Origin of the sequence: Hymenobacter piscis (assembly GCF_018760735.1) — a bacterium.
GTDB lineage: Bacteria > Bacteroidota > Bacteroidia > Cytophagales > Hymenobacteraceae > Hymenobacter > Hymenobacter piscis.
Map to the genome: position 1 here is coordinate 1 of NZ_JAHHZN010000009.1, position 56,194 is coordinate 56,194.

The window sequence follows — 56,194 nt, forward strand, 5'->3', positions numbered from 1 at the left end:
GCGTCTGCGCCCACACCTGCGCCTCGCCAAAACCGGTAGAAATGCTCATGCCCGCAAGCTACCCACCGGCCACAAAAAAAGCGCTGACCCACTGGTCAGCGCTTTCTGAGTTTTGGGTAAGGACAAGCTCAACTAAGTTGAGCGGGGCTTCTGCTTGTAGTGCAGGTAGTAAGCGAGGCAGCTTACTTCTGGTTCTGGTCGTCTTGGGCGGATTTGCGGACGGCTGACTCGTCTACCTGCTCGCTGATGGGGGCGCTGGCGTCGGTTTCGCCGTCGGCGGCGGTAGTCGTGACCTTGGTGGCCCCGGTGAGGTCAGTGGCCGTGCTGCCGGTTTTATCGGAGTATACCTGGTTGTCGTTCTGAGCGGAGGTTTTTTGCGAATCGGACATGGAGAGCGGGATTTAGAGGTTAAAAACAGGCAGCTACCGGCCCGAAGTAAAAACCGGGCCGGCAGCCGTTACCAGTTAATACGGCTGGTAGAGGCCGGGAGGTTTATACTTTGCGCATAATGCCCCTATTTTGCTATTCTTCCGGGTTCTATTTTTGGCGCATCGCGCCTTTGCTCGGAAAGCCTCCGCTGCTGTCCGCCATTACCGTATTCATGCCCCGTTCCCTGCCCGGCACCCGCCCTACTTGCTTCGTTTTGCAGGGTTCCAGCCCTTTTATGGCCGTTCTGTTTAGCGGTCTGGCAGCCTGGGTGGGCTATTACGGGGAGGTCGTGCTATTGATACCCGCCTTGCTGCTGGCCCTGTTTTACGGCACCGGCAAACGCCTCCTGGAAATTGACCCGGTACGCCGCCGCTACCGGGTTGGCATGAGCGTGGGCGGCTTCCTTTCGGGCCGCAGCTACCCCCTGCCCGATGCGCAACGGGTTATCCTGCGCATCCTCTCCGAGTCCGACTGCACCGTTTTGCTGGCCGGCGGGAGTCAGCTCCGGGCCCAGCAGGTACTTAGCAGCACAAGCTACCGGCTGGCCTTTCAGGTCGCCTGCTTCCTGGGCGAGCTGCTCCGGGTGCCCGTGCTGGAGTACGACCGTTTCAAGCGGGAAACCGTGTTGCAGGAACCCGAAAACGAAACGCCCGCCGCTGAATAACCGCGCGGCCGGAGCCGCTAAAACACGAAGCTGAACGAGGCCTGGTAGAGCAGCCCACGCAGGTCGCGGCTGCGCTTATTGAGGGGAATGAAGTAGCTGGCCTTGTTGTCGAGCAGGATGTGGCGGGTTTTGACCAGCTCCAGACCCAGCCCCAGGTTGAGGTTGGGAATGAAGTCGTTCTGCTGGTCGTCGTCGCGGTTGAGGATGAAGCCCCCGATCTGGTAGCTGGTGTAGAGGTTGAGAAACTTCTGGCGGCCCCGCCCAAAGTTGCGCGGGTAGAAATCCTGGCCGAAGTTGATCATGAACAGCTCGTTGACAAAGGCGGAGTCAGTGGCGCTTTTTTCCGTGGGCTTGTACACGCCCAGATTGAAGTAGCTCTTGCCCCGGGTGAAGTGGTACTTAATGGAATAGCCCTGGTAGGACCGGCTGGTGAGGCCCGCTTTGGGGTTATCGAGGCGCAGGTAGCCATATTCCACGCCCGGCATATTCACGAAGGCCACCTTGTGGTTACCCGTCGGGAAGCTGACTTCGTCGTAGAGCCGCAGCACCACGTAGGCCTGGCCCTGGTGAGCCCGCAGGCGCTGCTGCTGCTGCCGGGCCTGGGCCAGCTGACTTTGCAGACTGATGATTTCTGTACCCAGGGTTTCGCGCTCCGGGGCCGGCAGCTGGGGCGCGAGCAGGCGGGTTTGACTGTAGGCCAGCTGGGCGGTGAGCCGCTCCTCCTCGGCGGCCAGCTGCTCCAGACGCGCGGTCAGGTTGTGGGCGTTGAGGTTATTTTCGAGCACGAAGCCCAGCGTCGCCACCAGCGAGTCGAGGGGCGGCAGCGCGGCCGTGGGCAGTACGAACTCGGCGGTCAGCTGCCCGGGGGCTTCTTCCTGCTTCTGCACCCGCACCGCCCGGGCCCGGATGAAGCGGGTAATGCCCAATTGGGCCTCGGCGTACTTCGTGACGCCCACCGTCAGGCGCTTCTGGGTTTCGTAGGTATCCTGCTCCGGGCTGCCCTGGGCCGCCGCACTGGCCAGAACCCCGATATGCAGCAACAGCAGTAGTTTAAGTCGGACCAGAGCACGGCAGGAAAAGCGCATGGTTGAAAAGTCAAAGGTTAGCCCTTCCGGTAGTAGAAGGCCCCGGCAAGTTGGACGGTTGCGCGGGATGAATCAGCGCAAAAACCAAGCTCATCAGACTTTTTCCTGCGGACTAAAAAGACCTGTATGCTGCGTTCATACCGCCTGCAAATGAATTGAGGCCACCACTAACCAGACTTTTCAATTACAGTAAATCCCGTTTCACCTCTGCTCCCAAAGCCGGCGGGAAGCTGGAATCGACCACCTTACGCGGTCAGCACGCAGGCAGCCCTCAATCAGGAAGCTGCAGATCAGTGCTTCACCACCCGGGTGATGAGGGGTAGCCCGTTGGTGACCACGCGCACCAGATAAGAGCCGGCGGGCAGTTCGCTCAGATTAAGCCGTCCGGCCGCGGGCCAGGGCTGGCGCAGTACCACCCGCCCCCGCAGGTCCAGCACCTGCACGCCGGTCGGGGTGGCGCCGCCGGGTTGCAGCAGCAGTTGCCCACTGGTAGGGTTGGGATAGGCCACCAGCCCAGCCACCGCGCCGGCCCGGCGCAGCGTGACAACGGCCGAGAACGTGGCTTTGCCATCCTGGTCCAGCTGGCGCAGGCGGTAGTAGAGCAAGCCGGCGGGCACTTCGCGGTCCAGCCACTGATAATGCCGGGGGCTGGGGCTGCTGCCGGCCGCTTCCCGGTCGCCTACCAGCTCGTAGGTGTGGCCGTTGCGGCTGCGCTGCACCTCAAAGCGGGCACTGTTTGTTTCCGAGGCGGTGGACCAGCGCAGCAGCGCGTGGGGGCCCTGGAGGGTGGCAGTGAAGTCCGTCAGCTCCACGGGCAGGGGGTTCACGCTCAGGTCGGCGGCGGTGGTGGCCAGGGCGAAGTCGCTGAATGCGGTGAACGGGGCCGAGGTAATGGTACCGGCGGGCGCCGCAGTGCCGGTACCGCCGATGGTTTGCCAGTTGCCCCCGCCGCTCGACTTGGCCACCCGCAGCGACGCCGGATCCGTTACCTGGTCGTCGGGGCCGTAGCTCAGCCTGATCGTGCCACTACCAAAGCTACCCGGGCCGCTGGGCGTTACGGTAAAGTAGCGCACGCCCGAAACCCGGGTGAGGGGGGCGTCGAGGGGGCGGCTGGGGGCACTGGCGGGCTGTTGCACGGCCGTATAGGTGAGCGTACCCGTCTGGTTGGTGATGGCCAGCGCGAGCGGGCGGTAAGCGTTGGCGGCTCCAATGGGAAATGTCAGCGTAGTGGGGCCGGTAGCCACGCGGGCCAGCGGCCCCTGCACGTAGCTGGAAGCCGAGCCCCCGCTGACGGTAGCCGAGGCTTCCAGCTGCACCGGGTGGGCGGGGGTTGTCATCAGCAGGCCGTCCAGCAGGTCGAGAGCACCCTCTACCCTCACCTGGGCGGTAGTACCGGTGGATAAGCCGGTAGTCAGAGCCGTACCCCCAGCCAGGGCCAGGCGGTAATAGGAGCCGGGCGTCACGTAACTGGCCGACGTTACGGCGACCTGGCCCACAACGGCACCCCAGCCGGTAGCCACGCGCAGGTTGTCGAGGCGCAACACGGGCGCACTGCTCGCACTGCCCTGCCGCAGGGCCACGGCGGCCAGCGCAATATCAGTAGTGGCCGGGGTCGCCACGTCGGTAATCAAAGCCGCCACCGGTTCCGCAGCCAGACTGACTGCCGCATCGAGCACGTACAGGCGGGCGGCATCGTCGCCGGCATTGCTCGTGGCATTGGTTGCATACCGGACAACCACGGTGTAGGTCACGCCCAGGCTGAACTGGCCGGCCGCGTAGGTGGGCGTGTTGTTGGCGATGCCCAATCCGAAGTTGATCTTCGTGTTGTCACTGGCATCCTGCCGCACGTACACCCGGCCGCGGAAGCTGTTAGTGGTGGCATCAATGAAGTGCAGAAAATAGTCACCGGCCGTGGTGGCTGACGCTACCTGCACCAATGCCGCAGCGTACACGGCTTGCGGCGGGGCGCTGGTGGCAGCAAACGTCTTGTTCACATCCTGACCAGCCAGCAGCTCCACCGCCGCCGAGGCAGTGGAGCTACTGGCCGCTATTCCCTGCGGGTAGCCACTCCGGCTCAGGTTACCCGCTACCGTCCTGATGAGGTTGGTGTTGCTGGCGCTGGTGCCGCCCTGTACAGCCCAGCCCGTGGCAGGGTCCGGCGTAGCGGTGCTGGAGTTGGCATTGTTGAGCACCGTACCCGCCGCATAGTCGAAATTTTCCTCCAGCAGCAGCACGTTCTCCTCCGAAGGCCGGTCGTCGCCTACGATGGTGACGGTGGCCGTGGTATTGACGAGCGTAACCGGGCCGCCGCTGACCAGGGCCAGCTCCAGCACAATGGTTTCATCGCCTTCCATGTCGGCATCTCCGTTCACGGTCAGCGTCAGCGTTTGAGTGCCCGCCGCCGCAAACGTGAGAGGCTGGGGAGCGAAAGGCAGGTAGTCAAGGCCGGCCGTGGCCGAGCCGGTACCCGCGTCGCTTACCAGTACGGCCAGGGGGCTGGCGGGGGTGCCGGTCAGGGTCACGTTCAGTGCCACGGCGCGGGTGCCGGTGTTGCCTTCCGGCACGAGAGCGGTAATCGGGGCAAATCCTACGAACGCGGCGCAGGTCAGCGGGGCATCGAGGCCGGTAAATGCCAGCGGGGTGGGCCCGCCCGCGGGTGAGGCCGTTACTACGCCGCTGGGCCAGGTGCCGTCGGCGGCGGTGGCGGCGCAGCCGGTCAGGGCCCCGGTGATCAGGTCGTACTGGGCCAAGCGCCGGATGCCGCGGGGGTTGTCGTTGGGCGTGAGCGTGCCCCAGGCGCCGGCCACGCCTTCCACCCGAGCGGCGTAAAATTGAGCGTAGCTGGTACCGGTTGCACCGTCACTTTCCACAAAAGTGCCCGCCAGTGGGCGGCCGGTGCCGGCCACGTTATCGTAAGCAAACACAAAATTGGACGCCGGAGCGTACGATTGCCCGGTTACGCCGGTAGCCTGCCCACCCGCGCCGCCCAGCTCACGCACCTGCACGGTGCTGGTGGTAGTTGGGTACGAAATGGCGCTGCTGCCGCCGGCCCCGTCGTTGAGCACGATGCGCATACGGACTTCCTTACCACCATCAAACCGGCTGTTGGAAGTGGGCTCGAGCACAAACCAGCCGGTGTAGCGGCCGCTGCCGTCGGCTACAAAGCTGCCGTAACTGCCGGCGCTGCTCAGATTAGGGGCGGCCACGCGCACGAAGCCACCTGCAGTCAGCGGAAGGATGGTCGCACCCCCGCCGACGGCAGTGGGTCCGTCGGTAGCTTCCACGGCCGTATTGTAATAGCGGTAGGTGGCGTTGGGCGTCAGGTTGGTAAGCGTGGCACGGTAGGCGTAAGGCAGACGGTCGGGGTGGCTGCTGCTGCCCGCGGCGTGGCCCACCAGGTACTGGGGCAGCAGCACTTCGGTCAGGGTTACCACGGGGGCGGGCGTAGCCGAACGCTCCAGCCCATCGCTGTAGCCGTTGTTGTTGGTTACAAAGGCCTTGAAGTAGTACGTGGTGCCGTTGGCGAGGCCCGTGATGGCGGCGCTGGTGCCGGGCCCATCGTACACCACAAACTGGCCGGTGTTGGCCCCGGCCCCCAGGTCAGTGCCGCTGCCGAACTGCGCGTTGGCCGTGAAGGCGGTGCCGGCCGGGGGCTTGACGGTGACCGGGCTGCCGGCCCGGGCCACCACCACCACCCGCGCAAAGCAGCTTGCAGGATTCAGCCAGTTCAGTTGAGCCTGCTGGTCGGTGGCCAGCGCCGTATAACTGCTCACGTTGCTGGTCAGGTAGTTGATGAGCGTGAGGTCAGCCGTGTTGGGAGTGCCGTTGCTGGCGGGGCTGCTGGCTTCTACCCGGATGCGGTAGTTGGAACCCGAGGCCACGCTCACCGGAATAGTGCCGCTAATGGTGCCGTCCGTCGTGCCGCTGAGCGTGCCCAGCGCCGTTTTGGTGGCGAAGCCGTCGTTGCTGATATAGGCCGTGAACACGTTACCCGCCGCAAAGGGGCCGTTGCTGACGGCGAAGGGCACCGCCAGGGCCTGTCCGCCCTGCCCCACGCAGAACGGCGCGCCATCGATGGTTCCCGTAACGGTGCCGGGATTGGCCGGGCTGCAGCTGACGGCCAGATCATCGAAGGCCAGGTTGCCGTTGCTTTTCGCGTACGTGAACCGGAAGCGCGTGTACGTGCCACCCGCCAAGGAGGGGACAGAGCTGGCATCGTACGTCAGGGTCGTGGCAGAAGTCGGCAGCGGCTGAATGGTGGCAATGGGCACGTAGGCCGACCCGGTGTAGCCTTCCACCAGCAGGCTCGACGCGGCATCCGTACCGTTGCCTCTGATAAAGAACGATAAGCGCGTGGCCGTGCCCGAAAGCGCGGGCGTCTCCAGCTGGTCATCGGTGGTGTTGAACTGAGCCGAATTAGGAGCCGCGCCCGCGTTGTTGCTGGTTGAGTAGATGCCCAGGCCCGTGGCTACCACCCCCGACGCCAGCGTGACACTCGCGCCCCCCGCGAAGGAGTCAAAGGATTCACTCAGGCAGGCCGCCCCTGGTCTGAGCATCCCGGCCGGCGCCACGGGGGCTGCAACCCCGCCCCACCCCGGCAGGTGGCCCGGTATAACAGCTGGTGCAGCGGGGAAGTGATAACCGGCAGCCGGCCGGGCAACGGGTGCCGGGCGCTGGCTGCTTAACGGGCCGCCCCCGTTGCCGCTGCTGCCGGGTTGCGCCCACCCCGGCAGCAGCGGCAAAAGCAGTAAACCAATAAGTAAAACGGGGCCGGACGGGCGCGCGCGAAACGACCGGCTGACGGTAACGGTAGAGGCCATGGGCAGCAAGAGTCAAGGAGTTGAATCAGGGCGGGGCCGGCCAGAACTGGGTGCGTCAGTTAAGGCCAATAGCGAAAACGGTCAGACTAAATTTACTGACCAGCAGGCATATATCCCATAATTACTGTCACTTTTCCCAGGCAGCCCGTCGTAGGCCTCTCCCTGGCCTCTGGCGGCCTTACCCTCCCCCGGGCTTTGGTGGCCCCGTTGCTCTCCCGGCCGCTCCGGACAGCTTTTCAGATCCGCGGTTCTCACCATGCCCGCGGCCGGCGCAGGTTGCGGCTCATCCACTAACCCATGCCCACCAAACCTGCCCGCCCCTTACGTACCCGCCCCTTACGTACCCGCTGCCGCAAGGGCGCCGCGTTGCCGCCACCCGGCATCTGGCGGATTGTCCGTGATGGGCCGCGCCCCCTAGTCGCGGGGAGGGCGGCGGGGTTGGCGGGTGCCCAGAATCAGCAGAATCAACAGTAGCAGCGCCGCCACGGCCAGGCTATACCAGGTAATAACCGGCAGGCCCCGATAGTAGGGCATGGCCGGCGAATAGCGGCCCAGCAAACTCAGCCCCGCAAACAGAATGGTAGCCACCGTCACGGCGGCCAGAATGCTGCGGCTCACCAGTTCGTCGGCCTTGCGTAGCAGCAGCTGGTAGCCGCTCAGCTCCACGCGCACCCGCAGGTCGCCGCGCGAGATTTTGCGCACAATCTGCCGGATGTCGGTGGGCAGGGTCTGGAGCAGGGCCAGCAGCTGGGTGCCGGTGTAGAGGGCTTCGTTCTGGATGTTTTCGCGCGAGTACTGCTCGGCCATGATGCGCGCCCCGTAGGGCCGCACGAACTCGAAGGTGTTGAAGCGCGGGTGCAGCACCTTGCCGATGCCTTCCAGAATCACTAAGGCCCGCAGAATCAGGAACACGGCCCCCGGCACCTGCAACTTGTAACGGTAGATGACGCCCTGCAGGGAGTCGGCCAGGTCCGACATGCTCATCTCCTTCACGTCGAGGGTGGCAAAATCCTCAATCAACTGCGCCAGATCGGCCTCGAAGGCCCGCATATCCGTGATTTCGGAGGTCAGGGCCAGGCGGCGGAAGTTGAGGGCCATGCTGCGCGGATCCTGCCGGGCCATGCCGATGAACACGCCCGCGAAGGCGTACTTCTGCTGCCTGGTCAGCCGGCCCACCATCCCGAAGTCAATCAGCACCACCGTGCCATCGGGGCGCACCAGCACGTTACCCGGGTGGGGGTCGGCGTGAAAGGCCCCGAACTCGAAAATCTGGGTCAGGTAGATGTCCATGCCGGTTTCGGCCACCTGCTCCGGGCGCAGGCCCCACTCCAGCAGCTGGGCCCTGTCGGTAATCTTGCAGCCGCTCACGAACTCAATGACCAGGATGCGGCTGGTGCTCAGCTCCCGGTAGGGCCGCGGAATGTAGAACGTGTCGTAGTCTTCGTAGAGCTTGCGGAACTGCTCCATGCTGCGGGCCTCGGAGGTGTAGTCCAGCTCCTTGGTCATGCTGCGCTCGAAAGCGTCCACAATGTCCTGGGGATTGCTCAGGCCCTGTTTGCGCAGGAAGCCGGCCGTCAGGCGCACCAACTCGTGGAGCAGACTCAGGTCGGTGCGCACCTTTTCCTGCACGTTGGGGCGCTGCACCTTCACCACCACTTTCTCGCCCGTGCGCAGCCGCGCCCCGTGCACCTGCCCGATGCTGGCCGAGCCCAGCGGCACCTCGTCGAATTCCTCAAACACGTCTTCCAAAGCGCAGCCCAACTCCTGCTCGATAATCTGGCGGGCCTGGGCCACGGGGAAGGGCGGCACGTTGCTCTGGAGCTTCTCAAACTCGTCGATCAGGGCCTGGGGCAGCAGGTCGGCGCGGTTGCTCAGGGCCTGGGCCAGCTTGATGAAGGTGGGCCCCAGCTCCTCGATAATCATGCGGATCCGCTCCCAGCGGGTGGTTTCAAACACCGGCTGCTCCCCTTCCCGCCAGGAGCGCCGCCGACTCTGGGGCACCAGCCGCCGCAGGGCCGTGCTGGTTACCACATCCTCAAAGCCGTAGCGGATCAGCACTTCGGCCACCTGCCGGATGCGGGAAAGGTTGGATATCGTGTTCTTGAACATGCGGGCAGGATGGGCAGAAGTGTCCGGGCAAATTACAGCTTATCGGGCAGTAGCGACGGGAAAATTCCCGGCCGGCCCACACGCACAAAACCCCATTCGTGCGGCACGAATGGGGTTTCGGCAGGTAAGGCAGGCGCCGCGGCTTACGACTTGGCTTCGCTGGCGGCGTCGGCCTTGTTTTCGGCCTGCTTGGCGGCTCCGACCTTGCCGGCGGCCGATTTCTGGGTTTTGCTGGCGGCGGTGCTGGTTTTGTCAGCGGCTTTTTTCACGGTGCCGGCGGCCTTGCTGGTGGCGCTGGCCACGGCTCCCTTGGCGGCGCTGGCCGTTTTGGAAGGTGCGCTCTTCTTGGTCGAGGAGTCGGCAGATTTCGAGCCCTTCACGCTGCGCTTGAGCTCCTCCACTTCGGAGTTGGGCGCCACGCCCACGGTCTTCATCAGGCGGTCGGCCAACCCTTTGGCCTGCTTTTCCAGCTCCTTGCGCTTGGAATCAGTGTTTTTCTTCAGGTCGTCCATGATTTTGGCGCCTTCCTTTTCCGAGAGCTTGCTTTCCTTCACCAGCGCGTCGATGCTTTTCTGCACCCGGTCGTTGGTCAGCGAAACAAAGCCCACACCGGCATTCACAAACTTCTTAAACAGATCTTCCATAGGATTGAGAGGGTTGAGGTAGAAGGGTTGAAGGAAAGAAAAAGGAGGTTTCAGGATGAAAACAGCCTAAAATAGTATGCAAGCCTACTATTTTTCACAAACCTACGAAAACACCACTATATAGTTGAAGATGAGTACGTTTTTTCTTTCATCAACTGCTATAATTTCACGACAAATCCACTCTGCAGCGGTAGTTTTCGGGTTTTCAGGCAGCTTTGCGAGTCGCCGGCTCGTCGGCCGCCGTGGCCCAGACCTGGCGGGTAAAGGCCGCTACCTGGTCGAGGGCGGTGCGGGCTTCGGGCAGGAAGCGCCAGAACAGGTGCCACCAATGCACCAGCCCCTCAAACACCTGGAGCGTGACGGGCGTGCCGGCGGCGCGGGCCTTGGCGGCAAAGCGCTGCACGTCGTCGCCCAGCACCTCGGCGTTGGAAATCTGGATGAGCAGGGGCGGCAAATCGTGGAGGGCGGCCTGCACGGGCGACAAAAGCGGGTGCGTAAGGGGCGTATCGGCGGCGTAGAGCGGGCCCCAGCCCCGGATTTCCAGCGCCTCCAGCACTTGGCTTTCCTCCTGACACACCCGGCGCAACGTGCCCACGGGCAGCACCAAATCGGTCCAGGGTGAGAGGCCGATGGCGGCGGCGGGGCGGGGCTGGCCGGCCTCGCGCAGGGCCAGCAGCAGGGCCAGGGCCAGCCCGCCCCCGGCCGAGTCACCGGCCACGATGATATCGGCGGGCGCGTAGTCCTGGCGGAGCAGCCACTGGTAGGCCAGCTGGGCGTCATCGAGGGCGGCGGGGAAGGGATATTCGGGGGCTTTGCGGTAGTTGATGGTCAGGGCCGTGACGCCGCAGCGCTGGGCCAGCCGGCCCACCAGACTGCGGTGGGTGTTAAGCGAGCCCAGCACGTAGCCGCCCCCGTGCAGGTAGAGCAGCACCCGGCCCGGCGCGGCCCCGGCCGGCCGGATCCACTCGCCGGGCATACCGGCCACGTCGGCGTCTTCCAGCAGCACGTTCCAGGGCATGAGCTGGCCGAACGATAACAGCTCGGCGGCCAGGCGCATGGCCGGCAGCCGGGGCCGGCGGCGCGCCAGCGGCCCGGTAGCCGCCGTCAGGAATTGCTTGAGAATATGATGCTGAACGGAGGGCATTCTTTGGGGGAATTATGAATGATGAGTTATGCTTATGAATTGGCAGTGCCGGTTGTACGCCGCTATTCATAGTCAAAACGCATAATTCGGGGTGGGATTTGGGGGCGGCAAGCAGAGCAGAACGAATTCTTAATTCTTAATTCTATTTACCGATTCGGTGGCCTTTGTAGCCGCGGATGGCGATGGGAATCCAGCCTAGTACGGGAATGAAGAACGTGAGGGTGAAAGGGTTGCGCCAGAGCATGCGCCAGTAGGTGCCGGGGCTGCGCAGGTCGAGGTCGAAGTGACGGCGGCCGGCGCGGATGTACTGGCGCTCGAACTCCTGGAACAGCGCCGGCCAGGCCCAGGGCAGGAAAAACGGGAAGTAGCGCCAGTTGGCCCTGATGCGCTGCCACAGCTCCCGCCACCGGTAAGGCTGCCGGCCGTACTGGGCCACGGCCGCGTCCAGCTCCCGCTGCATGCGGGCCCGCAACTCATTGGAAAGGGCCTGGTAATCCTCGCGGGTGAGGTCTTCGGAGGCCTTGTCGGTCATCTCGTAGGGCTTGATGCGCTGGCCGAGCACGAAGGTGAGCTTGGCCGGGAAGGCCATGTAGAAAAACCAGGGCTGCAGCAGCACCAGCAGCAGCACGGGCCCCATCGGGATAAAGGGAATCCCGATTTTCTTGCTCAGGCGGTTCACCCAGCCCCAACTGTAGGTGTAAGGGTTCAGGTACTCGCCATTGACGGTGTAGAACGGGATGATATCGGTGCGGTGCTCGATGCCCAGGCGCACGATGCTGGTGGCTAGGCGCTGAAGCTGGTACTTGTTGTTGAACCCCTTCCCGATGCCCGGCACCCCCTCGGGGTAGAGCATCAGGTTGTGGTCGTTGTAGTACATCATCGTCTCGAAGTTGAGCGTGGTGGCGTCTACGCTGCCGGCCCGCTTCCAAAAGTCGCGCACCAGAAACGGGTTCATCAGCACCGACTGCGACAACATGGGCGCGGCCAGGGGCCGGGGCAGGTCGCGCTGGTCGGGCAGGCGGCGCCACAGGTGCGAGAGGGCCACGATGGCGTCCCAGGGGAAGGCCATGCCCGAGTGGTTGGAGGCGAAGATGAGGGGCCGGTCGGGGTTGTTGCGCTGGGGATAGTCCTCGAACCCGATCAGCTCCGAGCGGAACCACACCCGGTCGAGCATTTGCAGCACGTTCTGGTCGAGCGTTTCCACGAACTGCTCATCGAAATAATCGGAATAAATGTGCTGATTGGCCCGGATAGCGGGCGGCGGCTGAGGTAAGGCAGCGGGAGTATGGGCCATGGAGTGGCAAGTGGGAGTATGGGCGGGCTTCTAATGTACTGATTTTGCTTACTTCTGCCTACGGCAGATGGCCCGGTTCAGATCTGGCGCCTGAGCCGGACGCTAGCCGTGAACAGCTCCCCGTCGGGCCGGCGCACCACAAACAGCAGCTGGCGGCCATCCTGGGAATGCAGCATGCGGCTAAGCTGGTTGAGGTTGAAGAACTCGGCCGGCAACAGGTTAATCGACATGATTTCGTCGCCGGATTGCAGGCCCGCCTGGTCGGCCGGACTGCCCGCTTCCACCCGCAGCAAACGATACTGCCGGTACTGGGGCCCGAAGGCCAGCACATCGAAGCCGCACATATCATGCTCAAACGGGTCGCGGAACGTGCTGTTGGGTTCGAGCAGCAGCTGGTTGTGGCGGTAATCGATAACGATGCGGAAGCGTTTGAGCAGCTCGAAGCCCAGATTGCCGTTGCGGGGCGCATCGGCCCGCAGGGCTACGTCGGTTGAATCGGGGAAGGACGTGAGCAGGGACGGAATCCGGTAGCGGCCCAGCTGCAGGGCGGGCACCCGGCCCAGGTAGCCGTTGATGTTGCCGCTCAGGCCCCGGCCCAGCTGGGTGCGCAAACGGGCCGCGGGCAGGCGCAGGCGGGGGTCGGAAGTGGTTTCCAGCGACAGAGCGTGGCCGGCCCCGGTATCGAGCACCAGCTTTGCGGGCATGGTCAGGGCCGCACTCAGCTGCAACGGAACCGTCAGGTAAGCCTTGCGGCCTTCCATATCGAGGGGGAGGCGGGCCCAGCGGCGGCTACGCGGGGCGCGGTAGTGGTCCGGGGCGTGGAAGGTAAGCTGCTGCTGCTCCGGGTCGACTTCCACCACGAAGCTGCGGAACACGTCGGAGCCCAGCAGGCCGTGAATGGGCATGCCCACGTAGCCCGAAAGGTTGAGCACGTCGTCGGAGAGCAGCAGAAACGAGGCGCCGGCCGCCTGCACGCCATCGGCCAGCGTCACGGCCACGTCGTTGGCCTGATAGGCTTCCAGGGGGCTTTCCTCGCCGGCTCCGGCCACCAGAAACCGGCCCTGGAGGCGCAGGTTCAGGTCCTGGCCCAGCCTCGGATCGGTAATCAGGGAGCTGCTGATGCCGGTATCGAGCAGAAAGTTGAAGGGCCCGCGGCCGTTGAGCAGCACTTCCACCACGATGAGGTTGCGCTGGAGCAGAAACGGCAGGCGGGCCCGTCGGATCTGGGGCCGCCGGAACTGGTACACGGCCGGTTGCGCCGCCACCTCCCCGATGCCAAGCAGCAGCAAGGCCCACAACCCAGCCCAATGGGCACGCCGGCACTGCTGCAGTAAACTTCGGATTCGTAACCACATAACCTGAGCAAAGCAACTCAGGGAAGATACTGAAAAATCCTATTTCCGACGCATTCCCGGCCCGGCCATTCAGCCGGGTTCCTCCCAGTGCCCGGCCGGCGCGTAGTGCAGGTGGCCGGCCCGGATGCTGAGCGGGGCCTCCAGGTTGTTGTGGTAAAGCTGGCCCGTGCCTAACCCCTGCGGAAACCCGGGCCGGCCGTAGGAGCCGGCCAGCTGGCTGATGGCGTTGAGCCCCACGTTGGATTCCAGGGCCGATGTCAGCCACCAGCCTATACGGTGGGTTTCGGCCAGTTCCATCCAGGCGCGGCTGGCGCCCAGGCCGCCCAGCAGCGTGGGCTTGAGGATGAGGTAGGCAGGTTGAGTGAGCTCGAGCAGCTCCCGCTGCCGGGCGGGCTCGGTCAGGCCGATGAGCTCCTCGTCGAGGGCTACGGGCACGGGCGAGTGCCGGCACACCCGGGCCAGCGCCGGCCACTGCCCGGCGGCAATCGGCTGCTCGATGGAGTGCAACTCGTAGCGGGCCAGCTGCTCCAGCTTGCCCAGGGCCTCGGCCGCCCCGAAGGCCCCGTTGGCATCCACGCGCAGCGTGAGCCGCTCCGGACCCGCCACCGCCCGGATATCGGCCAGAATGCGCAGCTCGGTGGCAAAATCGAGCCCCCCGATTTTCAGCTTCAGGCAGTCGTAGCCGGCGGCCAGCTTTTTTTCAATCTGGTCCCGCATAAAATCGACCTCGCCCATCCACACCAGGCCGTTGATGGGCAGGCCCGCTTCGCCCCGGCTGAAGGCGTTATCGTAGAGCTGATGCCGGCCGCCGCGCTGCCAGTCGAGGGCGGCCGTTTCGAGGGCGAAGCGCAGGGCGGGCCACTCGGGACCCACTAGGGCGGCAGCTTCTTCGGGCAGCAGCTCGCGCAGCTGGCGGCGGTTGAAATCGCGCACGAAACCTTCCAGCGTAGCGGCGAAATCGGGCCGGTGGTCGGGACTGAGGCCGGCCAGCGGGGCGGCTTCGCCCCAGCCTACCCGCCCGGGCGCGGCTTCGTCGTGGAGGTGCAGGTAGTGGGCCGTGTGCTCGGTGAGGGCGCCGCGGGAAGTGCGGGCGGGAAAGTTGAAACGTAGCGTGCGGCGGCTGTGGCGCAGTTGGAGCATGGGCAGAGCAGGAACGGAAAGCGGCAATATACGCGGGCCGCCCGGAACCGGAACGCCGCCCGCAGGCCGGAAATCCGGCCCCGGGCGGCGTGTCATGTGGGAAGAAGCGGGACGAACCGGCCCGCGCCCCCTGCCTGGCGGCAACCGTTACGCCGTGGCGCTGTTCTGCGGGCCAGTGCTGCGGCTGGCCTGACCGCCCTTGCGGCCGGCTTCGCGCGCTTCCTCCGAAGTGAAGCGGTGGCCCCGGCCGCTCAGGTGCGAGGCCCGGCCGCCTTCGCTGGCAATACGGCGCTGGGTGGCGGGGTCCATGGCGGCAAAACCGCGCGGGCGTTTGGTGACCGGCGTTTCGGAAGCTGGGGTGCGGCGGGCGGAGGTGGCTGCTTTCGTATTCATAGCGTCTGCGTGAGGTAAGTGAACGAACAGGTTGAAAAGAACAGGTTGGGAAGGAAAGGAGGAAGAAAGTAGGCGGATGGATGCTCGTCTTACGCCAACAAGAGGCCTGACAGAGGGGATTTACGGTCTGATTCAGGGTTTATTCCGGAAAATACCGCTTTCTACTGAGGAGCTGTTCGGTATAAATACGGAGGGGCTGCGCGCGCGCCAAAACCAGCCGGACGGGCAGCCGGTCAGCCAACAACCGGGGCGGTTTGCCGTTACAGCTATACATTCGGTTTCTTATCCTGCTGCTTTATGTCTGCTCCTTCCGCCCCCGGCCTGGCCCCGGCGCCCACCATCGTTTCCGCTCCCCAGGCCCGTTACCAGGCCGTCCGCCGGCAGTCGGTGGCCTTGTGCGAGCCCCTGCTGCCCGAAGACACGGTAGTGCAGCCCATGCTGGATGTGAGTCCGCCCAAGTGGCACCTGGCCCACACCACCTGGTTCTGGGAAACGTTTCTGCTGCGCGACTACCTGCCCGGCTACGTCGTGTTCCACGCCGATTACGCCTTTCTGTTCAACTCTTACTACAACTCCCTGGGCTCCCGCGTAAACCGCGCCGACCGGGGCACCCTCTCCCGCCCGCCCCTGCCCGACGTGTACGCCTACCGCACCGCCGTCGATGCCCGCATGCAGGAGCTATTGGAACAGGCCGATACCCTGCCGCCGGCCTTCTGGGAGGTGTTTGAGCTGGGCCTGCAGCACGAGCAGCAGCACCAGGAGCTGCTGGCCACCGACATCAAATACATCCTCAGCACCAGTCCCTTGGCCCCGGCTTACCTGAGCGAAAAATCAGAGGAGGGAAAGGATGAACTGCCGCCGCAGGCTTCCTGGCTGCCGATTCCGGGCGGGGTGTACCGGATCGGGTTCGAGGGCGAGGGGTTCTGCTTCGATAACGAGCAGGCCCCGCACGATACCTACGTGGCCGATTTTGAGCTGCAAAACCGCCTCGTGACCAATGCCGAATACCTCGAGTTCATGGAAGCCGGCGGCTACCGCGACTTCCGGTTCTGGCTCGGGGAAGGCTGGGACCTGGTGCAGCAGCAGGGCTGGGAAGCGCCCCTGTACTGGGTGCTGCGCGACGGAAGCTGGCACCGGTTCACCCACCACGGCCTGCAATCCGTGAACCCGGCTGCGCCGGTTACGCACGTGAGCTTCTACGAGGCCGATGCCTACGCCCAGTGGCGGGGCTGCCGCCTGCCCACCGAGCAGGAATGGGAAATTGCCGCCCGCCGCTTCCGGCCCGAAAAAGCCGGGGGCACCTTCTTGGAAAGCAGCCTCCTCGACCCCCAGCCCCTCCCCGCCCATGCGGCACCCGACCAGTGCCATCAGCTCCTCGGCGACGCCTGGGAATGGACCTACTCGGCCTACCACCCCTACCCCGGCTACGAGCGCGCGGCCGGAGCCCTGGGCGAGTACAACGGCAAATTCATGCTCAACCAATTGGTGCTGCGCGGGGGATCCTGCGCTACGCCCGAAAGCCACATCCGCCTCACTTACCGCAACTTCTTCCACGCCGACAAGCGCTGGCAGTTCACCGGCATCCGCCTGGCCCGGTAATTTTTGTTCTTTGGCTGTTAGCTGTTAGCTGTTAGCTGTTAGCTGAAAGAACGAAAGCCAACAGCTAACAGCCAGAGGCCAACAGCCAACAGCTAGTCGTAGTCCTTTCCTCTCTCCTTCCGCTCATGCCTGCACCGTCTACCCCGTCCGTTTCTGAATTACCCGTTCCCGATCATGCGGCCCTGCCCGATCCGAATACGTTTCTGCGCCAACACGTGCGCGAGGGGCTGAGCCGGCCGTTTAAAACCTTGTCGTCGATGTATTTCTACGATGACGAGGGCAGCCGGCTGTTTCAGCAGATTATGGCCCTGCCGGAGTACTACCCCACCCGGACCGAGTTCGGCCTGCTGACCCACCACCGGGCGGCCATCAGCCAGGCCTTGCGGCCCCAGGACCCGGCCGAGTCGTTTTTTCTGCTCGAACTCGGAGCCGGCGACGGGCTTAAAACCAAAATTCTGCTGCGTGAGCTCCTCGAAACCGGGGCCAGCTTCACCTACGTGCCCGTCGATATTTCGGCGGCGGCCCTGGAGGGGCTGGCGGCCAGCCTCCGGGCCGAGCTGCCCGACCTGCGCGTGGAGCCCGTAGTAGCCGATTACGCCGACGCGTTGCGCCTGATGGCGGGCCGGCCGGGCCGTAAGGCGGTCCTGTTCCTGGGCTCCAACATCGGCAACTTCCTGCCCGCCGACCGCCACCAGTTCCTGCTCGACCTGGCTCAGCCCCTCACGCCCGATGACCGCCTGCTCATCGGCTTCGATCTGCAGAAAGACCCGCGCCGGATCCGCGCCGCCTACGACGACACCCAGGGCGTGACGGCGGCCTTCAACTTCAACCTGCTCCACCGCCTCAACCGCGAGCTGGGCGCCGACTTCGACCTCGACCACTGGCAGCACTACACCGATTATGACCCGCTGGACGGAGCCGTGCGCTCCTTCCTGGTCAGTGCCCGCGCCCAAACCGTGCAGTTCAAGGCCCTGAACTGGACCGTCGATTTTCGGGCCTGGGAGATGATTCACACCGAAAACTCCTACAAATTCACCCAAAGCAGCATCAACCAACTGGCCGAGGAAGCCGGCTTGCAGGTCGCCAATTTCTTCACCGACGAGCAGGACTTCTTCGCCGACGTAGTTTTAAGAATTAAGAATTAAGAATTAAGAATTAAGAATTAAGGTGTATTGACAGCACCCAGGCAGGGTTGCGCGAAAGTGAAACTCCTTTTGACTTTCGCGCAACACAAGCTTCCAGAAAAGTGCATCCATAATCCATAATCCATAATCCATAATCCATAATCCATAATCCACATGCCGATTTCCCTGGCTTCCGGGTACGGAAACTTTGCCGTTCCGGCCGCAGCTAGCGCGGCCGCGGCCCGCCTGTTGGGTAGTGGTCCGCTGGAGGTGCTGCCTGCGGCCGGTTCGGAAGCCTTGCGCACGGCTCTGGTGGCTGCCGGCCGGCCGGCTGGCGCGGTGCCGCTGAGTGCCGAAAACGTGGTCGTGACGCCCGGGGCGAAAGCGGCTTTGTTTGCCTTGCTCAAAACCGTGCTGCGGCCCGGCGACGAAGTGCTGCTGCCCACCCCCAACTGGTTCGGGTTTGCGGCCCTGGTGGAGCAGGCCGGCGGCAGGCTGCGCACCCTGCCCCTGAACCCGGCCGACGACTACGCCCTGCGGGCCGACCAGCTGCGGGCGGCCCTTTCGGAGCGGACGCGGGTGCTGCTGCTTTCCAACCCTAATAACCCCAGCGGCCGCCTCTACCGCCGCGCCGAGCTGACCGAGTGGCTCACCGTGACCCGGGACTTCCCGGACCTGTTCGTGCTCAGCGACGAAATCTACAACCTCATTCACTTCGTGGCGGAGCCCGCGCCTTCCCTGCTTGATTTCCCGGACCCGCGGGGCCGTCACCTGGTGGTGAATGGGTTCAGCAAGTCTCTGGCCCTCATTGGCTGGGGCGTGGGCTACCTGGTGGCCCCGGCAGCCGTGGCCCGGGCCTGCGCCGACTGGCAGCACGCCACGGGCTGCGCCGTGCCGGCCCCCACCCAGGCGGCGGCGCTGGCCGTTACGGAGCAGGCCGCCGTTATCGGCGCGAAATTGGTGGCGCAGTTGCGGCCCAACCGCGCCCGCCTCCTCGATTTTCTGGCGGCCCGCCCCGCCATTCCGCCTGCCCGCCCCACGGCCACTTACTACGCCTACCCCGACCTGCGCGCCTACCTCCGCCCCGGCCTGCCCCCCGCCGAAGCCTCAGCCGAGCTAATCACGCGCCTCCACCAAGCCGGCGTGGACGTGGTGGACGGCACCAGTTGCGGCACCCCCGGTTTCGCGCGCATCTCCTACGCCATCCCTGAAACCGACCTCACGGAGGCGCTACGGCGGATGAGTGAGGTGTTAGGCAATTGAATGGGTAAATGATTGAACTGTCATCCTGAGCGGAGCGAAGGATCCTATAACGTCAGCACGACAGTATCAACGACTTGTTCAAGCGTGATAAGATCCTTCGCTCCGCTCAGGATGACAGTTCAACCGTCCAACCGTCCACCCATTCAACCATCCACCCAGTTAACCATTCCCTAACCCGTACCTTTGCGGCTCTTTTTGCTGCTGCCGTATGTCTGCCACTCCGTTTCGCTCCCACCTTCGGCCTACGCTGGCCCTGGCATATCCCGTAATGCTGAGCCAGCTCGGGCACGTACTGGTAAACGTGGTGGACAGCATGGTGGTGGGCCAGACGGGCAAGGTGCCGCTGGCGGCCGTGTCGTTGAGCGTGAGCGTGAGTACGGTGGTAATGGTACTGGGCCTGGGCCTCACAATGGGCATTACCCCCCTGGTAGCCGGGGCCGACGGCCGCCGCGACGTGGCCGGGCTGGGCCGCCTGCTGGTGAATGGCGTGTGGCTGAGCGCGGTGGCCGGCTTGGTGCTGGCGGCACTGGGGCTGCTGGTGCCGCTGGCCCTGCCCCACCTGCGGCAGGCCCCGGCCGTGGTGGCCCTGGCCGCACCCTGGGTGAAGGTGATGTTTCTGTCGTTTTTCCCGCTGATGATTTTCCAGGGCTTTAAGCAGTTTGCCGAAGGCCTGGGCCTCACCCGCCAGGCCATGCTGCTCTCGGTGCAGGCCAACCTGCTCAATGCGGTACTCTGCTACGGCCTCGTGTTCGGGAAGTTGGGGCTGCCGGAGCTGGGCATGATGGGCGCGGCCTGGGCCACGCTCCTGGCCCGCGTGCTGATGGCCGTTCTCATGGCCGCCTACGTGCTCCGGGCTGCCCGTCTGCGGGCCTACCGCGAAGCCGCCGCCCTCAACCTGCGCCCCGACGGGGCGGGCCTGCGCCGCCTGCTGAATCTGGGGGCGCCCATTGGTGTGCAGATGACCTTTGAGATGGGGGCGTTCAGCTTCTCGGCCATCATGATTGGCTGGCTGGGCGCCACGCCCCTGGCCGCCCACCAGATTGCTATCAACGTAGCGTCCGTGACCTATATGGCGGCCAGCGGCATCGGGGCGGCGGCCACCATCCGGGTGGGCAAGTTCTTCGGGGCCCACGACGCGGCCGGGGCCCGGCAGGCCGGCCTGATGGCCTACCTGCTCACCTTCGGCTTCATGGGGCTGATGGGGCTGGTACTGGTGCTGGCCCGCCACACCATTCCCTACTACTACAACCACGACCCGGCCGTGGTGGCCCAGGCCTCTGGGCTGCTGCTGATTGCAGCCGCTTTCCAGATTTCCGACGGCCTGCAGGTAGTGGGGCTGGGGGCACTGCGGGGGCTGGAAGACGTGAAAGTACCCTCCGTGGTGGCCCTGCTGGCCTACTGGGCGGTGGCCCTGCCCCTGGGTTATGTGCTGGGCTTCTGGCTGCACTGGGGCGCGCTGGGCGTGTGGCTGGGCCTGCTCACGGGGCTTTCGTTGGTGGCGGGGGTTTTGCTGTGGCGCTTTTACCGCTGGCCGGTGCTGGCCGCCGCCGCCGTGAACGAACCCACCCTGGCCCTGCGTTAACGGCCCGAGTGCCTGCCCCCCCGCGGGCGGTTTCCCTTTTCATCCTGCCCCTGTTTGGCTCCGTATGTCACTTTCGTTTGCCCCTGTTTGGCTCCTGAGTCTGCTGTTTTCCGCTCCCGTGGCGCCCCGGGCCCAGGCGGTGCCCCCGGCCCCCAAGCTGGAGTGGAGCGCCGACCGGCTTCTCACCTGGGACGATTTCCGGGCCCGCCCCAACACCGACCGCCTGGCGGCCCTGACGTCTTCCACCATTGACGCCACCATCGGCTGCGTCGACTACCAGTTCTCGGGCCAGGTAACGGCCGTGTTTACGCCCTCCGAGTCGTGGGTGCGCAACGCGAAAGGCGCTACCCCGGCCCTGCTGCGCCACGAGCAGCTTCACTTCGATCTGACTGAAGTGCACGCCCGCCTGCTGCGCCAGAAGCTCACGCTCGTCAAGTTCGACTGCCTGCACCTGCAGCCGGCCTTCAACAACCTCACCAAAGTGGCCTTCCTGACCTGGCAGCGCGATGAGGCCCGGTACGACCAGGAAACCAACCACGGCCTCAACGCCGCCAAGCAGCAGGAGTGGGACCAGAAAATCCAGCAACGCCTCCAAGCCCTGGCCGCCTACGCGAAGTGAGATGGTGAGGTGGTGAGTTGACGTTCCGTCAGCCGACTGGCACCATTCCCACCTTTAGTTCCGCCTGAACCTTCACTCACCATTTCATCACCTCACCGCATGATAACCTGGGCTGATTTTGAGCGCGTAGACATTCGGGTGGGGACAATTGTGGAGGCGCGGGAGTTTCCGGCGGCGCGGCGGCCGGCTTACCAGCTGCTCATTGATTTAGGCCCGGAAATCGGCCTGAAAAAGTCCAGCGCCCAGATTACCCACCACTACCAGCCCGCCGATCTGCCCGGCCGCCAGGTGCTGTGCGTGGTCAACTTCCCGCCCAAGCAAATCGGCCCCTTCCGCTCCGAAGTGCTGGTTACGGGTGCCCCGGACGCCGATGGCCACATCATCCTGGCCACCCTCGCCGCCCCCCTGCCCAACGGCAGCCGTCTGGCGTGATGGGGTGATGGGGTGATGGGGTGAGGAGGTGAGGAGGTGAGGAGGTAAAAGGAACGTCATCCTGAGCGGCGCGAAGGACTTTGTAACGTCAGCACGAACTGCTACAACGACTTGTCTCAGCGCGATAGGGTCCTTCGTCGCCGCTTGATGCACGGAATGCTCAGGATGGCAGGTGCTTTTCCCCTCCTTCCCCCATGACCTCATCACTTCATACCCCCATTCACTCATTTACTGATGCGCGGGCGGGGCGTCGGCGGGACGGCGGCGGGTTTCACGTCGGGCCAAGCTATCGACCACGGCGGAGTAAATAGCGTCCAGGTCTTTGCCGTGAATAGCGTAGTAGCGGTAGCTGCGCGTGAAAACGGAATCGGTGACGTTGAACTGCCGGTAGAGTTTTTTCTGCTCCTGCCGGAACAGGGCCCGGGCCGAATCCAGGGGCAGGCCCGCGCCGTCGGCCCGGGCCTCCAGGGTGTGCAGCTCCACCAGCAGGCGCACCATCTTTTCCGAGGCAATAAGCCGGGGCGGAACGGGCACTTCTTCGGATTTCTGACAGGCGCTGAGGCCCGGCAGCAGGGTACTGAGGGCCGCCAGCAGGCGGAGGGAATATCGTTTCACAGAAGCAAAGTTAGGCGGATGCCGTAGTTTAGTCGAAATGAAAGCCGCCGATTCTCCTTTTCAGCAACTCGTGCGCCGGCTCCGGCAGATGGAAATCCGCATTCTGAAGGCCGTCGACGCGCAGCTGCAGGGCAACTTCCACTCCGTGTTCAAAGGCACCGGGCTGGAATTCGACGACGTGCGCCTCTACCAGTACGGCGACGAAGTGCGGGCCATCGACTGGGCCGTGTCGAGCAAGGGCCACGGCACGTTTGTGAAGACCTACAAGGAAGAACGCGAGCAGCAGGTGCTTTTATTGTTCGACGTGAGTGCGTCCCAGCAAGTAGGCGCCGCCGGCCGCCGCAAGCTCGATGTGGGCCGGGAAATCTGCGGGGTGCTGGCCCTGGCCGCCGCCCGCCAGGACGCCCAGCTCGGTATCCTGGCCTTTTCCGATCAGAAGGAGCTCTACCTGGCCCCCGGCAAGGGCACCAACCACGCCTACTCGCTCATAAAGCGGCTCTTTGCCCTGGCCCCCCGCAGCCGCCAGACGGCCGTGGCCGCCGGCATCAAGCAGGCCCTGGGCCTGCTCAAGCGCCACACCATTGTGCTGCTGATTTCCGATTTTATTGACGCCGACTACGAGCGGGAGCTGACCATGCTGGCCCGCAAGCACGATTTGGTGGTGCTCCAGCTCCTCGACCAGCGCGAGCGGGAGTTTCCGCCCCTGGGCATCATTCCTTTGCTCGACCAGGAATCGGGCCGCACGGTGTGGGTGAATACCTCGTCGGAAGCCTTCCGGGCCCGCTACCGCGCCACCTACGAGCAGAACCGGGAGCAAATCGGCCAGATCTGCCGCCGCCACCGCACCGAATACCTCTCCATTGCCACCGACTCTGATTTCATCCCCCAACTGGTGAATCTGTTCCGGCGGCGCAACCAGCGCGGCAGCCGTGGGTAAGCGCTTCCCGATGCTACTACTACTGCGGCGCAATGCCTGGCCGCTGGCGTTGCTGCTGGTGCTGCTGCTGGCCGGCCCGCCACCGGCCCGGGCCCAGACGGGCCCGCCCCTCGATTCCGTGCCCCAGGGCCTCTTCCGTCAGCGGGCAGTGCGGGTGGGCGAAATTGTGGAATACGAGCTGAGCTTCCGCCACGCGCCCCGCCAGGAAGTTATCTTCCCCGATTCGGCGGCTGACTTCGCGCCCTTCGAGTACGTGGGCCGGCGCTACACCCCCACCCGCACCCGCCAGGGCCGCAGCTTCGACCAGGCCACCTACCGCCTGCGCACCTTTCAGCTCGATTCCCTCCAGACCCTGACCCTGCCCGTGACCGTGCTGCAGGGTCGCGACACGCTGCTGCTGCCCACGGCTCCGGCCCGCATCCGGCTGGTGCGCACGGCCCCGGCTGCCTCGGCGGCCGGCCCGCCGGTGTTGCGCCAGAACCTGGCTTTGCGGCCCGTGGCGCCGCGCTTCAATTACCCCTACTGGCTGGCCGGGCTGGCCGCCGTGCTGCTACTGATGGGCGGGCTGGTGCTGGGGTTCCGCAGCAGTCTGCGCCAGCGCTACCGCCGCTACCGCCTGCGCAAAAACCACGCGTATTTCCTGGCCCAGTATGCCCGTCATGTGGAGCGCTTCAACTTGTCCCGCTCCCTGACCAACATGGAGCGGGCCATCACGCTCTGGAAAAACTACCTGTCTACGCTCGAAGACAGCAATATCACCAGCCTGACCACCCGTGAAATCGTGGCCCGCTACCAGCACGACGCCGACGTGCGCCTGGCCCTGCAACTGGCCGACCGCGTTATCTACGGCAACCAGTTCACCGAAGACGACACCGAAACCGACCTGGCCTTCGTGCTGCTGCGCAACTTCGCCGAGCGCCAGTACGCGGAGGTGAATGGGTGAATGGGTGAATGGGTGAATGGGTGAATGGGTGAATGGGTGAATGGGTGAATGGGTGAATGGGTGAATGGGTGAATGGGTGAATAAGAAAAGGTACGGCGGGCCGCACATGCGAAGGAAGTTTATCCGTAGAAAAAGGTGCTTTTTTATCGTCCGTCGTACAGGGAAGAGTCCTTTGCAAGCGAAGGATGACGTTCTTTGTGCTTACGCCCCCCCGTATTCACTCATTCACCGAGTCACTCATTTACTCTATGCCCGACCTGCTGACTGCGGCCCTGGATAGTGTGCGCTACGCCACGCTGGCCAGCTACAGCTGGGAGCAGCCCCGCCTGCTGCTGCTGGTGCCGCTGGTGCCGCTGCTGTTTGTGCTGCGCTGGGCCCTCTCGCGGCGGCGGCGCTCCAAGCTGGGCGTGGCCTTCGTGGCGGGCCAGGTGCCGCGCGACTGGAGCACGGTGCTGCGCTTTTTGCCCCAGGTGGTGCTGGCCCTGAGTTTGGGCTTCGGCATCGTGGCCCTGGCCCGCCCCCAGCGCGTGGATGAGCGCGTGGTGCAGACCGGCGAAGGCATCGATATTCTGCTGGTCCTGGACGTGTCGGGCTCCATGGAGCTCCAGGATTTACGCCCCAACCGCCTGGAGGCCGCCAAGCGCGTGGCCCTGGAATTCCTCAACGGCCGCCGCGGCGACCGGGTGGGGCTGGTCGTGTTTGCCGGCGACGCCTACTCCCTCGCGCCCCTCACCACCGACTACGACCTGCTGCGCGAAAACCTCGAAAGCCTGCGCCTGGGCATGATTCCCAACGACGGCACGGCCATCGGCACGGCCCTGGGCGTGGCCACCAACCGCCTCCGCGACTCACCCTCGCGCACCAAGGTGTGCATCCTGCTCTCCGATGGCGAAAACACGGCCGGCTCCCTCGACCCGCTCACTTCGGCCCAGCTGGCCCACGCCTACGGCCTCAAGCTCTACACCATCGGGCTGGGTCAGGACGGCACCGTGCCCTATTTCACCGAGGCGTCCGGCCAGACCCGCTTCGTGGAAACCCGCCTCGACGAAACCACCATGCGCCAGATTGCCCAGGCCGGCGAGGGCCGCTTCTTCCGCGCCACCGACAACGCCGGCCTCCGCCAGATTTTCCAGCAGATCAACCGCTACGAGAAGTCCGAAATCAAGCAGACCCGCTACCGCAACACCCAGGATTACTACCGCCTCTACCTGTTCTGGTGCCTGGGCCTCTGGCTGCTCTGGCTGGCCCTCAAAAACACCTTCCTCACCAACGCCCTCGAAGACTAAATCACTGATTCAGGCTGATTAAGCATGATTTCACTGATTTCCTGGGGCATCTTTCGAACGCGGCGGCCCAACTTTGAGCTGGCGGGAAGGTTGTGGCAACAGCTGCTGACGGGCGGTTTACTTCCGGCACGACCTGAAATCAGCAAAATCCTGCTTATAGCGGTTTTCAGGTTGCTGTACGGGGCGTAGAGACGCAACATTTTGCGTCTCGTCGTTGAACGGACCAGCCGAACAACGTCAGCAACGACGAGACGCAAAATATTGCGTCTCTACATTCTGTATATCGACTCGAAATTTGCTCTAATCAGCGTACATCAGTGCTTATGATCAAGGAAAATCTGGACCGCATTCAGCAGGAGCTGACCGGCACCAACGCCCGCCTCGTGGCCGTCACCAAAACCCACCCGGTGGAAGTGCTCCAGGCAGCCTACGACGCCGGGGCGCGCATTTTTGGCGAGAACCGGGTGCAGGAAATGGCCGCCAAGCAGCCCGCGCTGCCCGCCGACGTGGAGTGGCACCTCATCGGCCACCTGCAAACCAACAAGGTGAAGTACATTGCTCCCTTCGTGCACACCATTCAAAGCATCGACAGCCTCAAGCTACTGCTCGAAATCGAGAAGCAGGCCGCCAAAGCCGACCGGGTTATCGAGGGCCTGCTCCAGTTCCAGATTGCCGACGAGGAAACCAAAACCGGCCTCAGCCTCCCGGAAGCCGAAGAAATCCTGCGCTCCGCCGAGTTCCAGGCCCTGCGCCACGTGCGCCTGACCGGCGTAATGGGCGTGGCTACCAACACCCCCGACCAGGACCAGCTCCGCCGCGAGTTCCGCCAGCTGCGCGGCTACTTCGACAAGCTCAAAAGCCTGTATTTCGCCGAGGAGCCCACGTTCCGGGAGGTTTCCATGGGCATGAGCTCCGACTACGGCCTGGCCCTGCGCGAAGGCAGCACGTTGATTCGGGTGGGCAGCGCTATTTTTGGCAGCCGATAACCGGGAATCACTCACCAGAAACCAACTACTACCATGACGGCTCGACTCATTATTCAACTGGCGGCGCTGCTGGGCGCTTTGAGCGTGGGCATCGGGGCCTTTGCCGCCCACGGGCTGCGCAAGAGCCTGGAAGCCGCCGGCCGCTTCGAGACATTTGAAACGGCCGTGCGCTACCAGTTTTTTCACACGCTGGCCCTGCTCGGCATCGGCATTCTGCTGCTGGCGCGGCCGGAACTGCGCAGCCTGAACACCGTGGCCTGGCTGTGGCTGGGCGGCATTCTGGTGTTCAGCGGCTCGCTCTACGTGCTCTGCCTGACGGGCATCACCAAGCTCGGGGCCGTCACGCCCATCGGGGGCGTGCTCTTCATTGCCGGCTGGATTATGCTGCTGCTGGCCGCCCGCCAGCTCTAGCCCGACGGGCTTCGTGTCAGCCACAAAAAAAGCGTCTTCCCGGCCAGGAAGACGCTTTTTTCAGCTAAGCCGGTGCGGTGCCGTCTTACGACTTCTTCTTGGCTTTGATTTTCCGGTCGTCGATTTTGGTTTTCTGCTTGCCGGCGGGCGCGTCGGTGTTCACCGCCGCTTCAGCGGCGTTGGCCGGGGCGGCGGCGGCCTGGAGCGGAGCCCCGGCTTCCTTCACGTCGCCCACCAACGACACCATGGCGTTGCCGCCCACGGAGTTGGATTCGATGGTCAGCACCTTGTTCTGCACACCAAACTTACCGGCCGAGTTGAATTTGGCCGTGATGGTGCCGGTTTTGCCGGGCATGATGGGCTCCCGGGTCCAGTCGGGGGTGGTGCAGCCGCAGCTCACGCCGATGTTGGAGATGATGAGCGGCTGGGTGCCCACGTTCTTGAATTTGAAGGTGTGGTCGACCACATCGCCGGTGTGAATGGCGCCGAAGTCGTACTTCATCTCTTCAAACTGAATCTGGGGGCCGGCTACCTTGGTCTGGGCGTTGGCGGGTTGCACGGACTGCGCCTGGGCGCTCAGGCCCATCACCGACAGCGACAGGACCAGGAAAAGCACTTTTTTCATGATGCGGATAAGTAAAAGACGGTGAAAAGTAAGCAAAAATCCGGGGCCGTTGCCACAGCCAAGTTCCGGCCGCCCCAGTGAAGCCGACGTGAAGCAGAACAAAAACCCGCAGGGTTCTGGTTCAGCTGCCCGCCCTAGTCCTCCGCCTCGTCGCCGATCAGCAGGGGGTTGAAGTTGAGCAGAAACAGCTTTTCGGAGGAGCGCGTGACGGCGGTGTAGAGCCAGCGGGCGAATTCGGAGTTCACCATGTCCTCCTTCAGGTAGCCGTGGTCGACGAAGACGGCCTGCCACTGCCCGCCCTGGGCCTTGTGGCAGGTCAGGGCGTAGGCAAACTTCACCTGCAGGGCGTTCAGGAAGGGATCTTTGCGCAGGGCCGCGCTCCGCTCCTTTTTGGTGGTGAGGTGGTCGTAATCCAGGCCCACGGCGTCGTAGAGGGCCTTGTTACGGTCGGCGGGCAGGGCCGGGCTTTCGGTGTGCAGGGTATCGAGCAGCAGCTTCACTTCCAGGTCGGGCTCGTCGGGGTAATCCACGAGGCGCACGCGGGCATCGGCGAAGCGGAAGCCGAACTCCTCGGTGGTCCGGATGATTTTGACCACCTGCACGAAGTCGCCGTTGGCCAGAAAGCCGATGTCGGAATCCTTGGGCAGCCAGTAGTAGTTGTTGCGCACCACCATCAGGTAGTCGCCCGACTCAATCTCGTCCTCGGCCTCGAACAGGATGCGGCGGATGTACTGGTTGTACTGGTTGGCGTTCTTGTTGGAGCGGCAGATGATGGTGCTGTTCTCGTGGCCGAAGTGCTTGTAGGCCCAGCGCAGGCCATCTTCGAGCTTGTCGGTGCCCATCGAGAAGATATCGGGGTAGCCTTTGGTGAAGAACTGGATGCGCGGATTATCCTCCCGCAACTCCTCGCGCAGCACCGTAGCGTTCATCAGAATCCCCGACTGCTCGGCCTGGCGCATGACCTGGCGCAGCTCCACCGAGCCCACCTCGGCCCGGAACCGGTCCCGCAGCAAATCCGGATCGAGGGCGGGGCTGAGCAGCTGGCCCACCGGCGGCAACTGGGCCGTATCGCCGATGAAGAGCAGGCGGTTGGAGGGCTTCTCGAACACGAAATTCATCACGTCATCGAGCAGGCCGTTCACGCCGAAGGCCTTCTCGTCGGAAATCATGGAGGCCTCATCCACGATGAAGAGCGTGTCCTGGGCGCGGTTGGGCTGGCGCTGAAACGTGAGGCCCTGGGAAGGCGAGCCGCTGGTTTGGCGGTAGATTTTCTTGTGAATGGTGCTGGCCGCCACGCCCGAGTAGGTGCTCATGACCTTGGCCGCGCGTCCGGTGGGCGCCATCAGCACGTACTTGCGGCCCATCTGGTGAAGCCACTGCACCAAGGCGCTGACCACGGTGGTTTTGCCGGTGCCGGCGTAGCCGCGCAGCACAAACGCCTTGCGCCCCGGCAGCGCGTCGCCCAGAAACCCATCGAGCTGGCGGAACAGCGTGGCCTGGTCCTGGGTGGGCTCGAAGGGGAAATAGTCGCGGATGGAAGGAGTTCGGACGGAGAGCATGGCAAGGGGATTCGGGTAGCAACAAAGCTACGCCGGTTTAGGCTCCCGCCGCGGCAGAATCTGGCTCAGGCCAGAACGGTGGGCAGCGTGATAGTAAACTCCGCGCCCTCGCCCTCCGCCGAATCGACGTGGATGGTGCCGCCGTGGCTGGTCACGATGTCGTGGCTGAGCGAGAGGCCCAGGCCGGTGCCTTCGCCCACGGGCTTGGTGGTGAAAAAGGCCGTGAAAATCCGCTGGCGCACGGCCTCCGGAATGCCCGGGCCATTGTCGGACACCCGGATCTGCACGCTGGCGGGCAGCAGACGGGTATCGACCCGGATGCCGGGCGCGTAGCCGGCCTCGCCCGCCTCCAGGCGCTGCGACACGGCGTAAAAGGCATTGGTGAACAGGTTCAGCAGCACCCGGCCCATGTCGGGGGCCACCACGGGCACCGCCGGCAGGTCGGGGGCCAGGTCGGTTTCCACCCCAATGAGGCCGGCGTGCTGGCTGAACTCCTGGCTCTGGCGGGCCAGTTGCAGGTACTCCATTACCAGCTCGTTGAGGTCGGTGGCCACGCGCTGGCCGGTGCCGGAGCGGGCGTGCTCGAGCATGTCGCGGATGATGGCCGAGGCGCGGATGCCGTGCTGGCTGATTTCCTGCAGGTTCTGGCGCAGGCCCACCAGAATTTCCTGCTCCAGCCCGCCCGGCCCGCCGGCCTTGTCCATGTTATCCACCAAAGACGTGCTCACCTCGGCAAAGCGCTTCATGAAGTTGAGCGGGTTCTGCAGCTCGTGGGCAATACCGGCCGATACTTCTCCCACGAAAGCCCACTTCTCCGACTGCACCAGCCGGTTCTGGGTCTGGCGCAGCTCGGTGAGGGTGCGCTTATTGATGCGCAGCTGCCGGTACACTACCAGCATCAGGGCCGTTATCAGGGCCAGCGCCACGCTGGCAACGGTCAGCAGGCGGTTACGCTGCTGCAGGCGCAGGGTCTGCAGGGTCTTTTCCTGCTGCAAGCGGGTAATCTGCTCGTTCTGGGCTTGCTCCACCCGTTCACTCTCGTACTGGGCCACCAGGTTGCTGCCCTGGGTGGCCTGGAGCGTATCGGCCAGCGCGAAGTAGCGCTGGGTGTAGGCGCGGGCCGCGGCCGGACTGCCGTGGGCCTGCTCCAGCTCGATGAGGCGGCGCAGGTAGCGGGGGCGCGCGGCCGGATAGTTGCCCGTTATGGTTTTGCGGTAAGCCCGTTCCCAGGCTTGGCGGGCTAGGGCGTAGTTCTGCTGAGTGAGGTAGTAGCGGGCCCAGGTATCGTCGAGCGCGAACTCGCCCGGCCGGTCGGATATTCTCAGCGCCAGCGAGTCGGCCAGGCGCTGGGCGCGGCGCAGCAGCGGCAGGGCCGCCGCGGGCTGGCGGCGGGCCAGCAGCACCTGGCTCTGCAGCACCAGGGCGTAGGCCACGCACATGGGGCCGGCTACGGGGTCGGTGGGGGCGGTGCGCCGGGCCAGTTGGGCATAGCGGTCGGCGGCGGCCACGTTGCCCAGCTTCAGGTGGAGCTTGGCCACGGCCTGCTCGGAGAAAAACTGCTGCAGGGGCGTAATCCGGACTTTCTGGGCCAGGCCGACGGCCTGCTGCAGGTACTGGAGGGCCTTCTGCGTGTTGCCCCAGTCGGCGTAGCTTTCCCCGGCCGCCACCAGCTCCGTGACGTAGTAGCGCGGGTAAAAGGGCTTGAACAGGTCGGCCGCGTGCAGGTAGTGGCTGATGGCCAGGTTGTGGTTGCCCACCTGTCGGTAGGAGCCGGCCAGCACGAGGTAGCAGGCGGCCTGGTTTTTTTCGTTGTCGGCCAGCTGATACTGCACCAGCTTGCGCCGGAAGTAGGCCAGCCGGCGGCGGGAGTCGTGGAGCTGGTTGTGCAGGGGAGCCAGGTCGATGAGCAGCAGCGGCACCGGGTGGGCGGCCTTATCGAACAGCTCAATGGCCTGGCGCAGGGCAGTGAGGGCCGCTTCCAGGTTGCCCCGCTGCCACTGCTGCACGCCGGTGCGCAGCTGCCGGTAGGGGCCGGCCTCGAAGCCGGACACCTGTGCACCAAGCCGGAGCAGCTCATCGAGCCGGGGCAGGGCCTGCTGCCGGTTCACCGCGGAGGAGAGTTCCGTCAGGTCGAGCAGGTGTACCAGAGTGCCTATGCGGGCTGATGGGGCCGTCTGCCGGGGCAGCTCGCGCTGCAGGGAGTCGTGATCAGCCGCCCAATAGCGGGGCTGCGCCACCAGGCGGCCACTGAGCAGCCCCAGCAGCCCCAGAATAATCCATTTCATAACGGCACTAACCTAAATATTGCCCACCGGGCCTCATCATTTTGCCAAGTTGGGAAGAATTTGGCAGAACTCCGGCACCTACCCGGGCACGGTGGGTGTGGCCGGTTCAAGCACGGCCATGGTGGCGGTGGCTTTGGCAATAAGCAGGTCGTCGCACCACACTTCCGACTCGCAGAAGTGCAGGCGGCGGCCAGCCTTGAGCACCCAGCCCACGGCCCGCAGGCGCTGGCCCACGCCGGGGTGCAGGTAGCTGGTTTTGAGCTCTACCGTGACTACGCCCGTGCCTTCGGGCACCAAGGTCACGGCCGCAAAGCCGGCCACCAGATCGGCCATGGTGGCCACCAGCCCGCCGTGCGCAAAACCGGTGTGCTGCTGGTGCTGCCGGTCGAGCACCAACTCGGCCTCCACCCGGCCGGGCTCAATGCGGGTCAGGTCGGCCCCGATGTGGTGCATGAAATGCTGGCGCACGAGCTTGCGGCGGATGCGGGCGGCCAGGGAGTCCGGAGAATCGGGGGCGGAGTGGGGGGCAGAAGTTGTCATAGGAGGGCAAAGTTGTATCTTTCTTTTGGCCGGAGGGCACTGTTGCTCCGGTTATCGACCAAGCATGCCGCATTTTGATCTTCTGGTAGCTGCCGCCCTGGGTCTGGCCCTGGCCGCCTGCAGCGGATTCCGGGTATTCGTGCCCCTGCTGGCGGCGGCGCTGGCGTATCGTACGGGCTACCTCACGCCGGCGGCCGGTTTTGCCTGGCTGGGCACCTGGCCCGCCATTGCCGCCCTGGGCACGGCCACCGTGGCCGAGATGCTGGGCTATTACGTGCCCGTTATCGACAACCTGCTCGATACGATTACCGGGCCGGCCGCCTTCATTGCGGGCACCATTCTCATGACCTCCGCCCTGCCCGAGCTGCCGCCCATGGTGCGCTGGGGCCTGGGTATTCTGGTGGGCGGGCTCTACCATGACCACGGCCGGCCTGGGCAACCCGGTGCTGGCCACGCTGGAAAACGTGCTGGCCCTGGCCGGTTCGGCGCTGGCGCTGCTGCTGCCGCTGCTGGTGGCGGCCCTGGCCGTGGGCACGGTGCTCTGGGTGCTGGGCCACCTGCGCCGCTGGCGGCAGCGCCGGGCCCGGCGGCGCCTTACGCCCCTGCCGCAGTCCACGGCGGGCCGGCATTCGACGGGAAATAGCGCTGGCTGATGCGCGTTCGGGGGCGGGGCCGTAGCTTTACCGGCTCTGCCACGCTGCTGTTCCCCCCGCCTATGTCGTCGTCGTCCAACATTTCTCCGCCCGATGGCCTGTTGCAGGCGTACGCGGGCGTGGCCCGGGTGCGGGTGTGCGGCCTGCTGGAGCGCGCAGGCGCCCTGCTGCTGACGGCCCACCGGGGCCTGCTGCCCGAGGGCCAGCCGTTCTGGTCGCCGCCGGGCGGGGGCTGGCAGTTTGGTGAAACGCTGCAGCAGTGCCTGCAACGGGAGTTTGCCGAGGAAACCGGGCTGGCCGTTACCGTAGGGCGGTTTCTGCACCTGCACGAGTACCACGGCCCGGGCCTGCAGGCCCTGGAGCTTTTCTTCGAGGTAATTGCCCCGGAGCAGGACGCCCCGCCCCGCCTGGGCCACGACCCCGAGCACGCCCCCGATGCGCAGGTGCTCACCCACCTGGAGTTCGTAACGCCCCGGCAGCTGGGCCGCCTGCTGCCCCAGCAGGTGCACCCGGTCCTGCGGGACCTGATCAGTACCGACGACGTTTTCATTCCCCAGATCCGGTTCCGGTAAGTCCTGCTTTTGTACCTTTAGTGGCCGAAACGACGCCCAGGCGCCCGATCGGCCACGTTTTTTTTCGTCGACCTTCTTCTGCTGCTGCTTATGTCGTCCACCGTTCCCGCTGCTGCTCTGGCCCCGGCCGCTCTGCACCGCCTGCGCGATGAAACCCTGGACCCGGAGCAGCTGGCGGCCTACAACCTCTACCTCACGGCCGGGCCTGAGGGGCTGCGCCTGGGGGTGGCCGACGTGCGGCGTAACAAATTTCTGGCTCTCGAGGAGTACGCGCTGCCGGAAGCCGGCGCGTCGGTAGCCCAGCAGGTGCAGGCCCTGGCCGCCGAGCACGATTTGCTGGGCCGCGCCGGCTGGAACCGGGTGCGCCTGGCGGTGCACAACCGGGCCTTCACGCTGCTGCCCGCCCCCCTGTTCCGCGCCGGCGACGAAACGGCCTACCTGCGCCTGCACCACGCCCTGGATATGCAGCACGAATCGGTACACGCCTACACCCACACGGGCCTGGACATTGTGAGCCTGTTTGCCGCCGACAAGCCCCTGACCCACTGGTTTGCCCAGACCTATCCGACCGGCCGCCTCGTGCACCGCACCAGTGCCCTGCTCCAGGGCGTGGCCCAGCAAAGTGAGCCGAGCGGCCCGGCGCGGGTGTACCTGAGCATCGCCCCCCAGCAGCTGACCGTGCTGGTGATGCAGGGCAAGCAACCGCAGTTCTGCAACGTATTCCCTTACAGTACCCCCGAGGACCTGATTTACTACACCATCCTGGTGATGCAGGAACTCCAGCTCAACCCCGATCAGGATCTGGTGATGGTGTGGGGCGACCTGATGCACGACTCGGAGCTGTTTACCATCCTGCGCAAGTACATCCGCAACCTGCGCTTCGGCAACCGCCCCTTCGACCTCAACTACAGCTACCGCCTCAACGACCTGTTCGAGTACCGCTACTTCGAGCTCTTCGCCCTCCACCTCTGCGAATAAGCGCGATGGTGGACCAGTGAAATAGTGAGTTGCTGTTCGGGAGGCTCCGGAGCGTGGTATTCGCCGTTGGCCTTTTCATTCACTTTGCGCCACTCTCGCCGTTAGGGCTTTCTGCATATCAACTCACCATCTCACCACCTCACCTTATGCGAATCGCGCTGTTTCCTGGCTCCTTCGACCCTTTCACCAACGGCCACCTCGATGTGGTGCGGCGCGGCACAGCGCTGTTTGATGAGGTCATCATTGCCATCGGCAACAACAGCAGCAAGCAGCGCTACCTGCCCGTGGAGCAGATGATAGCCTTCATCGAAGGCGTATTCCGGGACGAGCCCCGCGTATCGGTGCGCTCCTACAAGGGCCTGACGGCTGATTTCGCCCGCGAAACCGGGGCCCGGTTTCTGCTGCGCGGCCTGCGCAATACCACCGATTTCGAGTACGAGAACACCATTGCCCAGGCCAACCGCCATATCTACCCGGCCCTGGAAACCGTGTTTCTCATCACCTCCCCCACCCTGGCGGCCATCAGCAGCACCATCATCCGCGAAATTCACCGCTTCGGGGGCAACGTGGACGACTTCGTGCCCTTTCCCCTGCCCGAGCCAACCTTGTAGGTATCGAACCACCCCCAAAAAAGCCCGGCGGCCGGCCTGAGTGATACTCAGCCGGGCCGCCGGGCTTTTTTGGGGGTGGTTCGGGGAAATGGACGGGCTACTTGCGGTCCACCACGCGCATGCCAATGATGGCGCGGCTGTTGCTGGGGTCGGCCACGGGCAGCACCATGTAGTTGGGGGCCGTGAGGCTCAGGTTAGCGCGGCGCAGAATTTCGTCCTCGTCGTTGCCCACTACCACCATGTCGCGCACTTTGCGGGTGCGGGCGTTGAAGGTGGTCACGATGGTGAGTCCGCTCTGGTCGAAGGTGTTGATCCAGTCCTGGCCCTTGGTGGCCTGCATCTGCTCGGCGGTAGGCTCCAGGCCGATGGACTGGTCGCGGCCCTCCTTGGGCGGCCCCAGCTTGCGGCGCACCTGGTCGATGTTGCGGCCCATCAGCGCCGGCAGATCCACGGCAGCCGTGCGGGCGGCTTCCACGCTGCCCGCCGTGGGGCTGCTGCGCTCGGAGGCCGATTGGGAGCCGCTGCAGGCGGCCGTGCCGGCTAGTAAGAGAATGGCTGCGTAACGAAACGGGGGCATAAGCAGAGGGCTAAGGGTGAGTGATCAGGCAGTGGGTTCCTCGTGGCTGACGACCGGCTGCTGGCCGGCCAGGTTGCTCAGGTAGTGGCGCACGACCAGGGCAATGCTGGCGTACGACTCATCGAGCACGCTCAGCGCCTCCTGGGGCGACATCCAGCGCACGTCCTCGATGTATTCTTCGGCCTGGGGCTTCATGAGCGAGTCGTCGAGGCAGCGCATGGTGTACCAGTTCGTTTTTTTCAGGATTTTATTGCCGTTGTAGGCGTAAGAGTGCCAAGTGCTGGGCAGCTTGTCGCCCAGCTCAATCTGCACGCTGCACTCCTCCTCCACTTCGCGCAGGGCGCCCAGGGCCGGGTCCTCATCCTTCTTGAGCTTGCCCTTGGGCAAATCCCACTTGCCGAGACGGAAAATCATCAGCACCATGCCGTCCTTTTCCACCAGGCCGCCGGCGGCTTTCACAATGCGGAACTGGTCTTTGAGGTGCAGAATCAGACGTTTCTTTTTGCGGGCCAGCAGGGTGAGCGAAGTCAGTTTTTTCAGCTTTTTCACCTCCATCAGGCGCAGCAGCCGGTCCACAAACACGTCCGTTACGTCGCGCACCAGCACGTCGCCTACCAGATCCTTGGAGATAAACTCATCCTCCGGATTCAGAATCAGGTCGTACTTATGCTTGTAAATCTTTTCGCTGTTTTTTTTGATAATCAGCGGAATATCGTTGATGAAAACGTTCATCGCGGGGTAATCTGGGGAACAGAATGGGGACCGAAGCGGACTGCCGTAAAGCACAGCATATTTCCCCGAAAACGAAAGCCCCCGGGGTCGGGCAAGATACGGGATGTGGGCCGTTGTGTTGTGAGAAGGTGAAATGGTGAGATGGTGAGGGGGCTTGTGGTGAAATGGTGAGATAGTGAAATGGTGAGTTTGATGTTCGTGGTTCCTGACTGCGCAGACTGCGCCGCAAAGCCCAGTAGAACATCAACTCACCATTTCACTATCTCACTATTTCACCACAAGCCACCTCACCCCGTACCTTCGTCGTATGAAGAAAATAGGCCTGCTCTCCGACACCCACGGCTACCTGGATGCGCGCATTTGCCACCACCTGCGCGACTGCGACGAAATCTGGCACGCCGGCGACTTCGGTACGGCGGCCGTGGTGGAAGAGCTGGCGGCGCTGGCGCCCCTGCGCGGCGTGTACGGCAACATCGACGGGCACGACGTGCGCCTGACCCAGCCCCTGGTGCAGCACTTCGAGGTGGAGGGCCTGCGCGTGCTCATGACCCATATCGGGGGGTACCCGGGCCACTACAGCCCCGCCGCCCGCGCCCTGGTGGCCGAGCACCGGCCCGGCCTGTTCATCAGCGGCCACTCCCACATTCTGAAAGTAATGCCTGATCCGGCCCGGCAACTGCTGCACCTGAATCCTGGCGCGGCCGGCCGCCACGGTTTTCACAAGGTGCGCACCCTGCTCCGGTTCGAGGTAGCAAACGGCCGGGTACAGCACCTGCAGGCCGTGGAGCTGGGCCCCCGCGGGGCGGCCGAGTGAGCGGGATGGATGAGTGTGTTTGTTATCGTGGGGCGCAGCCGAAGCAATGCGTCCTGCCCGAAGAGCAACCCCCTGAAGAAGTGCAACGCCCCCTGGCCTGAGGATACCTTAGGCCTTTGAACAGGTCAAAGGTTAGCAGACGCTGAAGCACGGATTGCTTCGGCTACGCCTCGCAATGACAAACCCAGTACCCATTCACCGACTCGCTGCAACAAAAAAAAGTGCCCTTCCCGGGGGGGGAAAGACACTTTTGTGAGGGCTGACTTAAAAACCCACCGACGCCGGGACGGGGTAAGCCAGGGGAAGCGCTACTTAAGCAGCAGCTTCGGTTTTGGCTTCGCTCTTACCGAAGCGGGTCTTCAGTTCGTCGAGGTCCACGTTCTTGAGAACGGGGGTCAGGAGGAGTTGCTTGATGATGCGCTGCTTGTTGTTGGCGCGAGCAATGTTTTTGCGGTGCTTCCGCTTCAGACGGGTAACGCTCATTTTTCCGGGTCGGTTAAAGTCTTTCTGTAAATGAGGGGCAAAAGTAACGACTAATTTTGACACCGGGAAACCTTTCCCGATTTTCTGCCTTCTTTCGCCCATGACAAACTCCGTAATCGACCTGCGCTCCGATACCGTTACCCGCCCCACCCCGGCCATGCGGGAGGCCATGTTCCGCGCCTCCGTCGGCGACGACGTGTACGAGGAAGACCCCACCGTACGGGCCCTGGAACACGAAACGGCCGCCCGGTTCGGCCTCGAAGCCGGCCTGTTCTGCCCCTCCGGCACCATGACCAACCAGATTGCCATCAAGGCCCACACCGAGCCCATGAGCGAGGTCATCTGCGAGCAGACGTCCCACATTTATTTGTGGGAAGTGGGCGGCATTGCCTTCCACTCGGGCGCTTCGGTGGCCCTGCTGGCCGGCGACCGGGGCCGCCTGACGGCGGCGCAGGTGGAAGCCGCCATCCGGCCCGAGAACGTGCACTACCCCATCACCCGCCTCATCTCGCTCGAAAACACCCACAACCGCGGCGGCGGCAGCTGCTACGCTTTCCCGGAGCTCGAAGCCCTGGCCGAGGTAGCCCGCCGCCACCGCCTGCCCCTGCACCTCGACGGAGCCCGGGTGTTCAACGCGCTGGTGGCCACGGGCCAGGACGGGCGCGAATACGGCCGCCTGTTCGATACCGTTTCGGTGTGCCTGAGCAAGGGCCTGGGCGCGCCGGTGGGCTCGGTGCTGCTGGGCAGCCGGGCCTTCATCCAGAAAACCAAACGCATCCGCAAAGTGATGGGCGGGGGCATGCGCCAGGCTGGCTACCTGGCCGCCGCCGGCCTTCACGCCCTGGAGCACCACGTAGAGCGCCTCGCCGATGACCACCGCCGGGCCCGGGAGCTGGGTGCTATGCTGGCCGCCCGCCCCTACGTGGCCGAGGTGCTGCCCGTGGAAACCAACCTCGTTATCTTCCGCCTCCACGAGAGCCAGCCGGCCGAGCCGTTTCTGGCCCACCTGGAGCAGCACGGCATCCGGGCCTCCTCGTTCGGCCCCCAGCTAATCCGGTTCGTGACCCACCTCGACGTGGACGACGCCATGCTCCCGCGCATCGGGGCGGCGCTGCAGGCCCTGTAAACGGTACGCAAAGCTCGGCTCCGGCTGGGCTTTGTGCCGCCGATTCGCGTCATTTACCGCATCCGCCGCTTTTCACTCTTCGCATGGAATTATACAATACCCTCACCATCCTGCTCGTAGTAGCCGCCATTTTCGGCTACATCAACCACCGCTTCCTGCGCCTGCCCTCCACCATCGGCCTCATGATTCTGGCCCTGGTATCCTCGCTCACGGCCATTGCCCTGGGCCGGCTGGGCGTAACCTGGGTACTGAAGGCCAGCGTGTTAGTACGCGGCATCAACTTTCATGATGTGCTCATGGATGTGATGCTGAGCTTTCTGCTTTTCGCCGGCGCCCTGCACGTAGACGTGCGCACCCTGGGCAAGGAGCGCGGCCCGGTGGCGGCCATGGCCGTGGTGGGCACCCTGCTTTCCACCTTCATCGTGGCCGTCAGCGCGTATTACGTGATGCCGCTGCTCCACGTGCCGATGCCCTTCATTTATTGCCTGCTGTTCGGGGCCCTGATTTCGCCCACCGACCCCATTGCCGTGTTGGGCATTCTCAAGCAGGCGCGCATCAGCAAAAGCCTGGAAATCAAAATCGTGGGCGAATCCCTGTTCAACGACGGCATTGCCGTAGTGGTGTTCGCCAGTCTGTACAAGATAGCCCTGTCGGGGGCCGACCAGGCCACGGCTTCCATGGTGGGCAGCCTGTTTTTGCAGGAAGCCGTGGGCGGCATCATCCTGGGCTGCATCCTGGGGTATGCGGCGTACTGGGCCCTGCGCACCATCGATAACTATCAGGTGGAAGTGCTCATCACCCTGGCCCTGGTGATGGGGGGCACGGCCCTGGCCGCGCAGTGGCATACCTCGGGCCCGCTGGCCATTGTGGTAGCGGGCCTGATTGTGGGCTACAAAGGCCGGCAGAAGGGCATGTCGGATCTGACCCGGGAGTACGTGGACAAGTTCTGGGAAATGCTCGATGAGATTCTGAACGCGGTGCTGTTCGTGCTCATCGGGCTGGAAATGCTGATTCTCGACATCAGTACCAGCGTACTGCTGGTAGGCGGCGTGTTCATCGTCATTACCCTGCTGGCCCGCCTTACAGCCACGGCCCTGCCCCTGAGCCTGCTCCGGCGCTACTCCGATTTCAACGCCCCCACCCTGCGCGTGCTGGTGTGGGGCGGCCTGCGGGGCGGCATCTCGGTGGCCCTGGCGTTGTCGTTGCCCGAGTCTCCCTCGCGGACGCTGATTGTGGGCGTAACCTACGTCATCGTCGTGTTCAGCATCATCGTGCAGGGCCTCACCATTGGCCCCCTGGTCAAAAAGCTGGGACTCAGCACGGAATCGGAACCGGGGATGCACTAGGTTTTTTTAGCTAGTATGCCCATGTCTGCTCCTGATGCTGATGCTACCGCCCTCGAAGCGGCCCTGCGCCATTTGCGCGCCGCCGACCCGGTGCTGGCCCGCCTGATTGCCGCCGGCCGGCCCATCGCGCCGGCCGCCCACGAAGACCTGTACCTGGGCCTGCTGCGCGCCATCGTGAGCCAGCAGATTTCCACCAAGGCGGCGGCGGCCATCTGGCGGCGGTTCCAGGCCCTGTTCGGCCCCGAGGGTTATCCTGAGCCGGCGGCGCTGCGGGCCTTCTCGGATGAGGAGCTGCGCGCGGCCGGCCTCTCCTACCAGAAAGCGGGCTATCTGCGCGCCATTGCCGATTTCGCCCTCCAGGACCAGCTCGACCACGCCCAGCTCAGCCAGCTCAACGAGGAGGAACTGACCCGGCACCTGACCCGCATTAAGGGCGTCGGCCGCTGGACGGCCCAGATGCTGTGCATGTTTGCCCTCGATATGCCCGATGTGTTCCCGGAAGGCGACCTGGGCATCCAGAACGCCATGCGCCGCCACTACGGCCTGGAGGAAACCGGCCGCGCCCTGCTCCGCCGCATGACGGAGCTGGCCGAGCCCTGGCGCCCCCACCGCACCCTGGCCAGCAAGTACCTCTGGCAGTCGTTGGACGGCTGAGTTGGTTGTTGGTTGTTGGTTGTTAGAGAAAAGGAACGTCATGCTGAGCGCAGCCGAAGCATCTCGCGTGCTGGTGGTGCCCCAGTAATTCCGATGTCAGCACGCGAGATTCCTCGGCTTCGCTCGGAATGACGTTCTTCTGACAACCGACAACTATCAACCGACAACTATCAACCGACAACCAAAAACCCCGAACGCCTACCTTCGCGGGATGAAGACGATTCGCTTTCCGCATCCGCTGGTTTTGCTGGTGGGGTTTATTCTGCTGGCCTGCCTGTTGAGCTATGTGCTGCCGGCCGGCGTATTTGAGCGCCACCCCGACGTGGCCACCGGCCGCGACGTGGTGGTGGCCGGCTCCTACCACCGCGTGCCCGCCACGCCCGTCAGCCCCCTGCAGGCCCTGGTCGACATTCCGAAGGGCCTCATCGATGCCGCCGCCGTCATTTTCCTGGTGTTTCTGGCCGGGGGCGCCTTTACCGTCGTGGACCTGACCGGGGCCCTGCGCCGGGGCGTGGACTGGCTGCTGGAGAAGTTCCGGGGCCGGGAGGCGGTGGTGATTCCCATCATCTCGGTGCTGTTTGCCACCATGGGCGCGCTGGAGAACATGCAGGAGGAAATCGTGCCCCTGGTGCCCGTGCTGCTGATTCTGATGCGGCGCATCGGCTACCCCACCATCACGGCGGCGGCCGTCAGCATCGGTTCGGCGGCGGTGGGCGCGGCGTTCAGCCCGCTCAACCCGTTTCAGGTGGGCATTGCCCAGAAGCTGGCCCAGCTGCCCCTGCTGTCGGGCGGCGGCTTCCGGCTGGTGTTCCTGCTGCTGGCCCTGCTCCTCTGGATTGGCGGCACCGTCCGCCACGCCCAGAAGCACCGCGTAGCGCCCGAATCGTCCGTTTCCGCCGACCCTGGGGCACTGGCCCCGGGCCGCAACCACGGCCTCGTGCTGGCCCTGCTGTTCGGGGGCTTTGCCTTCTTCGCCTACGGGGTGCTCAAGCTGGGCTGGGAGTTCGAGCAGATGGCGGCCCTGTTTTTCACCCTGGGCATCGTGGCCGGCCTGGTGGGCGGCCTGGGCCTCACCGGCACGGCCGAGGGCTTCATTGCCGGCTTCCGCGACATTGCCTTTTCGGCTTTGCTCATCGGGTTTGCCCGCGCCATTTTTGTAGTGCTGGAGCAGGGGCAGATCGTAGATACCATCGTCAACAGCCTCTCGGCCCCGCTGGCGGGCCTGCCGGCCTGGGTGGCGGCCCTGGGCATGATGGGCGTGCACACGGCCCTGCACCTGCCCGTACCCAGCGTGAGCGGTCAAGCCGTGCTCACCATGCCTCTGCTGGTGCCCCTCTCCGACCTCATCGGCCTCTCCCGCCAGGTCACGGTGCTGGCCTACCAGTACGGAGCCGGCCTCTGCGAGCTGATTACGCCCACCAACGGCGCCCTGATGGCCATTGTAGCCGCCTGCGGGGTGCGCTTCGATGAGTGGTGGAAGTTCGTGCTGCCCCTCTACCTCATCCTGCTCGCCCTGAGCGCCGCCGCCGTCGTCATCGGCATTGCAGTGGGCGTGTAGTAAGGCGGTGAAGGAGTGAACTGGGGAATGAGTGAGCCGGATTGTCATTGCGAGGAGGCACGACGAAGCAATCCATCCTTCACGAAGTACTCAACTTTACCCTACGCAAAAGCCCCTGACGTGCGCACGTCAGGGGCTTTGCGTTTACTCAGGGTTTGGCACTGCGTGAAGAACGGATTGCTGCGCTTCGCTCGCAATGACAGCAACCTCACTCCTTCCCCACTTCACTCCTTCACTCACTCCCCCACCAACTCGTCCAACTCAAACACCTGTTTCAGCTTGCGTTTTTTCTCGACTAGCTGGAAGCGGAAGGTGTCGGTGGCTTCGTGAAAGTACACGTCGGAAATCAGGCCCTGGTGGAGCGGGGGCGCGGCCGTGCGCACCTGGTCGCCGAAGCTGAAGGCGGGCTTCTGGTAGAGCTCCTTGAACAGCTCGGGGCTCACCAGAAACTGCTGCTCATCGTAGCGCAGGCTGATCCAGTCGTCGGTTTCGTCAATCTTTTCGAACACCTTGCCCACCGGCTCCAGCCATTCAAAGGAACGGCGGTTGGCGGGGTGGATGTAGCGGTAGCCATAATCGGGCGTCCAGCTGTAGAGGCCGAACACGACGGGTTTGGGTCGGGGCACGGAAGTGAATTTAGAAGGGTAAGACGTAGGGCCATAACTGCCGACAGGCCGGCCGGGTTCAGCGCAAAGCTACGCGGCGGGGCCCGGTTCGGCGCCCGGCCGACCGGCGGCTACGCCTGGCCAACTAACCTTCAGGCCCTTATCCGGGTTAGGAAAACCTTGCGCGCTTTCCCACAGTAAAGAAACCTCAGCCGTCGGGTTCCGGCGGCTGCTTTTTGTACAATTCCATGTCGACTACGAATACTTCCGCACCCGTTGCTCCGTTGCAGGACGGGATGGGGGCCTTGCCGCACGCCCAGGGCACCACGTTTCGGGTATGGGCCCCGGCGGCTACGGCCGTAGCCCTGGTGGGCCCGTTCAACAACTGGGACGCCGCTCGCCACCCTCTCACCCACGAAGCCGACGGCTACTGGGCCGCCGACTTCGCCGACCTCGGTCCCGGTACCGAATACAAGTTTCACCTCACCACCCCCACCGGGGAGCTGACCAAGAACGACCCCTACGCCCGCGAAGTGACCCACTCGGCCGGTAACTCGGTGGTCCAGGACCCGAATTTTGATTGGGGCGACGACCATTTTGAGATGCCGGCCTGGAACGAGCTGGTGGTGTACGAGCTGCACGTGGGCACCTTTTACGCCCCCGACCCCGCCCGTCCCGGCACTTTTTACGACGCCATCGAGAAGCTTGATTACCTGCGCGAGCTGGGCATCAACGCCGTCGAAATCATGCCCGCCACCGAGTTTCCGGGCTCTTTGAGTTGGGGCTACAACCCGGCCCACCCCTTCGCCATCGAAACCGATTACGGCGGGGCCACGGCCTTCAAGGAATTCGTGAAGCAGGCCCACCGCCGCGGCATTGCCGTGGTGCTGGACGTGGTGTATAACCACTTCGGGCCCGGCGACCTGGATTTGTGGCAGTTCGACGGCTGGCAGGAAAACGACGGCGGCGGCATCTACTTCTACAACGACTGGCGCGCTGAAACGCCCTGGGGCCACAACCGCCCCGATTTCGGCCGCGAAGCCGTGCGCCGCTACATCCGCGACAATGCCCTGATGTGGCTCGAAGACTACCGCCTCGATGGCTTGCGCTGCGACGCCATTGCCCACATCCGCAACGTGGACGGCACCACCGACGCCAGCCGCGACCTGCCCGACGGCTGGAACCTGATGAAGTGGATTAACGAGGAAGTGCGGGAGAAAATGCCCTGGAAAATCATGATTGCCGAGGATTTGCTGGGCGATGAGTACATCACCCGCGACCCGGAGCAGGGCGGCCAGGGCTTTTCCTCCCAATGGGATGCCCGCTTCGTGTACCCCGTGCGCGACGCGCTGGTGACGCCCGACGACGCCGACCGCAACATGCACGCCGTGGCCGCCGCCGTGGAAGCCCGCTACAACCACGACGCCTTCCAGCGGGTGGTCTACACCGAAAGCCACGATGAGGTGGCCAACGGCAAGGCCCGCATTCCGGAGGAAATCATGCCCGGGGAGGCGGCTTCGTGGTTTCCCAAGAAACGCTCCACCCTGGGCGCGGCCCTGGTGTTCACCGTGCCCGGTATCCCGATGATTTTTCAGGGCCAGCCCATGCTCGCCGACGGTTCCTTCTCCGACGACCAGCCCCTGGACTGGAGCCGGGGCGAGGAGCACGCCGGCCTCGTGCGCCTCTACCAGGACCTGATCCGGCTGCGGCGCAACTTCGACGGCACCACCCGCGGCCTGCTGGGCCAGAGCGTGGACGTACACCACATCAACAACGACGACAAGCTGCTGGCCTTTATCCGGCGCGACCAGGGCGGCCCCGGTGACACGACCGTGGTGCTCTGCAACTTTGCCGACCGTGCCCACGAGAACTACCGCATCGGGCTGCCCCGCAAAGGCCGCTGGCGCGTGCGCTTCAACTCCGACTGGGAGGGCTACGACCACGAGTTCGGCAATTTCGAGAGCGTGGACTGCCACGCCGAAGAAGGCATCTACGACGACCAGCCCTTCCACGGCACCTTCGGGCTGGCCCCCTACTCGGTGCTGATTATTTCTCAGGAGCCGGCCTAGGGTGTTGGCCTTTGGCTGTTAGCTGTTGGCTTTCGTTCTTTCAGCTAACAGCCAAAGGCCAATCGGGTGTGGTTTGCGGCTCCACGGAAACCTTGTAGCTTGCAACTGACCGCCTGCGGCCCTTTTTTCAGCTGGCGGCTCCATTTCTATATTCCGTTCCAATGTCTGTACCCGTTACCTCGTCCGCGCCGCTTGCCCCCGATGCCCTGCTTGTTGAAGTCGCCTGGGAAGTCTGCAACCAGGTGGGGGGCATTTACACCGTCATTCGCAGCAAAGTACCCGCCACGGTGCAGGACTGGCAGGACCGTTACTGTCTGCTGGGGCCTTATTTCGCCCACCAGGCCCAGAGCGAGTTCGAGCCCTACGAGGACGCGCAGCTGGCCCGCCTGGATGATCCGTTTGCGGGGGCCGTACGCGAGATGCGCGCCCAGGGCTACGACGTGCAGCTGGGCATCTGGCTCGTGACGGGCCGCCCACGGGTGGTGCTCATCAACCCGTTTCAGGTCTATCCGCACCTGAGCCAGATCAAAACGGACCTCTGGGAGCACCACCACATTCCGGTACCCGACAACGACGACCTGCTCCACCAAGTGGTGGCGTTCGGGGAGCTGACCAAGGTATTCCTGCGGATTCTGGCGGCCCAGGTGGTGCCGCCCCAGCGCCTGGTGGCCCACTTCCACGAGTGGATGACGGGCGTGGCCATTCCGGCCCTGCGCCGCGAGCAGGTGCCGGCCCACCTGGTGTTCACCACCCACGCCACTCTGCTGGGCCGCTACCTGGCCATGAACGACCCCAACTTCTACGACCACCTCATGCAGGTGGAGTGGCAGGCGGAGGCACGCCACTTCAACATTGAGCCGGCCGTAACCATGGAGCGGGCCGCCGCCCACGGCAGCCACGTATTCACGACGGTGAGCGAGCTGACGGTGCGCGAGTGCATCTACCTGCTCGACCGGATTCCGGACGCGGTGCTGCCCAACGGCCTCAACATTGAGCGGTTCGTGGCCCTGCACGAGTTCCAGAACCTGCACCAGCAGTACAAGAGCAAGATTCACGAGTTCGTGATGGCGCACTTCTTCCAGTCGTACTCCTTCAACCTCGATGACACGCTCTACCTGTTCACGAGCGGGCGCTACGAGTATCACAACAAGGGCTTCGACCTGACTCTGGAAGCCCTGGCCCGCCTCAACTACCGCCTTCAGCAGAGCGGCCTGACTACCAACGTGGTGATGTTCTTTATCACCAAGCGGCCCTTCCACAGCATTAATCCTCAGGTGCTGCAAAGCCGGGCCGTGCTGGAGGAAGTGCGCGAAACCTGCGCCGCCATTGAGCAGCAGGTGGGCGAGCGGCTGTTCTACGCCGCCGCCGCCAGCGCCGACCACCGCCTGCCCGACCTGAGCACGATGGTGGATGACTACTGGAAGCTGCGCTACCGCCGCACCCTGCAAAGCTGGAAAACCAAGGCCCTGCCGCCCGTCATCACCCATAACCTGGTAGACGACGCCAACGACGACATCCTCAACTTCCTGCGCCGCTCCAACCTCGTCAACAACGAGCACGACCGGGTGAAAATCGTCTATCACCCCGATTTCGTGTCGCCCACCTCGCCCCTCTTCGGCATGGAGTACGGGCAGTTCGTGCGGGGCTGCCACCTGGGCATTTTCCCGAGCTACTACGAGCCCTGGGGCTACACCCCCCTCGAGTGCGTGGCCCGCGGCGTACCGGCCATTACCAGTGACCTCTCGGGCTTTGGTGATTACGTGCTGCAAACCGTGCCCCACCACGAGGACAAGGGCATTTTTGTGGTAGAGCGCCAGGAAAAGAGCTTCGATGAAGCCGCCGAACAGCTCACCGACATGCTCTGGGAATTCGTGCAGCTCAACCGCCGCGAGCGAATCATGCAGCGCAACAACGTGGAAAGCTCGGCCGAAATGTTCGACTGGAAAAACCTGCGCGTCCACTACGACCACGCCTACCAGCTGGCCCTGGAACGGGAGTAGCCTCTTACGCAGCACTACCAGGCCCGGCTTCTCTACAGAGGCCGGGCTTGTTTGTTAGCGGTTCAGTCGGCAGCGCGCATAAAAAAATCCCGGCCACGCAGGGCGTGGCCGGGAAGATATCAAACAGGCAAACCCTCCCGCGAATCAGGGCTGAAGTACTTGGTCGATGACGTGGATGACGCCATTCGTAGCCAGAATATTAGCGCTGGTGATGTTGGCAGCAGTACCGCTGGCGCCGCGTACCGTGAAGCCCGAACCGGCAGTAGCCACCGTTACGGGGCCGCCCAGGGTCGTGACCGTACCGGCAGTCAGATCCGAAGAAAACACCCGGCCCGTGCCGATGACGTGCCGCGAAAGGATGGCCGTCAGGTCGGCATCGGATACTGAACTGAGCGGGGCATTGCCCAGCAGCGCCCGGAAGGCGGCATCCGTAGGCGCAAACACTGTCACGTTGGCCCCCTGGGTACCGGCGGCCGTCAGGATGGGCGCGGCGGCGGGGCGCTGCAGGGCCTCGAGCAACAGCGTAAATTCCGGATTGGTGGCACGGGTGGCACTGGCTACCACCACGGCCGCAATGGTTTGACTGGGCGGCATCAGCACATTGTCAATGGCGTGAACGGTGCCGTTGCTGGCCGCTACGTCAGCCGTCACCACGCGGGTGTTGCCGTTGATAAAAACGCCCGTGGCATTGCTGGTCAGGTACAGCATGTTGTCGTTAATGGCCGTTCCGCCTACTGTCGTGGCGGGCCGGGCCGTGGTGACGGCACTGCTGCCGCTGGCAATGTCGCCCGCCTTCACGTTGGCAGTCAGTACGTGGTAGAGCAGGATGCCCCGCAGCGTGGCAATCTGGTTGGCGTCGGAAATGGCCGTGATGTTGGCCGCGTTGTTGAAGGGGGCCGCCAGCTTCGCAAAGGCGTCGTTGGTGGGCGCAAACACGGTAAACGGACCAGGACCGCTGAGCGTGGCACCCAGATCGGCCTTCGTCACGGCGGCCACAAGTGTAGTGAACGAGGGGTTGTTCTGCGCCACCTGCACAATATTTTGGGCAGGAGCCACGGTTACCTCATCATCGTCGTCGTCGCAGGAAGAGAGGCTTAGGCTGCTAAAGGCGAACAGCCCCAGCAACAGCATCCGAAGCGGCAACCAGGCATTGGGAAAGGAGGGTGCGTACATATGTTTAATCTTTAAGGGTGAAATATTAAACAATAGCAATACTACCAGCACTGTACCCGAATGTTTCAGCAGGACCAAAATTATGTAACCCGGTATTGGCAGAGAAAACCGCTAGAAATCTTTGCAGCTGGTCATACATGAACCTGTTGACCACAGCTATACCCAGGCGCCAGCCCGCTTCCCGCTACGGACGGCGAGCGGCAATACAGTGACGCACTCCTTTGTGGCGCTGCTGGCAACTGCTACTTTTTAAGCTAACTAGAGGCTCATTACCTCCCTGCAGACCACAGCGGCGGGACTTCCGTATCCTGTGGCTTACGCTGCTCCTACCAGTGTACCCGGCCAAGCCGGCCAATGGATGCTGGCCGGTGCTATCAGCATCGGTTTCGCTACCCGAGTAGGCGTGCCGAAAACATCCGGGAAGCTCAGGGTGGTTTCGGCGGGAGCAAAAAAACCAACTGTTTCTCTGCGGGAATTACCCATTAAAATCACACCTTACACGCATGTCCCCGGTAGCTTCTGCGCCGCTTCCCGGTTACCGAAGTTTAGCCATAGTCTGGTGGGGCAGTGTAACGCCACCGGCGGGTTATTCCGGTGGCGGGCAACTTTCTGTCTGTTCCTGATGCAGCGTGCCTTGTCCTTTGCGCTTCTGCTGACCGCCGGCACGGCCCTGGCCGGGGAGTTCTGGCTGGAGCCGGTGCGCTTCTGGATAATGCCAGGCACGGCGGTGCATCTGCGGCGGTTGACCGGCACGAACTTCACGGGCAGCCCCTGGAGCGGCGGAAGCAGCCGCCTCGCCGGGTTCTGGCACTACGCGCCCGGTCAGCCCGCCGTCAGCCTGCTCCCTGCTGCTTCAGTTCCCGACACCATTCAGAGCACCGTGACGATGCGGCAGCCCGGCACTCACTTGCTGGCCCTGACCACCAATTTCGCCCCGGCTACCCTGCCCGCCACCGACTTCACGCGTTACCTGCGTGCCTACCAGCTCGATTACGTGCTGGCGTTGCGCGAACAACGGCAGCAGAGCGAGCAGCCCGGCCGCGAAGCCTACCGCCGCTGCGCCAAAACGTTGGTGCAGGCCGGCCCCTACGCCGCCGCCGATACGGCCCGCGCCTGGGCCCGGCCCGTGGGGCTGCCGCTGGAGCTGGTGCCGGAGCAGAACCCCTACGGTTTGCAGGCCGGGGCCAGCCTCACGGTGCGGGTGCTGGCCGAGGGGCAGCCGGTAGCGGGCCAGCTGGTGCAGGTGTGGCAGCGCAGCCGGCCGGCCCGGGCCGCGCCGGTCAAACTCCACAGCAACCAAAACGGCCGGCTCCTGTTACCTTTGCTCAGCCCGGGCGAGTACCTGCTGAGCGCCGTCCGGATGGTGCCCGCGCGGGCCGACAGCACCGCCGACTGGCACAGTACCTGGAGCACGCTGACCTTTGCCGTAGCGGAAAAAAAGCGTCTTTGATTTATATTGGTTTGACTTTTTGGAAGCTTCACCCGGAGTTCACTCCCGAATAGTTTTTTTGTTACCTTCGCAACTCCCATAACCACCGAACGACCTGCGGTATGAAGTACTCCATAGATAAAAAAGAAACCTACACGATCATCACGATTGACGAGAAAAAGCTCGATACCACCGTCGCGCCCGACCTGAAATCGGAGTTTGTGAAGCTTAATGCAGAGGGTATCAATAACTTAATTCTGGATTTGAGCAACGTGAAGTACACCGATTCGTCGGGCCTTAGCTCTATTCTGATTGCCAACCGCCTGTGCAACTCTACCGGCGGCCTGCTGGTGATGACCGGTCTGCAGGATCACGTGATGAAGCTCATCACCATCTCCAAACTGGAGTCGGTACTCAACATTCTGCCCACGGTGGAAGAAGGCATTGACCGCATCTTCCTGCACGCCATCGAGCGGGACCTGACCAGCAAAGAGTAGCTTTTTTTGGAAGTTATTAGCTGTTGGCTATTGGCTGTTAGCTTCCCGCTGATAGTTGATAGCCAACAGTTTTTTTATTCCTCTCTGCCGCCCGGCAAGCAGGTTTTGCAGTTGTTTTTTCCGCCCAAGCTAGCGGCCAGCAGCTAGTAGCTAACAGCTAAATTTTGGAGTTCGAGCTGAAAATTCTGGGCAGCGCTTCGGCTACCCCATTCCAGGACCGCCACCATACGGCCCAGGTGCTGAGCGTGAACGGCACGCCCTACCTCATTGATTGCGGGGAAGGCACCCAGCGGCGGCTGCTGGAGCACAAAATCCGGCCCCAGCGCATCCAGACCATTTTCATCAGCCACCTGCACGGCGACCATTTCTTCGGGCTCTTCGGGCTGCTCGGCACCATGAACCTGACCGGCCGCACCGAGCCCCTGCAGCTCTTCGGCCCGGCCGGCCTCGATGAAATTCTGACCACCCAGTTCCGCCATTCCCACTCCCACCTGGGCTTCGCGCTGGAATTTACGGCCGTGGATACCACCCGGCACGCCCAGATTTTTGAGGACAAAAACCTGACGGTGCACACGCTGCCCATGCGCCACCGGGTGCCCTGCTGCGGCTACCTGTTCCGGGAAAAGCCTAAGCGCCGCCGCCTGCTGGCCGACCAGCTGCCCGAGGGCCTCGCCCCCGCCCAGCTCACGGCCCTCACCCTGGGCGAAGACGTGCTCGACGACGCCGGCCGCCTGCTGGTGCCCAACGCCCAGGTCACCACCGACCCCAAGCGGGCCCGCAGCTACGCTTTCTGCTCCGACACGCTCTACACCGAAAGCCTGGCCGACCTCGTGCACGGCGTGGACCTGCTCTACCACGAAGCCACGTTCCTGGACGACATGCGCGAGCGGGCCGCCGTAACGCACCACAGCACCGCCCGCCAGGCCGGCCTGCTGGCCCGCCGGGCCGAGGTACACCGCCTGCTCATCGGCCACTTCAGCAGCCGCTACCGCGACCTGGAGCCCCTGCTGGCCGAGGCGCGCACCCAGTTCGAGTGGACGGAGCTGGCCCTGGAAGGCCTTACCGTAGCCTTGGCCGAGTAGGCGCCGGGCCGACGGCTCGCTCCGTGCCGGGCCCCCAACCAGCCCAACGGCCGCAGCCGTACCCGAAATCAATCGGTGATTTCTCCCTTCCTGCTTATGCCCCCACCTCTGTCCCACAAAAAGCAGCAGCTGTACCTGGTGCTCAGCGGCATCTTCATCGTGAATGCTTTGCTGGCCGAAATCATCGGGGTGAAGATTTTCTCGGTGCAGGCCCTGCTGGGGCTGCCCGGCAACCTCACGGCGGGCGTGCTCATCTGGCCCGTGGTGTTCGTGACGACGGACATCATCAACGAGTACTTCGGCAAGGAAGGTGTGCTGCGGGTAAGCTACCTCACGGTAGCGCTGATTCTGTTTGCCTTCGGCGTGATTTACGCCACCACCAAGCTGCCGCCGGCGGCCTTCTGGCTGGAAGTCAACAACACCGATGCCGCGGGACGGCCTTTCAACATCGATTTCGCCTACCAGAGCATTTTTCGGCAGGGGCTGGGCATTATTGCGGGTTCCATCACGGCCTTTGGTATCGGGCAGGTGCTCGACGCCACGGTGTTTCAGCTGCTGCGCCGCGCCACCGGGGGGCGCTACGTGTGGCTGCGCGCCACGGGCTCCACGCTGGTGTCACAGCTCGTCGATTCGTTTGTGGTGCTGTACGTGGCGTTCTACCTGTTCGGCAACTGGACGCTGGAGCAGGTCTTGAGCGTGGCTAACACCAATTACTGGTATAAATTTGCGGCAGCCATCCTGCTCACGCCCGTGCTCTACCTCGCCCACTTCCTCATCGACCGGTACCTGGGCGACGAAGCCACCCGCGAGCTGCAGCAGGAAGCCGCTGCTGATACGGCAGTGTAATCAACCCTCGTTACTCACTTCCTATGCGTTATTTACTGTTGTTCGCCAGCCTGTTGATTCCCCGGCTGCTATTTGCCCAATTTGATGCGGGCTATTATGTGCTCACCCAGGAGCCAACGGTTCGTCATAGTGTACGGATCAAGATGCAGAATGAGAACACGCTGGTAATCAAGGACGGTAACAAGAAAAAGCAAGAACTCGACTTAGCGCAGGTAGCGTTTTATCGAATAGGCGAAAAAACATACCGTCCTATCGGCGGATTTTCCATTAAAAAAGGCCGTGAAAATATAACACGCGGCTTTGCTGAAGTACTCGACAGCGGCCAAGTAATGCTTTATGCTTATTCGTATCGTATTGCCAGTGGCCCGATGATGAGCGGCAATGGTACGATGTACGGTGGTGGATCCTCTTGGCAAACTATTTATCTGGTAGAAAACGCCGGTCAGCAAAATCTTACCACTATTTCCGCCAGTGCTCTTACAGGTACCAGCAAAGAATTCCGAGAGGCACTTCGTCCTTTCCTAGCTCCCCGGGCTGATTTAGTGAAACACTTGGATGAGAAACGCCTCCTGATTTATCATCTGCAGAGTGCTGTCCAAGCACTCAACCATGGTGAGGCTTTCATCCCGGTAGACCCTTGGCGAGCCACCACCCAATAATTTTTTCCCCATGTCCCGCATCCTCACCGGCATTCAGAGCACCGGCCGCCCGCATCTGGGCAACCTGCTCGGCGCCATCCTGCCCGCCATTGAACTCTCCAAAAGCAGCGCCAACGAAAGCCTGCTGTTCATTGCCGACCTGCACTCCCTCACCACCGTGCGCGACGCCGAGCTGCTGCGCCGGAACACCTACGCCGTGGCGGCCTCCTGGCTGGCCTGCGGCTTCGATACGGACAAGAATCTGTTCTACCGCCAGTCCGACGTGCCGCAGGTGACGGAGCTGACGTGGTACCTGAGCTGCTTCACGCCCTTCCCGATGCTGGCCAATGCCCACTCGTTCAAGGACAAGAGCGACCGGCTTTCCGACGTGAATGCGGGCCTGTTCACGTATCCGGTGCTGATGGCGGCCGACATTCTGCTCTACGACGCGGAAATTGTGCCCGTGGGCAAAGACCAGGTGCAGCACCTGGAAATTGCCCGCGACATTGCCTCGGCCTTCAACAACCGCTACGGCGAAACCTTCGTGCTGCCCCAGTCGCGGGTGGATGAGCAGATCCAGACCATCCCCGGCCTCGATGGCCAGAAGATGAGCAAGAGCTACGGCAACATCATCGACATTTTCCTCGACGACAAGGCGCTGCTAAAGAATATCAAGCTCATCGTATCGGACAGCACCCCGCTGGAAGCCCCCAAAAACCCCGATACCGACACCACCTTCAAGCTGTTCTCGCTGCTGGCCACGCCTGAGCAGACCGCCGAAATGCGCCAGAACTACCTCAACGGCGGCTACGGCTACGGCCACGCCAAGCAGGCCCTGTACGAGGTCATCCGGAGCCGTTTCGCCCAGGAGCGGGAGCAATTCAACTTCTACATGAACAACCTGCCCGAAGTAGACCGCAAGCTGGCCGAAGGCGCCGCTAAAGCCCAGGCCTACGGCTCCGAAGTGCTCAACAAAGTGCGCGAGAAGGTCGGCTACCAGAAGCGGTGAATGAGTGAATGAGCGGATGGGTGCATGGACCTGTCATCCTGAGCGGAGCGAAGGACCCTATTACGCCTGAACGTATGTCGTAAAAACGGTCTGTTCAAGCGTGATAAGGTCCTTCGCTGCGCTCAGGATGACAGGTCCATTCACTCATTCACTCATTTAATACGGCAGTCCGTCGATGGTGTGGGGTTGCTGCTGGTGGGAGAAGCTGAAACCCAGCTTGCTGCCGCGGCTGACCTGCTGGTTTTCGAGTTTCTGCTTGACGGTAATTTTCTGGATTTCGCTCATGGGTGGGGCCACCAGGTCGTTGTTGACGGCCGCAATCATGGCACTTTCCACGAACAGGCGCAGGCCGTCCTCGGTCACGGGGTTGTCCGACATGTCGTTGTCGGGCAGCTCGAGCTGCTGCACGCCTTCGAGGAAGTAGTGCCGCTCGATGTTGATGAGCAGGCGGCCCACCAGGTAGCCGGGGTCGTTGAAGCGCTGGTACTTGATGCTGTCGGCCATGAAGTTGTAGGCCATGATGTGGCCGAAAAACCGCCGCCGGAAGTCGCCCGCCACGTATTTGGTGGGCATGGGGCCGTAGTCGTCGGCAAAGGTGACGATGTTGGAGTGCTGCACGAACACGAGCAGGTCGCCGCTGAAGCGGATATGAAACTCCATCTCGTTTACCGGCCGGTACTCAATCACCACCGACGAATCGACGGGCGTGATACGGCGGCTGAGTTCCACTACCAGCTCCTGCGATACTTGCCGCAGCAGATCGAAGGCGGCTACCGTGTTGCGGTAAATGGCCTGCTTGGTAGAGGATTTCTGCCGGAGCCCGTCGAAAATCTGGTCGAGGCGGTCGGCGGGCGACGCGGCCGGTGCGCCGGGAGCGTTGGGCCGGTTGCCATCGGAGTTGGGCGTGCTGGCGCTATTGTCCGCGGCTTCCTTTGTGCCGGCGGGCGTGTCGGCATCGGCGGAATAGGCGCTGGTGTGGGGCATTTCGTCTTCCATGCGAGGTAAAGGGTGGGAGCTACGGCCCTTTGGGGCGCGCAGGTGAGAAAAAAAGGCGGCTGCTGAGTGTACGCGAAACCCGCCCCCGGAAGTTTACCAATCGCCGTTTTAGGGCGCGTCGGGGCCGGGCTCATCGGCCGCCGGGCAGCCCGGCGCGGGCGGCGGCAAGAGCGCGGCAGCCACGGGCCAGGCGCTGCTGCGGAAAGCCACCGTGCGCAGGCCCGGGTGCGGAAAGCTGGCGGTGGGCGGCAGCAGCATGGGTTGAGCAGCGGGCAAACTCAGGGCCTGTTGCACGGTGCGCACGGCCCCGGCGGGCACGGCACGGGCCGCCAGCTCCGCGAGCAGCGGTTCACCCGGCACCTCAGCCAGCCGCGCCGCCAGCAATTCCTCCAGGGCCTTACGGTGCGCCACCCGAGCGGGGTTGGTACGAAAGCGCGCATCGGCAGCCCAGGCCGGCCGGCCCAGCACGGTGCACAGCTGGCGGAATTGCCCGTCGGAGCCCACGGCCAGCAGCAGCTGAGTACCGTCGGCGGCCCGGTACACGGTGCCGTAGGGCACAATGCTGGGGTGGCCCGAGCCCAGCGGTTGCGGATCCTGCCCCGTGACGAGCACAGTGGCCGCCTGGTTGGCCAGCGAGGCCAGGGCGCTGTCGTGGAGCGATACTTCGAGCCGGGCGCCGCGGCCGGTTCGCTCGCGCTGGTAGAGGGCCAGCAGCACGGCTTCCTTGAGCTGGTGGGCCGTGAGCACGTCGAGCAGGGCCACGGGCATTTTCTGGGGCAGCTGGCCGGGCCCGGGAGCGTTGAGGTGCATGAAGCCGGTTTCGGCCTGGAGCACGGCGTCGTAGCCGGCGCGGGGGCTGGCCGGACCGTAGCCGGTGATGGCCCCGTAAATCAGGCGCGGATTGCGGGCGGCCAGGGTGGCGTAGTCGGCCCCGAGCTTCTCGGCGTCGCCGGGCTTGTAGCTGGTCAGCACGATGTCGGTGGTGGCGGCCAGCTCGTGCAGCTGCTGCCGGCCGGCGGCCTCAGTCAGGTCGAGAATGCGGCTGCGCTTGCCCCAGTTGGCACTGCTGAAGTAGGCCGTCACGGGGGCATCGGCTGGCTCGGCGGCCGTGCGCCAGGTACGGGTCACGTCACCGGCCGGGGCTTCGAGCTTGAGCACATCGGCCCCGAGTTCGGCCAAAAACTGCCCCACCTGCGGCCCCGCCAGCACCGAAGCCAGCTCCAGCACCCGCAAGCCGTGCAAAGGAAGGTCAGGCATTGGAGTGAGTAGTGAGTAGTGAGTAGTGAGTAGTGAGTAGTGAGTAACGATACGAGGTTCTGCTTCAAAGAACGTCATTCCGAGCTTGCCGAGGCATCTCGCGTGCTGACGTTGGATTACCATTACAATGTCAGCATGCGAGATTCCTCGGCTCCGCTCGGAATGACGTTCTTTCTACCTCTCACATTCTCACCTGTCACCTCATCACCTCTCGCCCCTATAGCAAACACCCCCGGTCGCGGAGGCCGGTGCGAGGGTTGGTAAAGCGTTCCAGGCGGCCGTTGTGGAGCAGGTAGAGTATGTCGCAGAGGGCCAGCACTTCCTTGTTGGTCGGTGAGCAGGATGCCTTTGCGGGGCCGCACGCGGCGGATTTCCTCGGCCAGCGTTTCGAGGTGTACGGGCGTGATGCCGGTGAAAGGCTCGTCGAGGAGGGAAAAATCCGTGTCGGTGTGCAACAGCAGCAGCACTTCCAGCCGCCGCGCGGTACCGCCCGAGAGTTCTTCCACCGGCCGGTACTGTTGCTGCCCGAACAGCTCTGAAAATGCCGCCAGGACGGCCAGATGGCCCCTACAACGCCTGCCCGGAATAGTCTGTCGGACGCTGGCG

Annotated in this window: 51 protein-coding genes and 1 pseudogene; 30 read left to right on the forward strand and 22 right to left on the reverse strand. The window is 63.8% G+C overall.

Features of this window, described 5'->3' with window-relative positions:
- Window positions 1-182: 182 nt before the first annotated feature.
- Window positions 183-389 carry a hypothetical protein gene (locus KLP40_RS11200; RefSeq protein ID WP_215593872.1) on the reverse strand — a complete coding sequence of 69 codons (207 nt, stop codon included), beginning with the start codon at window positions 387-389 and terminating at the stop codon, window positions 183-185.
- A gap of 275 nt (window positions 390-664) precedes the next feature.
- On the opposite strand from KLP40_RS11200, the gene KLP40_RS11205 reads away from it, so the two are divergent.
- Window positions 665-1,093, forward strand: a complete 429-nt coding sequence (locus KLP40_RS11205) for a hypothetical protein (RefSeq protein WP_215593873.1) — start codon at window positions 665-667, stop codon at window positions 1,091-1,093.
- A 17-nt stretch (window positions 1,094-1,110) separates the two neighbouring features.
- Here KLP40_RS11205 and KLP40_RS11210 read toward each other — a convergent pair whose 3' ends face one another.
- From KLP40_RS11210 to KLP40_RS11250, 9 genes are all read right to left on the reverse strand, one after another.
- The gene (locus tag KLP40_RS11210; protein ID WP_215593874.1) at window positions 1,111-2,178 is read right to left on the reverse strand and encodes a hypothetical protein; all 1,068 of its coding nucleotides are present in this window, start codon (window positions 2,176-2,178) and stop codon (window positions 1,111-1,113) included.
- A 290-nt stretch (window positions 2,179-2,468) separates the two neighbouring features.
- On the reverse strand, window positions 2,469-6,734 hold the full coding sequence (locus KLP40_RS11215; protein WP_215593875.1) for a T9SS type A sorting domain-containing protein: 4,266 nt from the start codon (window positions 6,732-6,734) through the stop codon (window positions 2,469-2,471).
- 678 nt (window positions 6,735-7,412) lie between these two features.
- Window positions 7,413-9,107, reverse strand: coding sequence for an ABC1 kinase family protein (locus tag KLP40_RS11220; protein ID WP_215593876.1), 1,695 nt, complete (start codon window positions 9,105-9,107; stop codon window positions 7,413-7,415).
- 143 nt (window positions 9,108-9,250) lie between these two features.
- Entirely contained in the window at window positions 9,251-9,751 is a 501-nt protein-coding gene (locus KLP40_RS11225; RefSeq protein ID WP_215593877.1) for a phasin family protein, read from the reverse strand.
- A 205-nt stretch (window positions 9,752-9,956) separates the two neighbouring features.
- Window positions 9,957-10,895, reverse strand: a complete 939-nt coding sequence (locus tag KLP40_RS11230) for an alpha/beta hydrolase (protein WP_215593878.1) — start codon at window positions 10,893-10,895, stop codon at window positions 9,957-9,959.
- Window positions 10,896-11,037: 142 nt separating this feature from the next.
- Entirely contained in the window at window positions 11,038-12,189 is a 1,152-nt protein-coding gene (locus tag KLP40_RS11235) for a lysophospholipid acyltransferase family protein (protein ID WP_215593879.1), read from the reverse strand.
- 77 nt (window positions 12,190-12,266) lie between these two features.
- A complete protein-coding gene (locus KLP40_RS11240; protein WP_215593880.1) occupies window positions 12,267-13,487 on the reverse strand; it encodes an aspartyl protease family protein in 1,221 nt (406 codons plus the stop codon).
- 126 nt (window positions 13,488-13,613) lie between these two features.
- Window positions 13,614-14,684, reverse strand: coding sequence for an o-succinylbenzoate synthase (locus KLP40_RS11245; RefSeq protein ID WP_215593881.1), 1,071 nt, complete (start codon window positions 14,682-14,684; stop codon window positions 13,614-13,616).
- Window positions 14,685-14,831: 147 nt separating this feature from the next.
- Window positions 14,832-15,077: a KGG domain-containing protein gene (locus KLP40_RS11250; RefSeq protein WP_215593882.1), complete on the reverse strand. Its 246-nt coding sequence runs from the start codon at window positions 15,075-15,077 to the stop codon at window positions 14,832-14,834.
- 297 nt (window positions 15,078-15,374) lie between these two features.
- Here KLP40_RS11250 and egtB point away from each other — a divergent pair, with 297 nt between their 5' ends.
- From egtB to KLP40_RS11280, 6 genes are all read left to right on the forward strand, one after another.
- Window positions 15,375-16,676 carry an ergothioneine biosynthesis protein EgtB gene (gene egtB / locus KLP40_RS11255; RefSeq protein WP_215593883.1) on the forward strand — a complete coding sequence of 434 codons (1,302 nt, stop codon included), beginning with the start codon at window positions 15,375-15,377 and terminating at the stop codon, window positions 16,674-16,676.
- A gap of 125 nt (window positions 16,677-16,801) precedes the next feature.
- Window positions 16,802-17,821 carry an L-histidine N(alpha)-methyltransferase gene (gene egtD, locus KLP40_RS11260; protein WP_215593884.1) on the forward strand — a complete coding sequence of 340 codons (1,020 nt, stop codon included), beginning with the start codon at window positions 16,802-16,804 and terminating at the stop codon, window positions 17,819-17,821.
- Between the two features lie 153 nt (window positions 17,822-17,974).
- Window positions 17,975-19,063 carry a pyridoxal phosphate-dependent aminotransferase gene (locus KLP40_RS11265; protein ID WP_215593885.1) on the forward strand — a complete coding sequence of 363 codons (1,089 nt, stop codon included), beginning with the start codon at window positions 17,975-17,977 and terminating at the stop codon, window positions 19,061-19,063.
- Window positions 19,064-19,271: 208 nt separating this feature from the next.
- Entirely contained in the window at window positions 19,272-20,645 is a 1,374-nt protein-coding gene (locus KLP40_RS11270; protein WP_215593886.1) for an MATE family efflux transporter, read from the forward strand.
- A gap of 64 nt (window positions 20,646-20,709) precedes the next feature.
- Window positions 20,710-21,264, forward strand: coding sequence for a DUF922 domain-containing protein (locus KLP40_RS11275; RefSeq protein WP_215593887.1), 555 nt, complete (start codon window positions 20,710-20,712; stop codon window positions 21,262-21,264).
- A 99-nt stretch (window positions 21,265-21,363) separates the two neighbouring features.
- Entirely contained in the window at window positions 21,364-21,696 is a 333-nt protein-coding gene (locus KLP40_RS11280; RefSeq protein ID WP_215593888.1) for a tRNA-binding protein, read from the forward strand.
- Window positions 21,697-21,924: 228 nt separating this feature from the next.
- Here the strand turns inward: KLP40_RS11280 and KLP40_RS11285 are convergent, their stop codons facing one another.
- Window positions 21,925-22,311 (reverse strand): DUF4296 domain-containing protein, encoded by a 387-nt coding sequence (locus KLP40_RS11285; RefSeq protein WP_215593889.1) that lies wholly within the window; start codon window positions 22,309-22,311, stop codon window positions 21,925-21,927.
- Window positions 22,312-22,348: 37 nt separating this feature from the next.
- Here KLP40_RS11285 and KLP40_RS11290 point away from each other — a divergent pair, with 37 nt between their 5' ends.
- The 5 genes from KLP40_RS11290 to KLP40_RS11310 all read left to right on the forward strand — a co-directional run bounded on the left by KLP40_RS11290 (window position 22,349) and on the right by KLP40_RS11310 (window position 26,874).
- Window positions 22,349-23,248 carry a DUF58 domain-containing protein gene (locus KLP40_RS11290; RefSeq protein ID WP_215593890.1) on the forward strand — a complete coding sequence of 300 codons (900 nt, stop codon included), beginning with the start codon at window positions 22,349-22,351 and terminating at the stop codon, window positions 23,246-23,248.
- A gap of 10 nt (window positions 23,249-23,258) precedes the next feature.
- Window positions 23,259-24,191, forward strand: coding sequence for a hypothetical protein (locus KLP40_RS11295; RefSeq protein ID WP_215593891.1), 933 nt, complete (start codon window positions 23,259-23,261; stop codon window positions 24,189-24,191).
- A gap of 248 nt (window positions 24,192-24,439) precedes the next feature.
- Window positions 24,440-25,477 (forward strand): vWA domain-containing protein, encoded by a 1,038-nt coding sequence (locus KLP40_RS11300; RefSeq protein ID WP_246558781.1) that lies wholly within the window; start codon window positions 24,440-24,442, stop codon window positions 25,475-25,477.
- Between the two features lie 323 nt (window positions 25,478-25,800).
- Entirely contained in the window at window positions 25,801-26,463 is a 663-nt protein-coding gene (locus KLP40_RS11305) for a YggS family pyridoxal phosphate-dependent enzyme (RefSeq protein ID WP_215593892.1), read from the forward strand.
- Window positions 26,464-26,496: 33 nt separating this feature from the next.
- Complete coding sequence (locus KLP40_RS11310; protein WP_215593893.1) at window positions 26,497-26,874, forward strand: DUF423 domain-containing protein; 378 nt, start codon at window positions 26,497-26,499, stop codon at window positions 26,872-26,874.
- A gap of 85 nt (window positions 26,875-26,959) precedes the next feature.
- Here KLP40_RS11310 and KLP40_RS11315 read toward each other — a convergent pair whose 3' ends face one another.
- The 4 genes from KLP40_RS11315 to KLP40_RS11330 form a co-directional block, all read right to left on the reverse strand.
- Entirely contained in the window at window positions 26,960-27,499 is a 540-nt protein-coding gene (locus KLP40_RS11315) for a DUF1573 domain-containing protein (protein ID WP_215593894.1), read from the reverse strand.
- Between the two features lie 134 nt (window positions 27,500-27,633).
- On the reverse strand, window positions 27,634-29,058 hold the full coding sequence (locus KLP40_RS11320; RefSeq protein WP_215593895.1) for an ATP-dependent DNA helicase: 1,425 nt from the start codon (window positions 29,056-29,058) through the stop codon (window positions 27,634-27,636).
- 65 nt (window positions 29,059-29,123) lie between these two features.
- Window positions 29,124-31,343: an ATP-binding protein gene (locus tag KLP40_RS11325; RefSeq protein WP_215593896.1), complete on the reverse strand. Its 2,220-nt coding sequence runs from the start codon at window positions 31,341-31,343 to the stop codon at window positions 29,124-29,126.
- A gap of 78 nt (window positions 31,344-31,421) precedes the next feature.
- Window positions 31,422-31,883 (reverse strand): PaaI family thioesterase, encoded by a 462-nt coding sequence (locus KLP40_RS11330; RefSeq protein ID WP_215593897.1) that lies wholly within the window; start codon window positions 31,881-31,883, stop codon window positions 31,422-31,424.
- Between the two features lie 64 nt (window positions 31,884-31,947).
- Here KLP40_RS11330 and KLP40_RS11335 point away from each other — a divergent pair.
- The 4 genes and pseudogenes from KLP40_RS11335 (at window position 31,948) to coaD (ending at window position 34,697) form a co-directional block, all read left to right on the forward strand.
- A pseudogene (locus tag KLP40_RS11335) lies at window positions 31,948-32,536 on the forward strand (DUF4126 domain-containing protein).
- 62 nt (window positions 32,537-32,598) lie between these two features.
- Window positions 32,599-33,108: an NUDIX domain-containing protein gene (locus tag KLP40_RS11340; RefSeq protein ID WP_215593898.1), complete on the forward strand. Its 510-nt coding sequence runs from the start codon at window positions 32,599-32,601 to the stop codon at window positions 33,106-33,108.
- Window positions 33,109-33,198: 90 nt separating this feature from the next.
- Window positions 33,199-34,086 (forward strand): DUF3822 family protein, encoded by an 888-nt coding sequence (locus tag KLP40_RS11345; RefSeq protein WP_215593899.1) that lies wholly within the window; start codon window positions 33,199-33,201, stop codon window positions 34,084-34,086.
- Window positions 34,087-34,232: 146 nt separating this feature from the next.
- Window positions 34,233-34,697 carry a pantetheine-phosphate adenylyltransferase gene (gene coaD / locus KLP40_RS11350; protein ID WP_215593900.1) on the forward strand — a complete coding sequence of 155 codons (465 nt, stop codon included), beginning with the start codon at window positions 34,233-34,235 and terminating at the stop codon, window positions 34,695-34,697.
- 97 nt (window positions 34,698-34,794) lie between these two features.
- Here coaD and KLP40_RS11355 read toward each other — a convergent pair whose 3' ends face one another.
- Window positions 34,795-35,274: a hypothetical protein gene (locus KLP40_RS11355; protein WP_215593901.1), complete on the reverse strand. Its 480-nt coding sequence runs from the start codon at window positions 35,272-35,274 to the stop codon at window positions 34,795-34,797.
- A gap of 24 nt (window positions 35,275-35,298) precedes the next feature.
- Window positions 35,299-36,006 (reverse strand): NUDIX hydrolase, encoded by a 708-nt coding sequence (locus KLP40_RS11360; RefSeq protein ID WP_215593902.1) that lies wholly within the window; start codon window positions 36,004-36,006, stop codon window positions 35,299-35,301.
- Window positions 36,007-36,313: 307 nt separating this feature from the next.
- Here KLP40_RS11360 and KLP40_RS11365 point away from each other — a divergent pair, with 307 nt between their 5' ends.
- Window positions 36,314-36,820: a metallophosphoesterase family protein gene (locus KLP40_RS11365; RefSeq protein WP_215593903.1), complete on the forward strand. Its 507-nt coding sequence runs from the start codon at window positions 36,314-36,316 to the stop codon at window positions 36,818-36,820.
- A 312-nt stretch (window positions 36,821-37,132) separates the two neighbouring features.
- Here the strand turns inward: KLP40_RS11365 and KLP40_RS11370 are convergent, their stop codons facing one another.
- Window positions 37,133-37,303: a hypothetical protein gene (locus KLP40_RS11370; protein ID WP_215593904.1), complete on the reverse strand. Its 171-nt coding sequence runs from the start codon at window positions 37,301-37,303 to the stop codon at window positions 37,133-37,135.
- Between the two features lie 100 nt (window positions 37,304-37,403).
- Here KLP40_RS11370 and KLP40_RS11375 point away from each other — a divergent pair, with 100 nt between their 5' ends.
- The 4 genes from KLP40_RS11375 to KLP40_RS11390 all read left to right on the forward strand — a co-directional run bounded on the left by KLP40_RS11375 (window position 37,404) and on the right by KLP40_RS11390 (window position 41,987).
- Window positions 37,404-38,429 carry a threonine aldolase family protein gene (locus tag KLP40_RS11375; protein ID WP_215593905.1) on the forward strand — a complete coding sequence of 342 codons (1,026 nt, stop codon included), beginning with the start codon at window positions 37,404-37,406 and terminating at the stop codon, window positions 38,427-38,429.
- Between the two features lie 83 nt (window positions 38,430-38,512).
- Window positions 38,513-39,775, forward strand: a complete 1,263-nt coding sequence (locus KLP40_RS11380) for a cation:proton antiporter (protein WP_215593906.1) — start codon at window positions 38,513-38,515, stop codon at window positions 39,773-39,775.
- A 21-nt stretch (window positions 39,776-39,796) separates the two neighbouring features.
- Window positions 39,797-40,429, forward strand: a complete 633-nt coding sequence (locus tag KLP40_RS11385; RefSeq protein WP_317196770.1) for a DNA-3-methyladenine glycosylase family protein — start codon at window positions 39,797-39,799, stop codon at window positions 40,427-40,429.
- A gap of 211 nt (window positions 40,430-40,640) precedes the next feature.
- Window positions 40,641-41,987 carry a YfcC family protein gene (locus tag KLP40_RS11390; RefSeq protein WP_215593908.1) on the forward strand — a complete coding sequence of 449 codons (1,347 nt, stop codon included), beginning with the start codon at window positions 40,641-40,643 and terminating at the stop codon, window positions 41,985-41,987.
- Window positions 41,988-42,223: 236 nt separating this feature from the next.
- On the opposite strand, the gene KLP40_RS11395 is transcribed toward KLP40_RS11390, so the two are convergent.
- Window positions 42,224-42,613, reverse strand: a complete 390-nt coding sequence (locus KLP40_RS11395) for a DUF6960 family protein (RefSeq protein WP_215593909.1) — start codon at window positions 42,611-42,613, stop codon at window positions 42,224-42,226.
- 227 nt (window positions 42,614-42,840) lie between these two features.
- Between KLP40_RS11395 and KLP40_RS11400 the strand changes: the two genes are divergently transcribed.
- Both KLP40_RS11400 and KLP40_RS11405 read left to right on the forward strand, forming a co-directional pair.
- Window positions 42,841-44,661, forward strand: a complete 1,821-nt coding sequence (locus KLP40_RS11400) for an alpha-amylase family glycosyl hydrolase (protein WP_246558782.1) — start codon at window positions 42,841-42,843, stop codon at window positions 44,659-44,661.
- Window positions 44,662-44,822: 161 nt separating this feature from the next.
- On the forward strand, window positions 44,823-46,661 hold the full coding sequence (locus tag KLP40_RS11405; RefSeq protein ID WP_215593910.1) for a glycosyltransferase: 1,839 nt from the start codon (window positions 44,823-44,825) through the stop codon (window positions 46,659-46,661).
- Window positions 46,662-46,805: 144 nt separating this feature from the next.
- Here the strand turns inward: KLP40_RS11405 and KLP40_RS11410 are convergent, their stop codons facing one another.
- Complete coding sequence (locus KLP40_RS11410; protein ID WP_246558783.1) at window positions 46,806-47,834, reverse strand: fasciclin domain-containing protein; 1,029 nt, start codon at window positions 47,832-47,834, stop codon at window positions 46,806-46,808.
- 634 nt (window positions 47,835-48,468) lie between these two features.
- Between KLP40_RS11410 and KLP40_RS11415 the strand changes: the two genes are divergently transcribed.
- The 6 genes from KLP40_RS11415 (at window position 48,469) to trpS (ending at window position 53,335) form a co-directional block, all read left to right on the forward strand.
- Window positions 48,469-49,284, forward strand: coding sequence for a DUF4198 domain-containing protein (locus KLP40_RS11415; protein ID WP_215593911.1), 816 nt, complete (start codon window positions 48,469-48,471; stop codon window positions 49,282-49,284).
- Between the two features lie 101 nt (window positions 49,285-49,385).
- Window positions 49,386-49,760, forward strand: coding sequence for an STAS domain-containing protein (locus tag KLP40_RS11420; protein WP_119655602.1), 375 nt, complete (start codon window positions 49,386-49,388; stop codon window positions 49,758-49,760).
- A 164-nt stretch (window positions 49,761-49,924) separates the two neighbouring features.
- Window positions 49,925-50,842 carry a ribonuclease Z gene (locus KLP40_RS11425; RefSeq protein WP_215593912.1) on the forward strand — a complete coding sequence of 306 codons (918 nt, stop codon included), beginning with the start codon at window positions 49,925-49,927 and terminating at the stop codon, window positions 50,840-50,842.
- A gap of 96 nt (window positions 50,843-50,938) precedes the next feature.
- Window positions 50,939-51,688, forward strand: a complete 750-nt coding sequence (locus KLP40_RS11430; RefSeq protein WP_215593913.1) for a queuosine precursor transporter — start codon at window positions 50,939-50,941, stop codon at window positions 51,686-51,688.
- Window positions 51,689-51,711: 23 nt separating this feature from the next.
- Window positions 51,712-52,347, forward strand: a complete 636-nt coding sequence (locus tag KLP40_RS11435) for a hypothetical protein (protein WP_215593914.1) — start codon at window positions 51,712-51,714, stop codon at window positions 52,345-52,347.
- Window positions 52,348-52,357: 10 nt separating this feature from the next.
- Window positions 52,358-53,335, forward strand: a complete 978-nt coding sequence (gene trpS / locus KLP40_RS11440) for a tryptophan--tRNA ligase (RefSeq protein WP_215593915.1) — start codon at window positions 52,358-52,360, stop codon at window positions 53,333-53,335.
- A 156-nt stretch (window positions 53,336-53,491) separates the two neighbouring features.
- On the opposite strand, the gene KLP40_RS11445 is transcribed toward trpS, so the two are convergent.
- Both KLP40_RS11445 and KLP40_RS11450 read right to left on the reverse strand, forming a co-directional pair.
- On the reverse strand, window positions 53,492-54,331 hold the full coding sequence (locus KLP40_RS11445; RefSeq protein ID WP_215593916.1) for a hypothetical protein: 840 nt from the start codon (window positions 54,329-54,331) through the stop codon (window positions 53,492-53,494).
- A gap of 108 nt (window positions 54,332-54,439) precedes the next feature.
- A complete protein-coding gene (locus KLP40_RS11450) occupies window positions 54,440-55,588 on the reverse strand; it encodes a CaiB/BaiF CoA transferase family protein (protein ID WP_246558784.1) in 1,149 nt (382 codons plus the stop codon).
- Between the two features lie 299 nt (window positions 55,589-55,887).
- Between KLP40_RS11450 and KLP40_RS11455 the strand changes: the two genes are divergently transcribed.
- Window positions 55,888-56,127 (forward strand): hypothetical protein, encoded by a 240-nt coding sequence (locus KLP40_RS11455; RefSeq protein ID WP_215593917.1) that lies wholly within the window; start codon window positions 55,888-55,890, stop codon window positions 56,125-56,127.
- Window positions 56,128-56,194: the final 67 nt, after the last annotated feature.

Excerpts from the sequence above, each read along its gene's own strand:
- KLP40_RS11200 (WP_215593872.1), bottom strand. The coding sequence starts at position 389 with ATGTCCGATTCGCAAAAAACCTCCGCTCAGAACGACAACCAGGTATAC.
- KLP40_RS11205 (WP_215593873.1), top strand. The coding sequence starts at position 665 with ATGGCCGTTCTGTTTAGCGGTCTGGCAGCCTGGGTGGGCTATTACGGG.
- KLP40_RS11210 (WP_215593874.1), bottom strand. The coding sequence starts at position 2,178 with ATGCGCTTTTCCTGCCGTGCTCTGGTCCGACTTAAACTACTGCTGTTG.
- KLP40_RS11215 (WP_215593875.1), bottom strand. The coding sequence starts at position 6,734 with ATGCTCAGACCAGGGGCGGCCTGCCTGAGTGAATCCTTTGACTCCTTC.
- KLP40_RS11220 (WP_215593876.1), bottom strand. The coding sequence starts at position 9,107 with ATGTTCAAGAACACGATATCCAACCTTTCCCGCATCCGGCAGGTGGCC.
- KLP40_RS11225 (WP_215593877.1), bottom strand. The coding sequence starts at position 9,751 with ATGGAAGATCTGTTTAAGAAGTTTGTGAATGCCGGTGTGGGCTTTGTT.
- KLP40_RS11230 (WP_215593878.1), bottom strand. The coding sequence starts at position 10,895 with ATGCCCTCCGTTCAGCATCATATTCTCAAGCAATTCCTGACGGCGGCT.
- KLP40_RS11235 (WP_215593879.1), bottom strand. The coding sequence starts at position 12,189 with ATGGCCCATACTCCCGCTGCCTTACCTCAGCCGCCGCCCGCTATCCGG.
- KLP40_RS11245 (WP_215593881.1), bottom strand. The coding sequence starts at position 14,684 with ATGCTCCAACTGCGCCACAGCCGCCGCACGCTACGTTTCAACTTTCCC.
- KLP40_RS11250 (WP_215593882.1), bottom strand. The coding sequence starts at position 15,077 with ATGAATACGAAAGCAGCCACCTCCGCCCGCCGCACCCCAGCTTCCGAA.
- egtB (WP_215593883.1), top strand. The coding sequence starts at position 15,375 with ATGTCTGCTCCTTCCGCCCCCGGCCTGGCCCCGGCGCCCACCATCGTT.
- egtD (WP_215593884.1), top strand. The coding sequence starts at position 16,802 with ATGCCTGCACCGTCTACCCCGTCCGTTTCTGAATTACCCGTTCCCGAT.
- KLP40_RS11265 (WP_215593885.1), top strand. The coding sequence starts at position 17,975 with ATGCCGATTTCCCTGGCTTCCGGGTACGGAAACTTTGCCGTTCCGGCC.
- KLP40_RS11270 (WP_215593886.1), top strand. The coding sequence starts at position 19,272 with ATGTCTGCCACTCCGTTTCGCTCCCACCTTCGGCCTACGCTGGCCCTG.
- KLP40_RS11275 (WP_215593887.1), top strand. The coding sequence starts at position 20,710 with ATGTCACTTTCGTTTGCCCCTGTTTGGCTCCTGAGTCTGCTGTTTTCC.
- KLP40_RS11280 (WP_215593888.1), top strand. The coding sequence starts at position 21,364 with ATGATAACCTGGGCTGATTTTGAGCGCGTAGACATTCGGGTGGGGACA.
- KLP40_RS11290 (WP_215593890.1), top strand. The coding sequence starts at position 22,349 with ATGAAAGCCGCCGATTCTCCTTTTCAGCAACTCGTGCGCCGGCTCCGG.
- KLP40_RS11295 (WP_215593891.1), top strand. The coding sequence starts at position 23,259 with ATGCTACTACTACTGCGGCGCAATGCCTGGCCGCTGGCGTTGCTGCTG.
- KLP40_RS11300 (WP_246558781.1), top strand. The coding sequence starts at position 24,440 with ATGCCCGACCTGCTGACTGCGGCCCTGGATAGTGTGCGCTACGCCACG.
- KLP40_RS11305 (WP_215593892.1), top strand. The coding sequence starts at position 25,801 with ATGATCAAGGAAAATCTGGACCGCATTCAGCAGGAGCTGACCGGCACC.
- KLP40_RS11310 (WP_215593893.1), top strand. The coding sequence starts at position 26,497 with ATGACGGCTCGACTCATTATTCAACTGGCGGCGCTGCTGGGCGCTTTG.
- KLP40_RS11315 (WP_215593894.1), bottom strand. The coding sequence starts at position 27,499 with ATGAAAAAAGTGCTTTTCCTGGTCCTGTCGCTGTCGGTGATGGGCCTG.
- KLP40_RS11320 (WP_215593895.1), bottom strand. The coding sequence starts at position 29,058 with ATGCTCTCCGTCCGAACTCCTTCCATCCGCGACTATTTCCCCTTCGAG.
- KLP40_RS11325 (WP_215593896.1), bottom strand. The coding sequence starts at position 31,343 with ATGAAATGGATTATTCTGGGGCTGCTGGGGCTGCTCAGTGGCCGCCTG.
- KLP40_RS11330 (WP_215593897.1), bottom strand. The coding sequence starts at position 31,883 with ATGACAACTTCTGCCCCCCACTCCGCCCCCGATTCTCCGGACTCCCTG.
- KLP40_RS11340 (WP_215593898.1), top strand. The coding sequence starts at position 32,599 with ATGTCGTCGTCGTCCAACATTTCTCCGCCCGATGGCCTGTTGCAGGCG.
- KLP40_RS11345 (WP_215593899.1), top strand. The coding sequence starts at position 33,199 with ATGTCGTCCACCGTTCCCGCTGCTGCTCTGGCCCCGGCCGCTCTGCAC.
- coaD (WP_215593900.1), top strand. The coding sequence starts at position 34,233 with ATGCGAATCGCGCTGTTTCCTGGCTCCTTCGACCCTTTCACCAACGGC.
- KLP40_RS11355 (WP_215593901.1), bottom strand. The coding sequence starts at position 35,274 with ATGCCCCCGTTTCGTTACGCAGCCATTCTCTTACTAGCCGGCACGGCC.
- KLP40_RS11360 (WP_215593902.1), bottom strand. The coding sequence starts at position 36,006 with ATGAACGTTTTCATCAACGATATTCCGCTGATTATCAAAAAAAACAGC.
- KLP40_RS11365 (WP_215593903.1), top strand. The coding sequence starts at position 36,314 with ATGAAGAAAATAGGCCTGCTCTCCGACACCCACGGCTACCTGGATGCG.
- KLP40_RS11370 (WP_215593904.1), bottom strand. The coding sequence starts at position 37,303 with ATGAGCGTTACCCGTCTGAAGCGGAAGCACCGCAAAAACATTGCTCGC.
- KLP40_RS11375 (WP_215593905.1), top strand. The coding sequence starts at position 37,404 with ATGACAAACTCCGTAATCGACCTGCGCTCCGATACCGTTACCCGCCCC.
- KLP40_RS11380 (WP_215593906.1), top strand. The coding sequence starts at position 38,513 with ATGGAATTATACAATACCCTCACCATCCTGCTCGTAGTAGCCGCCATT.
- KLP40_RS11385 (WP_317196770.1), top strand. The coding sequence starts at position 39,797 with ATGTCTGCTCCTGATGCTGATGCTACCGCCCTCGAAGCGGCCCTGCGC.
- KLP40_RS11390 (WP_215593908.1), top strand. The coding sequence starts at position 40,641 with ATGAAGACGATTCGCTTTCCGCATCCGCTGGTTTTGCTGGTGGGGTTT.
- KLP40_RS11400 (WP_246558782.1), top strand. The coding sequence starts at position 42,841 with ATGTCGACTACGAATACTTCCGCACCCGTTGCTCCGTTGCAGGACGGG.
- KLP40_RS11405 (WP_215593910.1), top strand. The coding sequence starts at position 44,823 with ATGTCTGTACCCGTTACCTCGTCCGCGCCGCTTGCCCCCGATGCCCTG.
- KLP40_RS11410 (WP_246558783.1), bottom strand. The coding sequence starts at position 47,834 with ATGTACGCACCCTCCTTTCCCAATGCCTGGTTGCCGCTTCGGATGCTG.
- KLP40_RS11420 (WP_119655602.1), top strand. The coding sequence starts at position 49,386 with ATGAAGTACTCCATAGATAAAAAAGAAACCTACACGATCATCACGATT.
- KLP40_RS11430 (WP_215593913.1), top strand. The coding sequence starts at position 50,939 with ATGCCCCCACCTCTGTCCCACAAAAAGCAGCAGCTGTACCTGGTGCTC.
- KLP40_RS11435 (WP_215593914.1), top strand. The coding sequence starts at position 51,712 with ATGCGTTATTTACTGTTGTTCGCCAGCCTGTTGATTCCCCGGCTGCTA.
- trpS (WP_215593915.1), top strand. The coding sequence starts at position 52,358 with ATGTCCCGCATCCTCACCGGCATTCAGAGCACCGGCCGCCCGCATCTG.
- KLP40_RS11445 (WP_215593916.1), bottom strand. The coding sequence starts at position 54,331 with ATGGAAGACGAAATGCCCCACACCAGCGCCTATTCCGCCGATGCCGAC.
- KLP40_RS11450 (WP_246558784.1), bottom strand. The coding sequence starts at position 55,588 with ATGCCTGACCTTCCTTTGCACGGCTTGCGGGTGCTGGAGCTGGCTTCG.
- KLP40_RS11455 (WP_215593917.1), top strand. The coding sequence starts at position 55,888 with ATGTCGCAGAGGGCCAGCACTTCCTTGTTGGTCGGTGAGCAGGATGCC.